This is a genomic window from Brevibacillus gelatini (genome assembly GCF_003710935.1).
In the GTDB taxonomy this organism is placed as follows: Bacteria; Bacillota; Bacilli; order Brevibacillales; family Brevibacillaceae; genus Brevibacillus; species Brevibacillus gelatini.
In genome coordinates this window covers 1-57671 of record NZ_RHHS01000006.1, presented here as the reverse complement: position 1 = coordinate 57671, position 57671 = coordinate 1, and the positions used below count along the sequence as shown (strand labels likewise).

The window sequence follows — 57671 nt, the reverse complement described above, 5'->3', positions numbered from 1 at the left end:
TCGCCGGCTCATGCACCAGGGCGCGCGCAGCGGCAGCACGTTGCTTTTGTCCCCCGGAAATTTGCACCGGATACTTTTGCAAAATTTCGCTGATGCCAAGCGTCTGCGCCACCTTGTTTACTTTGGCGCTGATCTCTTTGGAAGGTACGCCTTGCAGCGACAGCGGCAGTGCAATGTTTTCGTACACTGTCAAATTTTCCAGCAGGTTGAAATCCTGAAAAATAAAGCCGAGCTTTTGCGAACGGAAATCGGCCAGTTGGTTTTGTCTCATTTGGGTAATGTTTGTTCCGGCGATCTGGATGAAGCCCGCCGATGGCCGATCCAGCGTGGAGATGACGTTCAGCAGTGTCGTCTTCCCTGATCCGGACGGGCCCATGATTCCGACGAACTCTCCTTTTTCAATCGTCAGCGATACGCCCTTCAAGGCGTGGGACTGGCTCTCCCCCTTTTTCCCGTATATCTTTTGGACATCCTTGACTTCCAGAACGGCTGTACTCACTCGTTGTTCCTCCATTCGTTTGTTTGTGGCATTGGACTGCCTTCCGTGCTTCTCTTCGCTATTTACTGTAACTCGTCTCCAGATGGGGTGCTATTGATCTACCTTACAGTTTGCTTTCGTTTTTGTAAGGTGTGGTGCTTCGCCAGGCGCTTTGGAACGCAAAAAACCATCCCTCCCCCTTTTTTCATTTGGTAAAAGGTAGATTTGACATCCCCGCACATAACATTTACACTAATTAATGTTTCAAGTGATTAACTATTAATCAGATATATTATTTTACACGTAAAACAGGAGCGATAACATGCCGAGCCAATCCGGTCTTACTGAATTCGAACAACTCTACATCCAGGTGCAGCGAAGTGTCTCCGCCAAATGGCACAAACGGCTGGACCCGCTCGTTTCCGCTTCGCAAGCCATGCTGCTGCGAATGCTGGACAAACACGGGCCGTTAAAGGCTTCGGCACTCGCCGAGCTTTTGCAGATCACGCCCGGAGCGGTGACCAGTCTTTCCGATAAATTGATCGCCTGCGGTTATGCCAGCCGCAGCCGGGTCAGCCACGATCGCCGGGTCGTCTGCCTGGACATTACCGAAAAGGGAAAAGCGATGTTGCAGCAATACAAAGTCGAGTTAAAAAGAACCATCGGGGACTTGTTCGCCGGGCTGTCTGAGGAAGATCTTGCGCACTTGAATCGGATCTACCGACACGTTTTACACAACATCGAACAACAACGAGAGGAGAATGACGCGTGAACGGGTTAACCGAAAAAAAGAAAATCACCATTATGATCGCGATTATCACGGCCATGTTCTTTTCCGCGATCAACCAAACGATCATTGGCGTTGCCATGCCGCGCATTATCGCCAAACTGGGAGGCATGGATTATTACTCCTGGGCCATCACCATTTACTTGCTGACCTCCACCGTCGCTTCCGTCCTGGTCGGAAAGCTGTCGGACATATACGGACGCAAGCCGTTTATTTTGGCGGGGATCGGACTGTTCAGCATCGGGGCTTTGCTATCCGGCTTTTCCGGCACGATTTTTCAGCTGATCGCCTATCGCGCCATTCAAGGGGCTGGTGCCGGTATCATCATGTCTACCGCCTTTACCGCCATGGGCGACCTGTATGAACCCCGCGAGCGCGCCAAATGGACCGGAGTCATGAGCGCCGTATTCGGTGTTTCCAGCGTCGCGGGTCCGCTCTTGGGCGGATATATCGTGGATCACCTGGACTGGCATTGGGTATTCTGGATTTTCCTGCCGATCGGACTGATCGCATTCACCTTGATCTGGCTTCATTTTCCGCAGGTGGAAAAACGTCAGGGCGAATCTGTCGACTACTTCGGCTCCCTGTTTCTGACGACGACCATCGTTCCGATGCTGCTCGCTTTTTCCTGGGCAGGAGAAGGGCAGAACCAATTCGCCTGGGGCTCCTGGCAAATTCTTGGCCTCCTGGCTGTCACCGTCGTGTCCTTGCTCGTGTTGCTCTGGGTGGAAACGCGGGTAAAAACACCTGTACTGCCGCTCAAGCTGTTTAAAAACAGCATTTTCACCGTATCCAATCTGGTCAGCTTTTTCCTGAACGCCGGGATGATGGGAGCGATCATCTACGTTCCGTTTTTCGTCCAGGGTGTAAAAGGAATCTCGCCTACCATCGCCGGCTACGTCGCCATGCCGATGTCGATTGCGATGCTTGTGACGTCTGCGCTCGCCGGACAATGGATGACCAAGACAGGCAAATACAAAAAGATGGCGATCAGCGGATTGCTCGTCATGACAGTCGGCATGGTGCTGATGTACTTCATGGTGCCGACCACGCCGATTTATTTGCTCGTCCTGTACATGATCGTGCTCGGCCTTGGCATGGGCATCGCGATGCCCGTCTTCTCCCTGACCGTGCAAAACGCAGTCGCACCGCAGGAACTGGGGGTCGCCACCGCTACCTCCCAGTTGTTCCGCAACCTGGGCGGTACGATTGGAATTGCCGTCATGGGCAGTGTCATGAGCACCAGCATGTCCACGAAAATGAGCCAGCTCTCGGCTGACATGAGCCAGAGCGCAGCCTCGGTGGCTGCTGATCCGGCGTTGGCTGAAAAGCTGTCGCTGTTCACCAATCCACAAAACTTGCTCGATCAGCCAAAAATCGAAGCAGCGCTGCACAGCTTGCCGCCGGAGTCGCAAACCGTGTTTGCCCACATGCTCGACACGATCCGAGAAGCGATGAGCTACGGCATCACCACCACTTTTTTGACCGGAGCGATTGTGGCTGGCTTTGCAGTTGTACTCGCGCTGTTTTTGAAAGAAATTCCGCTGCGTGGTCAAAATAAGCCGGGGCAAAAGAAATCGTCCCAAAAGCAGACAACAGATGCCACTGAATGGGACGGTGCGCAGGCTGCGGGAAAAGCTTGAGAGTAAGAATATGAAGAAAAAGGGGAGCACATCGACGTGCCCCCTTTTTTTGATGCTCGACATTCTGGTCACTCTGCTCGTTTTACAGCCGCACTCTCCCTGTCCGAATCGCGTGGACATAGTTCCTGCGGCCGGCATCCTCTGCGTGGCAGCAGAACCTTGCCATGCTCGCGGACAAAGGAAGCTAGATTCTCTTGCATGGTAGAACTATTACTTTGAAATAGAACACAAGCCATGTCCCTATTTAATTCCATTTATGATAAATTTATCATGGACTTTGTTGCAAAGAGAATTTTATAAATGGGGTGACGAAGATGAACCTGTTAAAAAACTTTCTGTTATTATTGTTGATCTTAGTGGGAATTGGTGGATGTGCGGGGGCCACTGACCATCGGGAAGAATATAGCAGTGTAGCTGAAAATCCAATTAGCAACCAGGGAAATGTAATGATTGGCGCAGATACTATTAAATTACATGAACTGAGCAGTAATCAACAGCGCAAAGACCATTTCAAATTTGCGTTTGATCCAACTGTTCAGCAAGAGATTGCATATTACAAAATCGGCGAGACAGTTACCATCGATTTTGGTGAAACAGTATATGATAACATCACTATTTTGGACCATCTCCTCAATTCTGAAGGTGAACAGTTATATACGGACAAAGAAATCAAAAATGTTGCCTTTACCAAGATCGACAATACCTATCAATTCAAATTAGAAAAGCACTTTGCTTCTGCTTTAAACTCGAATTATGAACCGTCTCAAACAGTTTATAGAGGCTTTCGAATCAATGCTTACAAAGACGATAAGGAATATCCATTTGGATTTGTGATAAAAACAGATTCTTACTAATGTTTTTGACTCTCCTCTTCGCTATCGATTTGATCTCAATACTAGTGTCCATTCAGCATAGCCGATCCACTCTTACTCTCAAATTGCAGATGCCCCATTTTTTACAACCCCAATGATTAATAGACGGCCAAATACCAGTTTATATCCGAACCGTACAAATAGGCGGTAACAGCCCCCAGCGCAATAAACGGCCCAAACGGAATCATCGACTTGCGCGTCACTCTCTTGCTCACCAGCAGAGCAAGTCCATACAAGGCGCCAAATGCCGAAGAAAGAAACACCGTCAAAATGAGCAACGGCGGCGACAGAAACATCCCGATCACCGCAAACAGCTTGACATCGCCGCCCCCCACCCCGCCACGCGTGATGAGCGCAAGCAGGAAAAACAACAAAAAGCCTGCCGCCATCCCGATCAAATGCGCTGCATAGCTGGCGTCGCCATAGGGCCAAAAAAAGCGCCCGACGAGAAAAAGCAAAAAGAACGGCAGCAGCACTCTATTCGGAATCAGCCGATACGCCAAATCCGCCACCGTAATGATTGCCAGCAAGGAGACAAACAAGACCCCGAACAACGTCTCCCAGGTCAGATCGTACCGCAAATAGACAAGGACAAAACCAAGCCCCGTCAAGCCTTCCATCACGGGATAGAGCGGAGAAATGGCTGTCGCACAGCCCTTGCATCTTCCTTTTGCGAGCAGATAGGAAACAACCGGAATGAGTTCTATGGGCAATAACCGCTGCTTGCAGGTCGGACAATGCAACGGCGGGGGAAGGATAGACTCTTTTTTCGGCACTCGCAGCCCGACTGCGATGTAAAAGGAGCCAAAAAGGAGGCCAAGGAAGAAGAAAACAATAGAGAGTGGCAATTGGAGCATGTCTTCACCTCTGCTGGGAGCATCACTGCGGCTATTTTCCTAATATTAGCAATCTCAACATACCACAACCGCTGTCATATCGTCCATTAAAGAGTATTGGCGAATAACCGAACAGCAGAGCTTATACCCTTTGGCGCCCTTCTCTGTTCACCATGTTCACAAGCTGCGTTTCGTCGCAGACATACCTTTTCTTGCTCCATTGGTTTATAGTTAAAAAGGAAAACATCGTACACCCTCATGGAAAAGGATGCGAACCATGCAAAAAATCATTGTTGTAGGTGCCGGAATTTTAGGTGCTTCGACGGCGTATCAACTTTCAAAAAGAGGCGCAGAAGTCATCATTGTGGATCGAAAACATAAAGGCCAGGCCACCGATGCTGCCGCAGGGATCATTTGCCCGTGGCTGTCGCAAAGGCGCAATAAGGCGTGGTACAAGCTGGCGAAGGAGGGCGCGCGTTTTTACCCCTCGCTGATCGCCGAACTTGAGCAAAGCGGCGAAACAAACACCGGGTACGCCCGTGTCGGCGCACTCAGTATTCACAAAGACAGCGAAAAGCTGCTCGCACTGGAAAAGCGGGCTCTCACGCGCAGGGAAGACGCGCCGGAGCTGGGCGACGTCACCGTGCTTTCTCCTGACGAGACAAACGCGCTTTTTCCTCCGCTCGACGCGGAGTACGCCGCTGTGCATGTAACAGGAGCGGCGCGCGTGGATGGCCGTGCCTTGCGGGATGCTTTGCTCCGAACTGCGCAAAAAAACGGAGCCGTTCTATTATACGAGGAAGCAACCCTGCTGCATAACGGAACACGGATCACCGGCGTACGTGCAGGCGCTGAAACGATCACCGCCGATGCTGTCATCGTCTGTGCCGGAGCGTGGGCGAGCGAAATTCTCCAGCCGCTTGGCGTCCAGTTCAAAGTCACCTTCCAAAAAGGGCAAATCGTCCATCTGGAATATTCAGACTTACACACAGGCAACTGGCCAGTCGTGATCCCCCCCAACGATCAGTATTTGCTCGCCTTCGATGAGCAAAAAATGGTCATCGGAGCCACGCACGAAAACGATGTCGCGGGCTTCGATACACGGGTAACATCAGGCGGCTTGCAAGAAGTGTTCACAAAAGCGCTGGACATTGCCCCCCGCCTTGCCGACAGCACATTCGTGGAAGCGCGAGTAGGCTTTCGCCCGTTCACGCCGGGATTTCTTCCTGTTTTCGGCCCGCTCCCCGGCTGGGAAGGGATTTTCGTTGCCAACGGCCTTGGCGCGTCCGGCCTGACGATGGGGCCTTTTATCGGCGATCAAATGGCCAAGCTTGCCCTTGGCCTGGAGTTGGATATTCAGTTGGAGCACTACGCTGTCTCAGGCGCGATTGCTGCTGAATGAGAATGATTTTGCAGAAGCGAGGTCTTGTCCCTTTGCGGGGCGGGCCTTGTTTTTGTTTTCAGGTTGGTTGTCGGTTACTGTATCGAGCGAAGGAAAGCCGTTGTAGCCTGGCGTAACAAACGGATTTTGTATGGCAGAAAGACAAAGCACGTCTAGGATTGGACTCGGCTTAGGTTTGATCGCATCGGTGCGACCGCTGGTATTCGAACTGGCGCTTGAAATCCAGTGAATGCGCGACATGCGAGAACTGAGACAGGAGCTATCGTGGAAAGGGGAACCGGGGGCAACAGAACTAACGGAATGCGAGAAGAGCCGGGAACCCTTTACCGATGCAGGTTCCCGGCTAGTTTCGCACCCCCGCTGTCTGCTGGTACAGTGGTGGCGATTATCCACATTCTTTTGGCAACGGCAAACAGTAAACAAACTGCTCGCCAATCGGCCCCATTTTTCTTCGCCCGGTATCTTCAAAACCCACTGCCTCATACAGCCGCTGGGCAGGGATATTTTTATGGTTCACAGCCAAAACAATTTCCGTACAGGCAGGAAACTCGTTCCGGATAAACTCCGGCAAGAGAAGCAGTCCTTGCTTCGCATAGCCTTTGCCTTGCTGTGCATGGTTAATGGAAAAGGAAGTGAGCAGCATCGCGTCGGGGTTCGCGGAATACTCCTTTACTCGCTCCGTCGAATGCAGCAAAAAGAAGCCCACGGGTTCCTTTTCGCTTACAATCACAATCGGGTATTGGCCTTCTGTTACCGCCAAAGTATTGACTGGCAATGACGTAAACTGTTCCTGCTCCTTCTGGAGTTCGAACAAACTCAGCCCTGGCAGATGTTCGATAGAATATTGCGTCAATTCAACGTGAACGGGTTTGTTCATTGGAGTGTAGCACCTACTTTTTTCTTTTTACAATAGCACAGGAACGTATGTTTGTCAGCGGGTAAAGCGTGCTTGTAAATGGAGGATAAGTTGGTATGAGGGAATGGTCTTCGAGTCCGTCCGGGATAGTTCCCGGTGCTGCCATCATTGACGCAGTAGCATCGAGGCATTTTTGCCGAATGGTTTTGTGCTCACGATTGTCTCCCTGAAGGTCAGCGCGCGGCTCTTTGTTTTTTCTTCCATAAATCCACAAGGATGATGAAAGCCAGAATCAAAAGGGAGTGCACGAAAGGCTTCAGGACGCTGGGATCGTCGTAAATAAAGCAAGCCACAATAAAGTTCAGGGCAAATGTGATGAAGTATCCGAACATTTGCTCACCTCTTATCAGAATTGGGGTTCGAATTAGGTGGATTTACCAATGTTGGACTGCGCTGTTTATTCATAATTGTAGCCGGAGAAACAAGCTTGTACACCACGACCTGGCGACTTGTTTTAGTTTCTCGTTCCTTTGGGTTATGATAGGTCAGATAGATGATCGGGGCTCCCCCTGCCGTAGTGAGGGGAGCGGTGCGGTCTTTTGGGGGAATGCGAACATATGGTAGAAACGCTCTGCTTTTGCAGGGGGAGCATTATATGCCAAGTCGTAGATGCTTGGCACGGTGATCTACGCCCTCGACAGCACTGCATGGTCGGTTCGCTAATCGCCTTTTTGTGTCGTACAATCCCGCGTTTTCCGCTCCTGACGTTATTTCAATCCGCACATCCGCGTAGGATGCGACCCCAAACAAGGAAAAGCCAAGATCGTACCACTGGTCATTTCAATCCACGCATCCGCGTAGGATGCGACTATTATCGTGGAGTTGTCGCGCCGCAACTGGAGTGACATTTCAATCCACGCATCCGCGTAGGATGCGACCGCCAACTCCTTAGCTGTGCTAGTGTCCTGGATATTTCAATCCACGCATCCGCGTAGGATGCGACAAGTACGCCATACTCTCTTCCGTCCAAGGTGATGTTATTTCAATCCACGCATCCGCGTAGGATGCGACAACAGTTGCCTGCTGACAAGTTCCAAGGCGACTACATTTCAATCCACGCATCCGCGTAGGATGCGACGACGACTTTTTGGATAGTCTTGACCTGACTCATGCTATTTCAATCCACGCATCCGCGTAGGATGCGACGAGCAACCAGCGACAATGCCCGTAGGATAGCCGAAATTTCAATCCACGCATCCGCGTAGGATGCGACATCGAAAAGGCAGCTCACGGTTTCATGGAGCGGCAATTTCAATCCACGCATCCGCGTAGGATGCGACACTCAAGGAGGAGCGCGACAAGCGGATTGCAGCAATTTCAATCCACGCATCCGCGTAGGATGCGACGGGGTCGGACGCGGTACCTGCGATATTATACGTGATTTCAATCCACGCATCCGCGTAGGATGCGACGACGTTCGAGCACAAGGTGCCCGTATCCGCGCTCGCATTTCAATCCACGCATCCGCGTAGGATGCGACCGTGTTCGGTGTCCGCGTGGCTCAGGAAATCCGCAAATTTCAATCCACGCATCCGCGTAGGATGCGACAGGTGCGCTTGGATGTTGTCGTATTCCCAATAAGATTTCAATCCACGCATCCGCGTAGGATGCGACGTGTTCGGTGTCCGCGCGGTCCAGGAGTTCCGCAAATTTCAATCCACGCATCCGCGTAGGATGCGACACGAGGCCCTGTTCGACCTTGACCTTTTCGCCATCGTATTTCAATCCACGCATCCGCGTAGGATGCGACGGGAGCGCCTGCGTTTCACACGGGCGTCGACCTCGTAATTTCAATCCACGCATCCGCGTAGGATGCGACTAAAGGCGGGCGACCGCGTGCTCGTCTCGTCGATATTTCAATCCACGCATCCGCGTAGGATGCGACCACGTGTTCGTCAATATCGACAACAGGCCGATGAAATTTCAATCCACGCATCCGCGTAGGATGCGACAGCGAATTTTCACTTCAAATATACTTTCGTTTTATATTTGTAATAAAAATACGCCTAAATTCATTCATGCGTTAAGATAACTAGAGAAAACAGACAAAAATCTGGCATTTCGGCGCGTTTTTCAGGTGCGAATCTCCTTGGGAATTCGTGTGCGCTACACATTCGCACTAGAAAATCAGTGGTCCCTCTAAGTCAATTGATTCTTTCACCCCCAAATGCTCTACCTTATTTTTATAATGATTGCCTAGTTGATAAATACGGAGGCTATCCTGATCTTGATCGATGATCGAGAGCAATTCTAGCTTCAATGAAGTAAGCTGCGTGGAATCCACAATGCATTCAAACACGGAATGTTGGACACGTTGACCGTAGTTTTGGCATATTTTCGCGACACGGCGAAGTCTTTTTTGCCCTGCACTGCTGGCTGTACTCACATCATACGTAATCAATACCAGCAAACCATTCACCTACTTCCACAAAAAGGGAGGATACTCATCCAAATCATTACGTAAAAAACGGGCTAACAATAAAGCTTGTGCGTGCGGAACCAGGCCCCAGGAAATTTTCTCCCCAAGGTAAGGATGAGTAATTTTCTCCTGTTTTTTATTTTGCCATGCCGTTAGGAACTTCTTTCTCGCTTCATCCCCCATAATTACAGCACCATTCTCTTTTACTAAAAAATCCTCCTTGCTCACAATCTTTTTGTTAATTAACGACAGCACAAACCTATCTGCAAAGACTCCTCGCAGTTCCTCCATCACATCTAGGGCCAGAGAGGCCCTCCCTGGCCGATCTCGATGCAAAAAACCAACATATGCGTCTAATCCAACACCCTCCAGTGCCGCCGCCATATCAATTGCCAATAGAGAATAGGCGAATGACAGCATTGCATTCACGTTATCCAGCGGAGGTCTCCGTGAGCGACCACGAAAGTAAAAACTCTCTTTTTGCTGTAAAATCATGGAGTCAAATATTCTGTTGTAGCAAATAGCCGCCTGACCTTCCAGCCCCCTTAGCCTCTCCAGATTTTCGCATTTCCTCACATCCAAAAGTAAAGAGGATAACTGCTTGGATGCATCCTTAAATCGGTCAACATCGATCCGTAAAGGATAGTCTCTTGTCATTCTTTCAATCATCCATTTATGGTTGTAAATCTTGCCTAATATAAAATTACGAGCAACTCTTGCGGAAAGAACTTCATCCTCTGACACCAAATACTGTTTTTTTCTCAGGACGACATTTCCCTTGCTTTCCCCAATCACTCTGGCAAGAAACCGGCCATTTCTGGTGAAGAATGTCAATGAGATATTCCGCTCAGCGCAATATCCCATCAGAGCTGGGCTGGCACCAGTGTAGCCAAATGAGATGATCGATTCCAAGTTGTGTAACGGCAGCCTTCCCAACTTCTCCTGATCCTTTAGGAGAACGATATTATCGCCATCATTTCAATCCACGCATCCACGTAAGATGCGACCCGTTTGAAATGTTCCCTCTTTTTACACCGATCAACTCCGAGTATGTCTGCGAGTATAGTAATCTTGCATCTCAGTAACAATCCGCTTCACATTCTCTTTCAAACCAGCCGTTAGGGGAAAACCTCGACTCGATGCTTGATTTCATCGTAGTAAATATAGCCGAGGTCTATGTCGCACAACAGCATTTCCTCAAGACAAACTGCTTGGGCAACTAGTTGTACGACATCCTCTTCTCCACTTTTCGGCTTTCCACGTTTATATTCAATCGGGTATACAGCGTATTTGCCTTCAGCCCGATTGATTTCAACGCCGTTATCACTTTTTACAAACTCCACGACATCACAGACACCTGTAATCTTGAGATTTTCCGATTTTACAGGCATTGCCCGAACGATCAGTTTGTCCCTTCTCTTTTCTCTGGCAAACGGTTGATCTGCCTTCCGATGAAGGTGTACGCCCTCGATCGTTCTGGCATTCTCCTCCCACTGCTGTTCGATGTGAATTAATGCCCACTGTCGTTTGCAAAATTGAAAATGCTGAATGCCGGACAAAAGTAAATAATGATCGTCTTCATTAAATTCCATCCAAAATCTCTACTTTCAACCCATCCAATGGTTGTACCGAGAACATGTAGTCTTCAAATTTCTTAGGTTCTTCTACAAGCCTTTCGATCAGTAACGAACGATGCACCTTTGCAGAGGAATATTGGCCCAGCTTGGACTGATGTTCCCACCAATACACCTTGTGAACTTCCATACTTCCTTCGGGGCGAGCCGAAGACGCATCATTTTCAAACAAGGTCACTAGTGCCCGCTTGATTTTCTCGGCGTCTTCGTTTGTGAAGCCCGTTTTTTCGGCGAGCTGGGTATTGATGCTTCCATAAAAAACATAGACACCCGAATCGACCCGATGCTTCATTCCCATCGTATCAGAACCTCTAGATGCTCCAGGCTCTGAATTCACGCTTTTGGTAATTTGGATGCTGGAGATGTCAATAGGATCCAGGCTGGTTGCGGTGTGAATGGAAACTGGTCCCCTTACTCCAACAGATACACCGGCTCCCTTTTCAGCTTTGAATGCAAATACTTGACCAAAGCTTCGCACGTCGATCCATTCCTGGCAAGCAATTCTGGCAAACTCATCACTTGAGACGTTTTTGGTCTTTAATACCTTCTCCAACTCGGGATTGGCATCTGCACGCTCACGGAGGCTTCCATATGAATCCGCCTTGCGATCGTTGGACTGTACAAAAATGGATTCGCCCATATCCTGCAGACGATTTCGAATCTTCCGTTTCAATGCGACATCAGAAATTTCTCCATGACCATCATAGTTTTGACGCGGACGATTGCCATTCAGCGGGTCCCCGTTAGGATTGGCCTTGGTCACTGACAAAACGACTGCAAAATCGATTTTATGATCCAGAGTTGTCATATTGTTCTCTCCTTTTTAATTGTTTGTTTCCATTTCCTCTGTGTCGTTCGTTCCCTTTTTGGTATACAGGTCGTGCCTTTGACTGTAGAATCCAAGCAAAAACTTGCCGGATAATGGTTTGTTATTGAATTGTTCAACAGGAATACGCGACCCAACTTCATCAATAATCCGGTTGTAGTAGAACGCTTGTCTGCCCAGTCTGACCTGATAAGGCTGCAAGCACGCCTGAATCGTCCGCCAGGTTCGCTCTGGGTGCCTTGAAAACTCATTCATGTAGCGAACTGCATTGCTGGCTCGGTCCTCAGCCCCCAACGCTCGTCGTTCCAAAACATCTGCCACGGCCAACAGACGGCCAAATAAATAATCACGGTCATTGATGCTTTCATCCAACGCCACTTTGAAGCCCTCCTGTTCTTCCTGTTTGTTAATCAGCGCACACGCGATGCTCAACGTCTTCTCCCACTCCCATTTTTCCATGGAAACGGGATTGGCTGCGCGCCGGCAGGAACTCGTTATGATATCCAATGGAATTTTTCGGCCATCCAGCACACAAGGCAACATTCGCTCCATGACACCTTTGACCACTTTCTCGCTTGCCCGTGGTCCGTATGCAGCAAATGCAATATCCTTCAAGGCAGGTGCTCCAATAAACTGCACAAAGTCTCCGTTGTCATTTTTGCGGTATTTATGCAACCAGGTGCAAGTCGAATGCCATTTCACCAGCTTGTCCAAATACTGCTCTTTGTCCATATTGCGGTAATACAATACCGCCATGCGCCCCGTCGTTGCCGAATCGAGAACCAAAATATTCACATTTTCTTTTCTGTCGGACAAACCTGACAGTTTGTTGCGATACCCGTCCAGCGCTTTCGCTACCTCTACAGCCAATTCTTTATTGGTATATGCAATTTTGTCTTTGGTAGAGTCCGAAGTAGAATCAATTGCAAACAAATCCTCAGTAACACCGGGAATATCCAGTTCCTGATTGCTCCAGACAAGAAACACTCTCTGATCGATAATTTTCCCTTGGCGATTGATTAGCCACTTCAGTGCATTATGCGCTTTCTGGGATACTTCGTAGCTGATGCTTGCCGCCTCGTGGCTTTGTGCAAACCGCCCTCTGAATGTAAAGCCGCTGTTGTCATTAGCCGAGATCAGCTTGGCTTTGTCTGCTGCATTCCTGATTTTGTTGGCATGCTTGTCTGTTGCAGGCAATTTCCTACCCGTTACGTAGCAGAAATCTTCGCCACCTAGCTTGCTGCTGTAAAATTGAATGAAAGAATCGTATACCTGCTGATCGTTCCACACCTTCGACAGTACCTTCGTCGGAGAGTAGACGTTAAATCTGACAAACGCGCTTGTCTGCTCACCAGCAACGACCGAAAAGATCGGTGGCTTGGCTCCGTAACGAGCTTCGGCATTTTTATCCCATTTGCTCAACAGTCGCTGATTTTCGTCTACATATAAAATCCCATGCGCAACTAAATCCTGAATCAACCGCCCCTTGCGCAGGTAGCGGTAGATGCTTTTCACCTTGTCGACAGCGTATGGAGAATTTGCCCACTCTTCCAATTGCTTGATATAGTGCGGAAAGGGCTCTTCCTTTTTGACTTCTCCACCATAGTCTTTGTAATCTCCCGCTACGTAGCTTAATTTGTCATGCAATGGATAAGGGGCGATCTTTGTACCTGATCGACTGGCGGAATCTTCTGTACATGGGATGACTGTGCTGGCATCGTTTTTCTCAACTACTGTCGCAAAATGAAATTCTCCATCTTCCGTTACATCCACTTCGATATGGGCATTTTGCGTAGTATGCGAAACAGGCAGCAGCATGTACTCCTGGTCGTTGTACTTTCTCTCAATCTTGCCGACAAACTCCAGATTCGCTTCGTATGTTTCGTACAAATTCAATAGCCAGCTCATCGCTTGTCCACCTCTTCCAGTTCGGCAAACAGATCATCCACGGAGAGTAGGTTAGTAGAGTCGAAATGCTTTGGCTTCATACTAGAAATCGGTCGAATTTGCGTGCACTGCTCTGGTCTAGGAAAGCGGATAACCCCGTTCTTCATTACAGGATTCCATAGACGAACTTCCATCTGATTCCGCCCGGTTTCGTCTGGATAATTGATGCCATGCACCATCGTTCCCAGATGAATCTCCTCGTATTTGTCATAAAATCCGTCTCCCTCGCCAAACACGCATGGCTCGACATATGCCTGACATTCCCGCGTGCCAAGGAAGATGTCTCTTCGCCCTCCAGCCCGAAGTGAGCGTTTCAAAATGTTGTGATGCTTATGCTCGTTGCGATCATACTCCAGTTCCGGGCGATTCATATTGAACTCGAAATGGGCTCGCACTTGGTAGCGCACATCTCTCAAATACGTGTAGTTGGCAAGCGTATTCCCTCCGCCGTATTCGATTGGACGAACGCCTTTGGACTCCATGCGGATTGGGTTCATGATCCGCACTTCATCTACGATCATCACCAATGTGGGCTTCCAGTAAATGGACTCCACTACGCCTTTGAGAGCCTGGTATGTAGGAACTTGGTAGGAAAGCTTTTCTCCGCCAATTTTTGTTAATGGGTCGGTGAATAGAGCATAAGACCCAAAAACTTCAAACTCGATTGCGTTTCGCATAGCATTACCTCCTCTCTTGTACTGACTTACTTAATAGTAAACCGTAAAGACAAAACCAGACAGATTTCTTAAGTGTCCTCGGTTTGCAAACTCGTGTACTTCGATACTTTCGATTGCGTTCTTGTTTCGTTAAACCACTTGACGTATTTTCTTAGTTCCACCTTCAACTGTGTCAACGACTAATACTACCGATCTTTACGAACCCTACTCTGATTAACTTATTAGTAAGTAATCAACTAACTGGGAGTGTTTGGCAAATGAAAAATACCTAATTTTACAATTATATTTTTATCAACACACATCGATAAGTAAAATTTATGCAAAGATTTGACATGGGGCCTTTATGGTTATGAGCGGTTGCAATGACCAAAGCACCTATCATCCCCACCTCCCCATGTCAAACCCAACTAATATGCATAAGTAATTGCTAGAACTTTAAGCACTTTACTATGCAATTTACACTTAGAGGATGGTTGACAAAGTGTACTCATTCTCGAATCACTGTTATTGCCGTCTGAAGATCAGCGCTGCTTACTTTAATCTCCATTTTTAGTCGCTGAACCTCCTTGCGCTGCGCAAGGAGTTCATTCTGTTCCTCCGCTCGGTTGTCTTTTTCTTTAAAAGAACCTGTGGTTCTACTCTGTTTGACCCAGCGTTCAAATACAGATGCACTCAGATCGTATTCTTTCAAAATATCTGCACGCGGTTTTCCATTCTCGTAGAGTTGAACCACCTGTTGCTTGAACTCGTCTGTAAATGACCGACGCTTACGTTTCCTCATGAACATCCTCTCCATTTCCTATCGATGTGATTGAAATATACCGATCCATAGCTTAATGGTAATATTTCCCTCGTAATTAGTCAATCTGTGTATCATAAATTATATGAAAGATTATAATTCCATTCCCTTTATGTTATAATTAATTTTGTCGCCAAAGGCGTGGATTGAAATATATATTTTATGATACGAGAACCTATCTCTATATGCAGATAGGTTCTACTCACATTCAAAACATACTCATTTCAACATCCAGACCATAGTCCTCGCTGTACGTCGATTCACTCAACGCCAGTATTTTTCCGTCCATCAAGCTTACGAGCCCATCGTTTTTACTCAGTTGCTCCCGTTCATACGCAAACAGACTGATCGTATACTGCTGTGCCTTTCGCAGTAGCATCGACAGGTTCTTGATCGTTTCATCGCCATTTAGTTGCGCAATAATCTCTTTTCCTGTCTCTCCGTACGGAACAAGAACGGCTGTTGTCTGGTCATCGATCACCTGAAAGTGATCTGCTGCCGTCCTGTAGCTGTTCACGATAAATAGCGGCAGACTCTCCTTTTTTGAATTTTTGTATTCGAGGTTATATGAGCTGTTGTTCCTGTTTGCCATCAGCAACTCTGTCATGTCCTTCTCTAGTCCGCGAATATAATAGTTTAAAAGCGAACGCGAACTGAACTCCGTATAAAATTTTCTAAAATACTGCTCCATCGCCTGAACGGACAATAGATTGCCGCCGTGCTGATTGGGATCCTTTTTGAGGTCAATAAGCATTCGCTGCACTAGTTGTTTGCCTACCTTGATTTCCTGCAAATGCTTCAAATTCTCCTCTGCATGGTCAATGATATATACCTGCTGAATTTCCTTTTTCCCGTGGCGATTGCATCTGCCGGCCGCCTGTGCAATCGAATCCAGTCCGGCCAACGAACGTATCACACAATCAAAGCTGACATCCACGCCTGCTTCTATTAGCTGCGTACTAATGCATACCACTTTTTCTTCACGCTGCAAATGTCCTCGCACTTGCTCAAGGATGCGGTTTCGATGCGCCGCACACATAGACGTACTCAGGTGATAGAGAGGAATATCGAGCGTCTCTATTTGCCGATACAATCTCTTAACAACCGTTTTTGTGTTTAAGACAACCAGAATACTTTGGACCTCTTCCATTTTCTCGGTAATAAAATCAGCCAGCTTGTCCGTGTCAAAGGTTTCCCCCGTTGCTTTATCCACAATTTCCACCCGTTTGAAAGCCTCAATGACTTGATCCACGTTTTGAATCATTTCAGAGTCAGCACTGATTTCCAGACGGCGCTCTACAAAATCAAGAGCCGGCTGGGTAGCCGTGCAAAGAATAAGGCTGGAATGACCATATGATTTCAAAAAGTTTAGTGCATGATTAAACAACGATACACATGAAACCGGAACTTTCTGTACCTCGTCAAAAATAATGACCGACTCGCACAAGTTGTGAAGCCTTCGTATATACCTGCTTCCCCGGGCGTAGAACACATTTAGAAACTGAACCATTGTCGTAAAAATAATCGGTGAATCCCAGTTATCCTTGGCCAGCTTCAGTTTTTGCTGTGCATTCATCATGCCATCCTGTGCCTCATCGTCATCGCGCATATCGTCTATGACGTTGGAATGATGCTCCAGAATATGCGCGTCGTCCATGAGAATTTTACGAACTTCTTCTGCGTTCTGTTCGATAATGGTTGTAAACGGTACTACATATATAATGTGCTTCTTGTTCTCCCGAATGGCATGCTTGAGCGCGTAGCGCAAACTTGCCAAAGTCTTTCCGCCACCAGTCGGGATGGACAACGTATAGATACCGGACGGCTTCTCCGCAAACTTGTCGCACTGATCTGACAATTCCCTTCTCAGCTCGTTGATCCGTGTCTTTGCATCTTCTTTCTCTTGGTAAGAGTGAAGCTTTTGCATAAGTCTCTCATAGTATGTATGAAACAAGGCTTGGCGACATGGAGTGGTTTCCTCTTGTTTGTTTTCCTCAAACAACCTGGTGTTCGTACGATCTGCATCAATTAATGCACTGAACACAAACTTGCTCAGAAACATCAATTTGCTTTCGCTGTTCTCTACAGAAGGTGGGCTGAGATAGGCTTCCAGTTCATCGATTGCTCGTAATACATATTGTTGAAACGCTTGCTCACTGATTACTTCGTCAAAAAATTGCTGCATCGACTTGTCGTATTCCTTCAACGGTTTATCCCGGACTCGCTTCAAGTACGGAGATTCCAAATCCTCATTTAAAAAATCATGGAGGTAGGAGTGGTGAGAAATAATCGCATTTCCGACGACCTCTGCGAGAATCCAGCTTCCCCTGGAGGGGCTACCTGTATGAAATTTCTGATATAATAGCCTGCCACCTGCAGTCGAATGATCGACACTTCCTCTTTTCGGCGCATCTCCCGGGTTTTCCACGGCTTTTATAATGTAGTCTTTGAACTCATCGGTATACTTTCCCATGTCATGGAGCATCCCGGCTAGCCCTGTGATATGCTTGACGCCTATCTTCTCGCCGATCGATTCCGCCAATGCTTTTACTCCCAGCAAATGCTCCGCGACACTTTGAATCTGTTTATCGCTTTCCCGAATATGCGCGATAAAATTCATGATTTACCGCCTCCTTTTTATCATTCAGCGAGTATCCATGCCTGACGCATCCTGTACCTGGTTGTTTGTTTTTTGTAGAACGCTGTCAAAATTAATCATATAACATTTTGGCAAAAAATATATGAATAACTCATAACTTGACATTTTTTGACTTTAAGTTCTAAACCAAAGCTGATGAACAACAGAAGCCAGCGTGTACAAAAGTATTTCCAGTTAATATGCACAACCTGCTCCTGTTGTTCAGACGAGCTTGCGATATTTTCTTTTCGCAAAAAAAATCCCCGCCAAACACACGGCAGAGATTCATTCCATACTATAAACAAAGTCGACCAAACTGTATTGATCTTTTGGAAGCGGGTAATTCTCAAATACATTGCTTAAATTCTTTGTAACCATGTCATAATAAAAAAGTCCATATTGATTATTGGTATCCCTTCCTAAAATAAACAACCCCTCTGCATTAGCCCTCGGGTAAAAAGATTTCACTTCCTTAATGCCCGGAATATCAAAATCTTCGACCTTTTGACTGTCAATATACAACATCTTTAATGTCCTCGGCTTGGGTGAACCCATAAATGGGTCGTATGTCATTAAGATTCTATTTGCATCAAGCTGTCTGGTCAGTCTGATCTCAAATTCGTCCGTGTGGTAGATTGGCTGATAATTTCCAAAATCCGAATCCATCAAATAAAGAGTTTTTGGTCTAATATGTGTAACTTCCGTAACTTTGGGTGTCCTCATTTCGGAATCGGAAGCAGTAAGGCTCAGTAACTTTTTTGTCGCGTAATTATAGGACAATGAGAAACACCAGGTGTCATCGTCGTTTGGATTTAGATAAGTGAATTCTTTCGTTGTCTGGTCAAAAATGGCCGGTTGAGTAACGGTAGCGAATTGCGGTGCAACGTTTGTAATCACCTTGTTATCTATGACAAACAGATCATTAAAAAGAAATTTCCCAAAGGTTAATTGTTTTTTTTCTTTTGTTTTTAGATTATATTCATATAAATTATCAACGTCGTCACCTGAAGCGCTATCACTAAAATACACTTTATCGTTTGGAAGATCGGCAAAAGCCACCGGATATCCAGGATCTACGGGAATCCTCAAGAGTTCCGATATTTTTTTATCTGGAATCGAATAATGGTACAATACTAATGAAATCCCGTCAGCATCGTTTTTTCCATTATTATAAGCGGTAGCTGTTATATGTAAATGTTCTTTCCATTCTCCTTTTGTGCTACTCTCTAGTGTATGTTGATTTATACTTATACTAATGATAGCCAAAATAACAACAGCGATGATGCTGCCAAATGTTATCATTATCTTTTTCATAGTCATACGATACTCCTAAAGCTATAGATTTTGAATAATATCGCTGTTGAAGGTATACGCCGTTTACTTCTAAAAAAATTTTTTAAAAGAACAGCGTATACCAATGATTTACATATGCTTAACGATAAAAAATTTATTTTGTTGGTATGCTCTGATCCGAAAATCTCTTATGGTAATATCTTACATTAGGCGCGGAAGTAGCAGTTGTATTCCCCGCAACTGTTTGCAAATTGCTTTTTCCCCAAATATCGATAATAGCATCAGGCAAAGTTCCTACATCTGCCTGATAAAAAGTAAATGTCTTATTTGTATCTAAATTTCTTAATGTAATATCCTTATCTCCCTTTTTGGAATAATCATATTTCTTCTGAGTTGCGCAATCATAATTTTTCAGTTTATTATCTCTATTGCCGGTTGTACCCGTATAATAAGTCGCTCTGCCTGTCCCTAAAAAACTATCGTCACTAGCCTGATACGTCAACACATTTCGATTATTCGTCCCCCATTTCCACTGGACATCGCCAGTAGCAGCCTGAATTACTTGTCTCGATTGTTCATTAAGTTCCCGTTCTGTAACCGGCTCATTATGAAGGGAATAACCAGAAGGATCGTTTTCATCCACATAATAAATGTTGTTTAATTCGCCTGTAACTTCGTCATAAACTACTTTCATTCCAGGATATATTTTAGGTGGAGGCGCTTGAATATAATTGCCCTCCTTACTCATTTCAAATGCTTTTATTGCCAATTTATTCTCAAGTTCAATCTGCCTAGCTTCCTCTTCTGTAGCATCTTCAGGAACATTCACTATATACGGCCTATCAAGTCTCCTGGAATCTTGGCTAACAGCGAATTTGGCATGCCCACCTTTTTCTATAACCATCTGGAGATTATCATCATATTTCAATACTGTGCCAGGCAACATGTTCAGCGGAATCGTATTGTCCTCACTCGCGGATACTTCAAAGGAATTCAAAAAGAAAGACGCCGACATGCCAGCAACTAAAAATGCATATAACTTTCTTTTCATAACAAACTGATCTCCTTTCTAAAAATCCGCACTCACTGCTGCCTAAGTAGACAAAACGATGAAGTCACATCGTCGATCCAGCAAAAGTTCCACTCCACTCCTTTCCCCCATTTGTGTTGATGCAGTGTATACTCGTACGTCTACCGTACGATTTGAACATTCATACGGTCTTTCGTGTTTGGAAGTCGAAGCACGACAAAAACGAAGCAAAGACTACGGCTTTTGCTTTTCTAACTCTAAACAAAGTATCTCCAAAAGCTGGACGATCTCTGTATTCCTTTCTCATGGTAAGTGTCTACTCTACCAACTGGCGAGCGAAACCGCCCACTACTATCGGAATAGCAGCAATCATGTTGAATAGCTTTAGGTGACTTAGCGGAAATTACTAAAATTTTATATAACTGATTTTAATGTAAAAAAACCGAAAAGTAAACCCAATAATTTACTTTAACCACATATATTTACATCTATGCGCATTTCAATACCTCTCGTGCATCTATGAGCCCTACCATAAAAATCCCTGAATAAATAAAAGCTTTCTTGGCAAGCGGAGAAGATTTTTTCCAAGAGAAGTAAGCAGAAGGTAATCAGGGCAATTCTCATTGCTGAAGTTGGGCATGCAGAAACAACATACGGATTTCTCCTTGGTAAAGGTAAAAAATCGACCAAGCACTAGACATTTTCGAAGAATTTGTATAAGGATTTTTGGATAACAACTCTCACTGTAAAAGGGGCAATCCAGAACATCATTGTATACTGACGTTCTGGATTGCCCCTGAGCACTGATCCATCTTGTTGTTAATCATTTCTCTTCAACAGTGCACAGCACTCCATATGTGTTGTGTATTCAGTGAGAACAACCAAGTGAAGTGCTCTTGTCAATAAAAGTTATTTAACGATCACTGCTGTTCCAGAAAAATCACTTAAAGGAAAGAAGCTAATAGAATTCTCCTCGCAATATTTTCGAACTGCTTCTTTAGCTCCTTTAAATCTCGAGTTGTTGTAATCGTGGATAAAGATATATCCTCCTTTAGCCATACGAGGATAAAAGTAGCTAAGACCGGAATATATAGGATTAAATAAATCAGTATCTATGCTAACAAAAGCATATTGTTCGTCATTAAGATTCTCTGTTGTATCCGGAAAATAACCTTTTTTTATGATGCAATTTTGGGGATATTTCATTTTCGATAAAACAAGCTCGACATTTGTGTTTGAAAAATCACGAATGCTGGAATTGGAATAATTACTAGTGCGTTCAATAAAAAGGTCTTGTTCATTAAAACCTTCAAATGTATCAAAGAGAAATAACTTTCGATCATAAAATACTTCGTTTAAAAGCTTAGCAAAGTCCCCTCTAAACACTCCTAATTCGGCAATGCTTCCCTCTATGTTTGAGTCATAAATCTCCTTAGCTACCAATTCCAAGGAAGACAGCCTCACATAATCTTTGGTTTGATGAACATCAATCAATCTATTTCTTCCTAAATTTCGAATATTGCAAGCAGCATAAGGTTCTACTGGGTGTAAACAAAATTGATTCAATATAATGGTATGACTGTTTAGACTGTTTAGTTCATCAATTAATTCACTAAATCTTTCACTATAATGATGTAGATATGGAACTATCTTATCTTTGTTAACTCCTAAATTAATCAGTTGATTGTAAATGTCATCATAGTAAGTGCTTGTTATAATAATATAATCAAAATCATAATGTATGATGTCAACAGGGGGAATGACTTTGATATTATCGATTAAATTACCTTGGATTTTCTCATTATTATCTACGTAAGCTAATATACTTACTTTTTCGAAATCAACAGTACTTAAAAATTCCTTACAGATACTTCCTGTTCCGAATAATAATAATTTATACATATAAAATCCCCTTATTTTTATGTATTTATACTGTATTATTTAGATATTTTGATGTCAAGCAGGAAACGGAGTGAGTATATTCGTCGCACGGCTATCGCTTGGTTTTGAAATCCGCAAATGAATTTCCCCAACGGCAGCTATTTCAATGTTATTACAGTAGAAATTAAATTCATCCTCAATTTCCCTCTCCCCCATCTACTAGAACTTTACTTACTGAAAAAATATCCGTCTCCAGACAAAAAGCCCAAGCACATAATATCGCTTGAGCTTTGTCAGACCATTTATAAATAAATATAGGTAAATGCAGCTCAATAATGCTACTTCCTCACAAGCAGCGCACAACACTCCACATGCACGGTATGCGGAAACATATCCACCGGCTGCACTTCCTTCACCTCATACCTCTCCGCCAACACCTTCAAATCCCGCGCCAACGTCGACGGATTGCACGACACGTACACCACGCGCTCCGGCTGCATCTCCAAAATCGTCGTCAACAGCGCCTCGTCACAGCCCTTGCGCGGCGGGTCGACCACGATTACATCAGCACGGATGCCCCGCTCCTTCCACGCCGGAATCACAACCTCTGCCGGGCCAGCCTCGAACGTCGCGTTCTCCACGCCGTTCAACTTGGCGTTGCGGTTCGCATCCGCGATTGCTTCCGGAACGATCTCCACGCCGTACACATGCTTCGACTTCTGCGCCAAAAACAGCGAGATGGTGCCGATGCCGCAGTAGGCGTCGATGACCGTTTCCGTGCCTGTTGCCCCGGCGTATTCCAGCGTTTTGTTGTACAGCACTTCCGTCTGTGCAGGGTTGACCTGGTAAAACGACCGCGCCGAGATCGCGAATTTGATCGGGCCGATGTAATCGTAGATGACGTCACTGCCCCAGAGCGTCACGGTCTTTTTGCCGAAAATGACGTTAGTCTTGTCTGGGTTGATGTTTTGCACGATGCTGGTGACGCCCGCCACCTCCGTGCGGATCGCTTCCACGAGCTTGTCCCGCTGCGGAATGGCTTCCTCTGTCGTCACAAGCACGACCATGACTTCCCCCGTCTTAACCCCTACCTTGACGACCACATGGCGCAGCAGACCTGTGCCGCGCACCTCGTCGTACGGCTTGATGCCAAGGGCAGCAGCGGCTCGCTTCACGGTGGCAACTGCCTCGTCGTTCTTTTGGTGCTGGATGAGGCATTCGTTCATGTCGATGATGGAGTGGGATTTTTCCGCGTAAAAGCCGCCGACCAAGGCGCCGTTTTCCTCGCCGATTGGCACCTGTGCCTTGTTGCGGTAGCGCCATGGGTCGGTCATGCCGAGCGTCGGGTGCACCGTGATGGCTCCTTCTCCCTCCACCTGAAAACCGCCGATGCGACGGAGATTGTCGCGGACGATCTGCTGCTTGTGCCGCAGTTGTTCCTCGTAGGCGAGGTGCTGCAGCGAACAGCCGCCGCAACGGTCGTACAGCGGACAGGGTGGCTGTGCGCGGTGGGTGCTTGCTTCCAGCACTTTCGTCAGCTTGGCGAAGCCAAAGTTCTTTTTGACATGGTCGACACGAGCAAGAACTCGCTCGCCTGCGAGTGCGCCGTCTACAAACAGCGTATATCCTTCAACCCGGCCGACTCCAGCGCCCTCGTGGTTCAGTCCGGTTATCTCCACTTCCACGGTTTGGCCGACACGTACCGGGACATCCAGCTCTACCTTGGCGGTCTGCTGCGGTCCGCGCCGCTTTTTTGTTGTTTTTGCCACGATTCTTTTGCTCCTTTTGTCTTGCGCTCTTGCTTCCCGGCTGCTTTTGGCCAAAAGGAAGCAGGCAGGGATGCACAGCGAACGCGGCATCCCTGCGGCTATTGCTATTCATTTTACTATCTTCCTACGGGACGAACAACTCGATATGTCCCGGCAAGGCCTCGACGACACAAGGCAACTGTCCGCCAAGTTCGCCGTCCAGATTGAGCTGGACCACCTCGCCTGTGGGAGAGGTCGCTTTGATATAATCTGCCTGGAAATACAGAATGTTGGGGTCGCGCAGATGCTCGCCGCGAACCGCCTGTGCGGCGAGGCGAATGAATTCGGCGATGTTCGTCTTTTTCACGACGATGACATCCAGCTTGCCGTCTGACAAATCTGCTTCCGGGGCGAGCTTGTCGAAGCCGCCGACGGCATGGCTGTTGGCAATGAGGAAAACCATGATCTCCTCATCCAGCAACACTTCCTTGCGATTTTCCAGGCGGACGCGGATCGGGTGCAGAGAGGGCAGCTTCTCCAGCCCTTTGACGTAGTACGCCATTTGTCCGAGCAGCGTCTTCAGCTTGCTCGGGACTTCGTAGGTCAGGTTGGTGAGGGAGCCGCCTCCCGCAATATTCATAAAATACCGGTTGTTGATCCGGCCCAGGTCGATGCGCTTCTTCTTGCCTTTGGTGATGATCTCTGTAGCGCGTGTGATTGACTTCGGTATGCCTAGCGCCCGGGCAAAATCGTTGCTGGTTCCGCAGGGGATGATTCCAAGGGTGGGGCGTGCTTTTTGCTCCGCCATCCCGTTCACTACTTCGTATATGGTTCCGTCTCCGCCAGCAGCCACGATGACATCGAAGCCGCGGGCCACGGCGCGGGCCGCTTCCTCGGTTGCATCGTCTTCCCCTCTGGTTGCATGGCAGGAGGTCTCGTATCCGGCCGATTCCAGCAAATCGAGAATATCCGGCAATCGCCGCCGTACGATCTCCCGGCCGGAGCTCGGATTGTAGATCAATCTGGCTCGTTTCAAGGCAGATCCCTTCTTCCTTCCCTCGCTCACGGGTATACTTCCTTCCATCATATCCTGTATAGCCATTTTTGGGAATCGCTATGCAGGAGACAGCGTGATAATATAGAAAAAGATGGCAAAATGGAGAGCGAGGGGAAGAATGATGAAAAAAATCATCGTTGGTGTTGATGTAGGTGGAACAGCAATCAAAATGGCGTTGATTACCCCGGATGGCGAGCTGGTGGCCAAAACTCAAGAGCCTACGCCAGTCGCAGATGGGGAGGATGGCGTCCTGCAAAAAATCGCGGAGATGACCCGCGTCCTGCTGCACAAGCACGGCTATGCGCTGGAGCAAGTGAGCGGGATCGGCGTTGGAATCCCCGGACCTATCGATGCAAAAGACGGCATTGTCATGCAAGCGGTCAACCTGCACTGGACCAAGCCTGTCTTTTTGAAGAAAAAATTGGAAGCACTTACAGGGCGGCCTGTCGCTGTCGAGAACGACGCCAATGCGGCGGCACTGGGCGAAATGTGGCAGGGCGCAGGCAAAGGCGCACAAGACCTCGTGCTGGTGACAATCGGAACGGGAGTCGGCGGCGGTGTCATCCTGGACGGAAAGATCGTTCACGGCATGAACGGAGTCGGCGGGGAAATCGGGCACATCACCATAACGCCAGACAGCGGCGCACTCTGTAATTGCGGCAAAAAAGGCTGTCTGGAGACGTACGCCTCCGCCACTGCAATTATCCGTGAAGGGCGACTCGCTGCCGAAAACGGAACAAGCCCATACCTTGCTTCCGTGCTGGCCGAAAATGGCAAGCTTGGGGCAAAGGACGTATTCGAAGCAGCCGTAGCAGGCGACGCCGCTGCTCTTTCTATCGCCGATCAGGTGGCGCTCTACTTGGGACTTGCCCTCTCCCATCTGGCGATTTCGCTGAATCCGGCCAAGTTTGTCATCGGAGGCGGCGTGGCGGCGGCAGGCGATTTCCTCTTTTCCCGCATTCGCGATTCCTTCGCCCGCTTCGTGCCCTTTACGTACGTCGTGGAAGCAACCGGGATTGTCCCTGCCACGCTGGGCAACGACGCCGGCGTATACGGAGCGGGCTGGCTGATCCGCTCGCAGATGGAAGAGTAGCTGCCCTTTACGTGCGTAAACGATTAGTTTGTCCTGAAAATTCCCACTTTTCCCATCCGTAAAAAAAGCGCTTCTGCCAGCAGCATAACTGCCTCGCAGAAGCGCTTTTTCACTTGGATTACCATTCAATCGTCCGCGCAGTCGCTTTCCCTTCCTCCGCCTGCCCAGGCTTCGGCTCCTTCCCCGCGACAATCAGCGCTGCTCCTGCCAGCACCGCACAGCCGCCCAGCAGTTGAAGCAGGCTGAATGCTTCCCCAAACAGCAGCGCCGAACACCCAATCGTCACGACTGGCTCGAACGTGCTGAGCACGGAAGCTTTCGTCGAACCGATCAGTTGCAGACCACGGAAGAAAAAGCTAATCGCCAGTACCGTAGAAAAAACGACGATTCCGCCCAACGCCAACCAGCCTGCCGGAGCAAAGGACAGATCGACGCCGCCTTCTTTTTGCGCGATCAAAAAGGTCGTCGCTGCCGCGAACAGCGAGATATAACCCGACGTTACATACGAGGACAGACCTTTGACAACCCGGTTGCCCACGATGATGTACACCGAGTAGAACAGCGCTGCCGCGAGCGCCAGCACGACTCCGAACGGCTGAATGCCGTCAAACGACAGCCCAAGCACCAGCCCCAATCCCAGCAGTGACAGCAGCATCGCGAAAACGGTCTTTTTCGTCAGCGGCTCTTTCTCCACAAAATAGCTCAGAACCGCCACAAACACGGGAAACGTGTACAAGAGCAGAGCCGCCAGCGAGGTCGAAATGTACTGAACCGCGGAAAAAAAGCTGAGCGATTGCAGCGTGTACAAAACTCCCCCCAGACAAAACAGGGCGAGCACCTGCCGCCGATTGAGCCGCAACGACTCCCTGCGCCAGGCCAGGAGCCCGAAAAACAGCACAGCCGCGAACAAAAAGCGTAAAAACAAGAGCGTCGATACAGAAACACCTGCGCCATAGGCGTACACGGCAAAAATGGACATCACGCCAAAGCCGGCAGCCGAAGCAAGCACGTACAGCACTCCGATGGACAACGGATTCACGATATTCACCAGCCCTTTTCAAATGACAGCGACACAGAGACAAACAGCAGCCTGGATTTACGCTCTCGATCAGTTTTTCAATCCAGCCCCTTCTCTGCGGAACAGTCGCGAGGCGAAAAATATCGTGATCGCCACGTACACCAGCGAAGAACCGATGCCGACCAGCGCATGCACCGGGTCAACCTTGCCGTAGAAGACTTCCTTGCAGAGCGCCACGCCATTGAACACAGGCAGCGCGTAGTAATGCTCCGCGATGTCCACCGGGCTTTGCGGCATCAGCATGTACGACGGCACCATCGCCAGGAAGATGACCCCGCTCATGTACGTCTGCCCTTCTTTGAAAGTCTTCGCGATTGTGCTGAGCATCAGCTCCAGTCCGGCAAAAGTCGCCGCCATGAGCAGGATGACGACAATCAGCACGAGCAAGGTAACAGGCGAGAAAAACGCGAGCGAAAAATGGTCGCCCGCCCCTCCAAACGGCCCCACACTCATCACCAGCGATACCGAGATGAGCGAGGCTCCCGCACTCATGATACTCATGACCATGACCGCCAAAAGCTTCGCCGTGAGAATGTGGTTGGCGGCAATCGGCGCCGTCAGCAGCGACTCCAGCGTCCCCCGCTCTTTTTCCCCTGCGACAAGGTCGTTGGCGGAGGCGATTCCTCCAGAGGCGAGCGACACAACGAGCATGAGCGGAATGAAGCCTGCGAGCATCCCGCCCGACTGTCTTTCCTCCGACGCTACGTTTTGAAAGTCAGGGGTGATCGGCTGAATCGCCTGCTCGGACAGGCCTGCCTGCTTGAGCCGCTTCGCCACGATCTCCTTGCTGTACCTCTCGATAGTCTGCTCGATCAGATCGCGGGCGTAGACCGACTTGGAATTGGTCGAGTCAAATGCGACATGCAGTTTGGCCGTTTTCCCCGCCTGAATCTGCTCGTCAAACGATTCCGGAATCGTAATGATGGCGCGCAGTTGCCCCGCTTGCAGCGCTTGCTCCGGGTCGGCCGGCTGGAGCAGCTTGACCCCCGGATTTTCTTGCAGAAGCGCAATCAGCCTGGAGGAGCCATGCACAGCCAGCGGCACGTATTCCCGCGCTTCCTTTTCCACGTTGCTGTAAGAGTTTCCCAACAGGAAAAACACAAAAGGAATAATGACCAAAGGCACCAGAAACGTCCCCAGCCACGCCTTCCGGTCGCGAAACAGGTCGAGCAGCTCCTTTTTCAAAACGATCCAGATGACTTGCCAGCCCATCAGAGCTTGCCTCCTTCCACGACTGCCATGAAGATGTCGTCCAGATCGTCTGTCCCGAACTGCTTGCGCAAGGCGTCCAATCCTCCTGAAAAGCGCAGCTTGCCTTTGTGGATCAGCGCAACCCGCTTGCACAGCTTGTTGATCTCGCCCATGTTGTGGCTGGAAAACAGGATCGTCTTTCCTTCCTCCTGCAGTCTTGCCACCATCCGGCGAAAAATGGTCGCAGCCGTTACATCCAGCCCCGTCGTCGGCTCATCCAGCAAAATGACGTCAGGATCATGGACGAGCGTGCGGGCAATCGCCACTTTTTGCTTCATTCCCCGGGAAAAAGCGCCGACGCGCCTGTCGATAAACGATTCCATCTCCAGAATGCGGCTCAGGCTGTCGATTCTCTGCTGCACCCGCGACGACGTCAAGCCGTAGAGACTGCCGAAGTAGGCGATATTTTCCCTGGCTGTCAGCCGACTGTACAATCCGACTTCCCCGCCAAACAGGATGCCGATCCTGCGTCGCACCTCCAGCGGCTCGTGCCGTACCGAAAAACCGCTGATCTCGATGTCTCCCGAAGTCGGAGTGAGAATCGTCGCCATCATGCGCATCGTCGTCGTCTTCCCTGCGCCGTTTTCGCCCAAAAGGCCGTACACCTCGCCCTCTTCCACGCGAAACGTCAAATCGCGAACCGCTGTGATCGTCCCGAACTGCTTGCTGACTTCTTTTACCTCAATCAACAGCAGCCCTCCTCTCCTAATCCTTCCCAACCGGACGGCCACCTTTTTTCCATAGCCATCCAGACAACAGATGGCGTCCTGCCGTCAAAATTGCACCTTGAGCAAATAGGAAGCTCTTTTCTCTCCGGAAAACGTCACCTGTACGACTCCTGTGCGGCCTTGCAGCACGCGCGGGATCGCCGCCGCCACGCGGAACTGCCTGTGCCTGTCATCGACTCGCGCGACATGCACCGTCCCTGGCGGAGAGTAGATCCTCTCTCCGTCCAGCGAGTAAAACACGAGCGAGATTTCCCCTGCGGCACCGTGCGCCTCCCCGGAAAAAACGATCGTATTCACAGCTCCGGCAACACCGCCCGATACCCGCGTGAGGTCAAACAGCGGATGGCGAAGCGAGGCAAGCGCAAGCCCGCCTCTCCAATCCTGCAAAAAGGCGTCGAACTCCTGAACCGCTGCTGGCGCAAACATCGCGGTGGCATCCGGACATGCTGCGCCAGGCGGGCTTGCCGGACTGGCAGAAGTCATCAGCAAAAGCATCATCCAAACAGAAAGCATGCTAATCATCTCCAGGTAATGGTTGTTCTTAGCATGCCCTTTTGCAACGTTTGCGCGATGTTCCGGCGGCGGATCAGAATCTTTCGACTTTTACACACAGGCGCTGTCGCGGCGCTCTTTTCATGCCAAGGTCAGGGCACTCGCGTAGCGTTCCTTCCATGTGGACAGGGAAAAGCCGTCAAACAGCGCCACAAATTTTTCGGTGTCATTAATGTAGTGACGCGTTTCTTTTTGTCCAGGGTACTTTTCTTCAAACAGCGGAGCGACCAGATGCGTGACCGGAATCCCTTCCGCCTCCTGGTCGTAAATGCCCCGCTCAGCCAGCACCTTGCCGAAGTAGCGGCAGTAGGTCACCGTCACCGTTTTTTGCTGCCCGTTGTCTTCCCACGTCGCAATCGAACGGTCAAATGTATCGGATGGCGAGCCGCCCTTGCCCGGCGCTACACTCTCTCCTTTGACAGAAATCAGCTTCATGTACTTTCCTTCCCCCTTTTTGTTCGTGTAAGTTCATTATAGGGGAGAGCGGAATTACTTACAAATCCGGCCAACCCGCGGCAAGTTCGGCAGACGTTTTTTTAAAAAAGTTTTTGCGCATCTGTCAGAAAATCCTGCGTCCGGTAGTCTATGCAGTAAGTCAACGAACAACGAGGAGTTTTGGTAATCAAGCCAGTCAGTCAAAGAGAAGAGGAGCAGGACGAGGCGTTTGGCAGGCTGGTCGACAGCCGCCGAGAGCAACGGCACCCCCGAGGAAGTCTTGATGCGCCGCGAGCTGTTTACGACGATCAAAAGCTTTTGTACTGCCTCAGCCCGCATGAACGGCTCATCGTCGAAGTGCACGGTGCAGCGAAGCGCTATCCAGCCCGTCCGTGTAAAAAAACAAGCAGCACTCTCCCCAAGCGGAAAGTGCTGCTTCTTTTGATGCCTTACAGGCTGTTCAATACTTCCTGGATCAGCTTGTTGACCATTGGCGGGTTTGCCTTGCCTTTGGTTTGCTTCATGACCTGACCGACGAAGAAAGCGGCTGCTTTTTCGTTTCCGGCCTTGTAGTCGGCTACTGCCTGCGGGTTGGAGTTGATGGCGTCGACGACGATTTGACGCAGGGCGCCCTCGTCGCTGATTTGCACCAGCCCTTTTTCCTCGACGATCTTCTTCGGATCTTTTCCGGTCTCCACCATCTCCTTGAAGACGGTTTTGGCGATTTTCGAGGAGATCGTGCCGTCTGCGATCAGCTTAATCATGTCGCCCAAGCCCTGCGGCGTCATTTTCACATCGGCAAACGTCAGGTTGTTGGCATTCAGGTGAGCCAGCAAGTCCACCATCAGCCAGTTGGCAACTGCTTTCGGGTCTGCGCCTGTCTTGACGGTTTCGTCGAAGAAATCGGCTGTTTCCTTGGAAATGGTGATGACCTCGGCATCTGCTTGCGACAGGCCGAACTCGTTTACGTAGCGAGCCTTGCGGGCATCCGGCAGCTCCGGAATCGTCGCGCGGACAGCCTCAATCCATTCCTCGGAAATTTGCATGCGCACAAGGTCAGGGTCCGGGAAGTAACGATAGTCGTGCGCCTCTTCTTTGGAACGCATGCTGACCGTCTTTCTGTTCGCCTCATCCCAGCGGCGGGTTTCCTGCACGATGGTACCGCCGGAGTTCAGCACCTCTGTCTGGCGCTGCACTTCGTATTCCAGCCCCATTTGCACGTTGCGGAAGGAGTTCATGTTTTTCAACTCGGTCTTGGTGCCGAACTCTTTTTGCCCATACGGACGGATGGAGACGTTGGCATCGCAGCGCAGCGACCCTTGCTCCATGCGCACGTCGGACACCTCTGTGTACTGGATGATCGCTTTCAGCTTTTCCAAATAGGCGCGCGCTTCTTCGGGTGAGCGAATGTCCGGCTCGGAAACGATCTCGATGAGCGGTACGCCTACGCGGTTGAAGTCTACCAGCGATTCGCCGCCGAAGTCGCTGTGCGTCAGCTTGCCCGCGTCTTCCTCCAGATGGAGGCGGGTGATGCCGATGCGCTTCGTCTCTCCGTTGACTTCAATGTCGATCCAGCCGTTGTAGCCGATTGGCTGGTCGTACTGGGAGATTTGGTACGCTTTCGGGGAATCCGGGTAAAAGTAGTTTTTGCGGTCGAACTTGGTCTCGCGGGAAATTTCGCAGTTGAGCGCGAGCGCCGCTTTCATCGCAAACTCTACCGCTTGCTTGTTCGTTACGGGAAGCACGCCCGGATGTCCCAGACAAATCGGGCATGTATGTGTATTCGGCGGCGCGCCGAACTCAGTCGGGCAGCCGCAGAAAATTTTGCTCTTGGTCGAAAGTTCGGCGTGGACCTCCAGGCCGATGACGGTTTCGTACTTGCTCATGCCTCTTACCCCCTCACCCATTCCGGCTTGCGCTCGCTGTAGCCTGCTGCCTGCTCGTACGCATGTGCTACGCGCAATACGGTGGATTCGTCAAACGCGCGACCGACGATCTGCATACCGATTGGCAGACCGTTTTGGGCGAATCCGCACGGTACGCTGATCGCTGGCAGTCCTGCCAGGTTGACAGGAACGGTGCAAATATCTTCCAGATACATTTTGACCGGATCGTTGACGTTTTCGCCGATTTTGAAAGCGGTCGATGGCGTCGTCGGGTGCAAAATCACATCGAAGTCGGCGAAAATGTTGTTGAAGTCCTGGATAATCAGCGTGCGCACCTGCTGCGCCTTTTTGTAGTAGGCGTCGTAGTAGCCGGACGAAAGCGCATAGGTTCCGAGCATGATCCGGCGTTTTACTTCCGGTCCGAAGCCTTGGCTGCGCGATTCCTTGTACAGCTCAATCAGGTTGGACGAATTGTCTGCGCGCACGCCGTAGCGCACGCCGTCAAAGCGTGCCAGGTTGGACGACGCTTCCGAGGAAGACAGCAGGTAGTAGGCTGGTACCGCGTATTCGGTATGCGGCATGGAGACTTCGCTCCAGGTTGCGCCCATGCTCTCCAGCTGCTTCAAGGCGGCGAGTACAGCCTCGCGCACCTCGGCATCAATGCCCTCGCCGATCAGCTCTTGTGGCACGCCGATGCGCAGACCTTTGACATCGCCAGTGAGCGCGGAGAGATAGTCCGGCACTTCCACATTGGCAGAGGTGGAGTCGTACTCGTCATGTCCGGCAATCGCTTGCAGCACGTATGCCGCGTCTTCTACGTTCTTGGTCAGAGGTCCGATCTGGTCGAGAGAAGAAGCGAAAGCCACCAGACCGAAGCGGGACACGCGGCCGTAAGTCGGCTTCAGGCCAACGACACCGCAAAAAGCGGCTGGCTGGCGAATGGAGCCGCCTGTATCGGAGCCGAGTGTGAAATAGAAGTGGCGGGCAGCCATCGCCGCGGCAGAACCGCCAGAAGAGCCGCCTGGCACGTAATCGGTGTTCCACGGGTTTTTCGCCGGGAAGAAACCGGAGTTTTCATTGGAGCCGCCCATGGCGAACTCGTCCATGTTCAGCTTCGCCACGATTACGGCATCTGCTTCCTTCACCTTTTTGGAAACGGTTCCGTCATGGACAGGATCGTAGTTCGCCAAAAATTTGCTGGCGCAGGTTGTCCGTACATCTTTTGTAATCAGGTTGTCCTTGAGTCCCGCCGGCAAGCCGAACAGGAGCCCAAGCTCCCCGTTTTCCTTGACCAAACGCTCGTCCAACTGACGAGCATGGGCGAGTGCGCCCTCCTCATCCACGTGCAGGACGGACTTGATTTTTACATCATGCTCCTTGATGCTTGCGATGGAAGCCTGCACCAGGTCTGTGACTGAAAGCTCTTTTGCGCGCAAGGCGCTATGTATTTCCGACAATCGCTTGTCAAACAGCGACACAGTGGGTTCCTCCCTTCTCGTTCTCCTGACAGATTATTCGAATACAGCCGGTACTTTGAATTGCCCGTCCTCGTGATCGGGTGCGTTTTTCAGCACGTCCTCGCGCGGCAGCGACGGTCTGTTCACGTCCTCGCGCATCACGTTTTTCACATCCGTAGCGTGGCTGGTCGGCTCAATGTTGGACGTGTCAAGCTCGTTCAGCTTCGCGGCAAACTCCAGGATGGCGTTCAAGTCCTTTGTGTATTGCAAAGCCTCGTCTTCCGTCAACTGCAAGCGGGCCAGATTGGCTACATGCTCTACTTCTTTGCGAGTGATGGCACTCATCTCTTCCACCTCCGAATCGTCTCACATAACTTTGATCTTACTTGAAAACAGCAGGTTCAGTCAATTTTCGCGCGGATTCGGCCGTGTAGAAACAAAAATTTTTCGAGTGAAAATGCTTTACAGGCGAGGCAATAGGCGGGACGCGGTCCCAGTGTTAATCGCAGCTTTTTATTAGAAAACATCCAAATATTCCATAGAAAAAAGGAATCCCTGTTTCCAGCGGGACTCCTTTTTCATTCGGCTTTTATTTTTCTGGCAACGAGCCGCTATGCTTGTTCCTTTTCTACCTTCGCCAGCACCTGCCCCATGAGCAGTGACTTGCCTTTTTCCACACCCTCTGCCCATTTTATCTGCGACGATTCCAGCAGCAAAATGACGGTAGATCCAAACTCAAACCAGCCCAGTTCGTCGCCTTTTTCGTAGTGTGGAGTGCCTTCGATTGGCTCGGTGGTTTGCCGGCCGTGTTTGATATTGGTCGTGGCCGTATTGTACACGACCTTGACGCTGCCGACGAACAGTGCGCCAACCTTGACCAATGCCATGTCTCCCAGGCCTTTCGTCTTGATGTAGGTGACTAGCCGTTCGTTGCGGGCAAACAGTCGGTCCACATTTTCAATCCCGAGCCGGTTCACCGGATAGAGACGCCCCGGCAAATAGCTGTAGCGGACCAAATTTCCCGCCACTGGCATGTGGATGCGGTGATAGTCGCGCGGGCTCAAATAGATCGTGATGAACTTTCCGCCGTAGTAGCGCTTCGCTTCTTCCTCCGAGCCGCCCAATAGCTCTGTCACGCTGAACTCTTTGCCTTTTGCCTGAATCAGCGTGCCCTCACAGATGTCGCCAAGCTGGGAGACGGTCCCGTCCACCGGGCTTACGATCACATCGTGTCCGGGAGCGATTGGCCTTGCTCCTGCCTTCAGACGGCGGGTAAAAAATTCCTTGAGCGTCCGGTATTCCGTTACCGGCTTTTCTATGATGGAGGCATCAATTTTATAGTGACGAATGTATCGTTGGATCGCTAATCGACTGAATCGAGAAGCGGTGATTTTCCCCATGGTCCGCGACATTGCATTTTGCGGAAGTCGATGAATCAGACCTGGCAATAGCTTTTTACGCATAAGTGGAACTCCTTAATCGTTTTCGATTAGACAGCAAGTAGCGAATACCCTTACTTTACCACTTCCACTTACAACCAGTAAACCCTGCACTATTACCAACGCCTCATCATTTCCTTGACTGGGCTTGCTATACTATAATAATGGGACAAGCCTACAATCAGGAGACTACACATATGGCTAAGCTTGATATTACAACAATCATCAGTCAGCACAGCAACATTTTGACCAGCTTATTTCATCACATGTCGGACATGTTTTTCCTCATGGCGGTAGAAAAAAACGCCAATGGGGATTATCAGTTCCGGTATGTCTTAATGAATCCAGCCGCTATGAAGGGAGCAAATCTGGGTGAGGACACCTACGGAAAATTGATAGAAGAAGTATATCCTCCGGACAAAGCGGACCTGCTCAACAGCATGTACAGACAGACAGTGGAAGACGCAAGCCCCACCCACTTCACAACAAAAGGCGACATGATCGGAGAGTCGATTCTCTCTCCCGTCTTCAACTCCGATGGGGTATGCACTCACGTTTTTTCCGTGACCAGGGATATTACCGAGCGCAAAAAACTGGAATGGCAATTGGAATACATGGCCTACCACGATGTGCTTACCGGCTTGCCAAACAGACGTCTGCTGTACGAAAATCTCCAGCAATCTTTGGAAAAGGCCAAGGAATCTGGCGAAATGGTCGCCGCCCTCTATCTCGATTGTGACCATTTCAAGCAAATTAACGATACGTTGGGGCATGATGCCGGGGATACTTTTCTGCAAATGCTCGCCCAGCGCCTTCAGGCTTGTGTCCGCGAACAGGATATGGTCGCTCGCTTGGGGGGAGACGAATTCGTCGTCATTCTGACAGGCATCCAGAACGAGCGTCAGGCGGAAAAAGTCGCAACCCGGATTTTGCATTCGCTGCAACAGCCGTGGAGCTTTCGGGGCCAGACTTTCTCCGTTACGTCCAGCATCGGTATCGCGCTTTACCCTGTTTCCGCAAGCGAAGCGGACCAGTTGCTGAGCAATGCGGACAAGGCTTTGTACAAAGCGAAAGAGACGGGACGCAACCAGTTCTTTTTCTTCGATCCCGCACAAAACTGAGCCGTTCGCCGTTTTATGAATCGTTTTCGGCTGCGCCAATTCATTGGCGGCCGCTCTTTTGCCAAAGGCTTCATCACGTTAAGGCAATAGCAATCTACCCGTATAAAAACAGAAATACGGACAGAATGGAAAATAGCAAGCTCACCAGGTACAGGACGACGACCGTCTGTTTGGCCGACAGGCCAAACGACATCAGCCGATGGTGAACGTGCCTGCGATCTGCCTGGTACATCGGTGAACCGGCCAGCAGCCGGCTAATTATCACCTGAAGCGTGTCCACGACGGGCAAGCCAAGCGCCAGCACCGTCACGACCAGCGAGATGAGCGTCGCACCTTTCATTGTGCCCTCCAACGAGATTACCCCCAGCGCAAACCCCAGAAACATAGCCCCTGCATCCCCCATGAAAATTTTCGCGGGATAAAAATTAAACCGTAAAAAAGCAAGTGCAGCTCCCGCCAGCGCAACCGCAAGCAGAGCAGTCACTTCCTGCCCCTTTGCCATGGACAGGAAAAACAAGGTGATTGCGGAAAAGGATGTCGCCCCGGCCGCAAGCCCGTCCACCCCATCCAAAAAGTTCACCATGTTGATAAGTCCCACAATCCACAACACCGTCGCCAGCAAGGAAACCAGTACCGGAAACGAAACGTATGTCCCTTCCTCCGCTCCGAGCCAGGTCAAGCTGATACCGCGAAACCGGATATCGAAGAGAAAAGCCAGAACGGCAACCGCCAACTGAACCAGCAGCTTCGGCAAGGCAGGAAAATCTTTTTGCCGGGCTTTGAAGGCGTCGTCCACCCAGCCGATCGCCACCAGCAGCAGACCGCCAACTGCCAAAACTGCCACCGTTTTTTGCGCCCCTGCAAAAAAAGTTGTCACCAACAGCAGCCCGACAAACATCGCCAGCCCGCCGGACAAGGGCATAGGCCTTTTGTGTCCTTTCCTTCCTCTGGGAATATCCAGCAGCTTCGTTTTCCACGCCAAACGGTATGCTAACGGCATCAGCAAGTAGACGAGAAAAAATGTCGAGAGCCCTGATGCAATGTAAGTAAACAGCTGCGCTCACCTGCCCGAACATCATTTTCTACCCTTTAGTGTGGACAAAATGAGCGCAAAAAAGCCGCCCCCGTTTGGAGGCAGCTTTGCGGTGTGTTTTTTACAGTTTTTCCGAAACCAGTTTTGCCTGGGTGAACAGCAGCAGGTAGTCTGGGCCGCCCGCTTTGGAGTCGGTACCGGACATGTTGAAGCCGCCGAACGGATGCACGCCAACCAGTGCGCCTGTGCACTTGCGGTTGAAGTACAGGTTGCCCACGTGGAACTCTTCACGAGCGCGCTCCAGGTTTGCACGGTTGCGGCTGATAACTGCGCCAGTCAAGCCGTACTCGGTGTTGTTTGCGATTTCCAGTGCATGGTCAAAATCGTTGGCTTTGCAGAATGCTACTACCGGGCCAAAAATTTCTTCCTGCATGATGCGCGCTTGCGGATCTACGTCAGCAAATACGGTTGGCATGATGAAGTAGCCTGTTTCTGGACCTTTTTCGCCACCTGCAACCAGTTTGCCTTCTGTTTTTCCGATCTCGATGTATTCGAGAATTTTGTTGTACGCTTTTTCATCCACAACTGGACCTGTGTAGAAGTCGTTTGTTCTCACGTCGCCTACAGTCAGTTGCTTGGTCAGCTCTACTACGCGGTTCAGCACTTGATCGTACACGTCCTGGTGAACGATTGCGCGAGAGCAAGCGGAACATTTTTGACCGGAGAAGCCGAATGCGGAAGTGACGATGGATTGGGCAGCCAACTCGATGTCGCAGTCGTTGTCAACGATGATGGAGTCTTTACCGCCCATTTCCGCTACCAGACGCTTCATCCATTTTTGGCCTGGGCGATGTTTCGCAGCCAGCTCGTTGATGCGCAGACCTACGTCACGGGAGCCTGTGAAGCTGATGAAGCGAGTCAGCGTGTGCTCTACGAGGAAGTCGCCGATTTCGCTGCCGGAGCCTGGAACGAAGTTCACAACACCGGCTGGTACGCCAGCATCTTCGAGAATTTCCATGAATTTCGCTGCAATAACCGGTGTAGTGGAAGCAGGCTTCAGCACGACGGTATTACCCGCTACGAGCGCTGCTGTTGTCATACCGACCATGATCGCCAGAGGGAAGTTCCATGGCGGGATGACTACGCCTACGCCGAGTGGAACGTAGTACAGCTCGTTGTCCTCATCCGGAATGCGTGTCAGTTCATGGCGTTGGGACAGTTTATCCATTTGACGGCCGTAGTATTCCATGAAGTCGATAGCTTCTGCTGTGTCCGCGTCAGCTTCTGCCCAGCTTTTTCCGGCTTCTTTTACCAGCCAGGCAGAGAATTCATGCTTGCGGCGGCGCAAGATGGCTGCTGCTTTATAGAGATAGCGGGAACGCGCTTGCGCAGGAACCTTTTTCCAGGTTTCGAAAGTGCTGGCTGCGGTTTGGATCGCTTTTTCAGCCAACGCCTGGTCTGCCTGGGAAACAACGCCCACTACTTGTTCTTTGTTGGAAGGGTTGATGGATTTGGATTTTTTCTCGGTTGTGATGCGCTCTCCACCAATGATGAGAGGGTACTCGCGGCCAAGCTCGCTTTCTACTTTGGCGAGTGCTTCTTCAAATGCCTTTTTATTTTCCGGCAGGCTAAAATTGGTAAACGCCTCGTTTTTGAATTCAACTTGCATTTGGTGACGCCTCCTTATCAATTTCTTCCTGAGATCACTCATAAAACATATGCAAGGATCATACCAACCTCAAACTGAATAGCTCGACTTCGATAGTGTTTGCTTTTTTCGCGAAAAACAACAGCCAAGTTCAGAAAGCGATAATCGACACTTTTGTTTACAATCTGCTCAAATCATATACACTTTTGTTCACATCTTGCACAAAAAGCCCGATTCGCACTTGGTTGGTGCAAATCGGGCTTCTCTCCCTCTATTGGCGATAAAGATGCATATACGGATCGCCGGATGTCGGGCGAATATAGATCGCCAGCGGTTTGTTCATCGACTGGACGTACAGGTTGACGTGAACACTTTTGTCGAACAGTTGGTTGATACTTCCGGCGGCATACTGCGTAAACTGGAGAACCTCCGTCCGCGAGTCGTACTCCGCCGTGGCCGTAATCGTCAGCTCGGTCAGTCTGCCGTCCATAAAGCGTCCAACGCCTGTCATGCCGACGTACTCCCCGAAATAAGCCTGCGCTTGCCGCATCAGCTTGTCGTACTGCAACGATTGCTGAGCGTATTTTTTTTCGACATCCGCGCTCGGAAACAGGAAAAATTCCTCGTTGATCGGCTGCCACTTCGATACAGCCGACTCGTTGGCCGCCACCGTTCCCGACATGATGAAATGGCCCGGCACGAGCGATGAATTGGCCTCTGGCACCTGATACAGCAAAATCAGCATCGGCACATTCGGCGCGCTCACCCGCAATGCCGAAACGATGGTGGAAGCAAGCTGCTGGCCTTTTGCTTGCAGTTCCTGCTGGGTGTACACCATTTCTTTGCCCGTCGCGTCCTGATAGTTCGGCGAGACAGACAAGCCCAGCACCATCCCGGCCAACTGTTTGTCTTTTTTGTTCAGGTAGTCATGCTCCAGTACGTGTACGAGGATACCGTTTTTCTGCTGCCCGTTTGTGCCGCTCGCTTTTTCCTGGGCAATCCATTGTGTCACCTGTTCTTTTTTCACCACTTGACCTTCCTGGAAATAATACTCGGAGGTCGGGAACGTATCGCGGGCAAACTCCATCAAGCCCAGTTCCAGGTGGCTGAAATCAATCCGGTATCTCGTACTGTTGAGCATGCCGCGCGTCAAATTCGGTTTGTACGGCGTGATGCTGCCGTAGTAATCCTCGGATACTTCCACTACTTCAGACAAGGATGGCGCGGTAGGCTCGGGCGATTGAACCTTGCCCCCTGGCAACAACGAACAGCCAGCGGTCGCAATCGCGAGCACAATCGCAGCTATGTACCTGCATCCTGTCGAAAACTTCGCTTTCATACGCTACTCCTTTTGTCTTGAAAAAATGGGACTAGTTCCATTTGGTCCAGCGATTGTCGCTGAGCTTGTAGATCAGCGCCGATTCGCCGATTCCCACCCATTTTGTATCGCCGCCGCCTGAGGCGATGACGATCAGCTTTTCCGGTGAGCGCGCATCAAGCAAACGCCACTCTCCGTCGATTTTTTCATAGACGCCTTTTTCCGTTGCGACAGCGAGAACGCCAGTGCGCCTGTTCACAGAGAGCGAATAGATTTGCTCTGCTTCCGGAATCTCCTCTGTCTTCCACTGCCCCTCTTCATTATAGAGCAAGCTGAATTGTGCGGCTACATAGAGACGATTCTCCTTCGGGTCAAAATCCATGGCATATACTTCCTGGTCCATCGGCTGCCAAAGGCTCCACGTCTCTCCCTTGTCCGTCGACTGGTAGATGCCTTCACCCGATACAAAAGCGAACAGGCGAACTTTTTCCCCCTGACGCGTTCCGGCAAAGCTGCGAATCTGGGCAGGTTCAGGCAAGCCGTTGCTCGCCGGGGTCCAGTTTTTGCCGCCGTCAGTTGAGCGTCGTACTCCTTCGTTTCCGCCGACATAAATGTGCTCGGAATCTTCCGGGTCCACAAACCAGCCGACGATGTCAAACTGCTCCAATTGCGGAGAAAGCAGGCCCCACAGGCCTCCTCCAGTGGAACTGTACAGTCCCGCATGCGTGCCCACCCATACATATGCAGCATCGGGGGTCATCGCCAGCGTGTGAATCGTCTCTCCCTTTTCCAAAACGTCCTGATAGGTCAAGTCACCTTGCAGAGCAGCCGCCATAACCGAAGAGGGAGCCGACTTTTCCTGCACGTTTCCGCTGTCGCTGCAACCGCCCAACAGCAGCACTGCCACTGCTCCTATTCCCCATCGCTTAAAGCTATTCATGCTCCTCACGTCCCTTCCCTGGCTCATCCGTCTGTCGCCACTGTTTTCTTTACAGGCGCTTGTTATTTGAGAATCTCCAAAAATCCGGCTTCGTCCATGACAGGAACGCCCAGTTTTTCAGCCTTCTCCAGCTTCGAGCCGGCTTTTTCTCCCGCAATGACCAAATCGGTCTTTTTGCTGACGCTGCTCGTCACCTTGCCGCCCAGTCGGACAATCGCTTCCTCTGCCTCCTGACGAGACATTTGCGAAAGCGTTCCTGTGAGGACGATTGTCTTTCCGGAAAACGGCAAATCTGCGCCAGCTTCAACGCGCACGCCTTTGTACTCCATGTTCACGCCGGCTGCCTTCAGCCGCTCGATAACCGCCTGTGCCTGCGGCTGGGCGAAGTAGTTGATGAGGCTTGCCGCCATTTTCGGCCCGATTTCGTTAATTTGCGTCAGCTCTTCCTCGGAAGCTTGCATGATCGCGTCGATATGGCCAAAATGCTCGGCCAGCACGCGCGCTGCCTTGGCTCCGACCAGGCGAATGCCAAGTCCGAACAGTACGCGTTCCAGCGAGTTTTGCTTGCTCGCTTCAATGGCTGCCAGCAGGTTGTCTACCGACTTCTCGCCCATGCGCTCCATGGAAAGCAGGACATCGCGCTTTTCATGCAGGTAGTACAGGTCTGCCACGCTGTGAATGATGCCGTCGCGATACAGCTGCGCCACCACTTTTTCACCGAGTCCGTCGATGTTCATCGCCGCGCGGGACACAAAGTGGATCATGCCTTCGCGGATCAGCGCCGGACACATCGGATTGATGCAGCGCAAGGCGACCTCTTCCTCCAGCCGCACCAGTTCGCTGCCGCACTCCGGACAATGCGTCGGCATGGCAAACGGCGTCTCGTTTCCGGTTCGGCGCTCCGGCAGCACTGCTATGATTTCAGGGATGATGTCGCCCGCTTTTTTCACGACGACGTGGTCGCCAATCAGCAAGCCCTTTTCCCGGATGATGTCCTCGTTGTGCAAAGAAGCGCGCTTGACCGTCGTGCCCGCCAGGCTGACCGGCTTCAAAAGGGCTGTCGGTGTCACGCTCCCGGTTCGTCCTACCGACACTTCAATGCCTTCGAGAATCGTGATCGCTTCCTCCGCAGGAAACTTGTAGGCAATCGCCCAGCGCGGACTTTTGGCTGTGTAGCCCAGTTCCTCCTGCTGCGCGTAGCTGTCTACCTTGATGACCATGCCGTCGATTTCGTAAGGCAGGCTCGGGCGTTTTTGCGTCCAGCTGTCGATAAAAGCGAGCAGCTCCTCGATGTCGTCGAAAACGCGGCGCTCCTTGTTCACCTTGAATCCAAGCGATTCGAGCAGTTCAAGCCCCTCGCTGTGGGACTCGACAGTCTCGCCTTGCAGCTCGCCGATGCTGTAAATGAAAGTGTCGAGCTGACGGGAGGCGGCAATTTTCGGGTCGAGCTGGCGCAGTGAGCCTGCCGCCGAGTTGCGCGGATTGGCAAACAGCGGCTCCCCGCGCTCTTCCCGCTCCCGGTTCAGCTTTTCAAAAGCAGCCTTGGGCATGTACGCCTCGCCGCGCACTTCCAATGTCAGCGGCCTGGTCAGTTTGAGCGGAATCGAGCGGATCGTTTTCAGGTTTTGCGTAATGTCCTCGCCTGTCGTCCCGTCTCCGCGAGTCGCTCCGCGGACAAACATCCCGTTTTCGTAGTGAAGGGAAACAGCCAGCCCATCGATTTTCAGCTCCGCCACGTAGCGCACAGGCTGGTTGCCTACTGCCTGGCGGACGCGGCGGTCGAAATCTCTAATATCCGCTTCGCCAAAGGCGTTGCCAAGACTGAGCATCGGCGTCTTGTGCACGACCTTTTCAAAGAATGGCAAAGGCTCCCCTCCCACGCGCTGGGTAGGAGAATCCGGGGAAGCCAGCTCCGGGAACCGGGTTTCCAGCTCGATCAGCTCCCGCATCAATTGATCGTATTCCTGGTCGGTAATCTCAGGCCGATCTTCTTCATAGTAAAGACGATTATGCCGTTCAATTCGTTTCGCCAATTCCTTGATTTTTGTTTCCGCCGTCAATCGATCCATCTTGTTCATCCTTTACTTTAGCGATAGTTCTCCCTTATGCCCGCTGTATCGGTGCGAATTTTGCAAGCAGCTTCTTGATGCCAGTCGGGCTTGGAAACGCGATGTCAAGCTCCATGTCGTCGCCTGTCCCTTTGACCTTGACGACAGTGCCTGTGCCCCATTTGCCGTGCTGCACCCTGTCTCCGACCTTCCAATCCACTCCGGCACCCTGGCCGTGGCCAGGCAGCTTGTCGCCAGCCTGCATGCCCGGACGGGAAAACGTTGCCTGTGAGCCTCCGGCAAAGCGCTGCGCCATGCCCGGCTTTGTCATGCCGAAGCTGCCGCCGCCCCCTCGCGAAGTCGCAGAGCCAAATGCTCTCGCCCCTGAATCGCGTTGCCCGAAAGCCCCGCCGCGACTGCCGGCAAAGCTCTGATCGGCGCTTGCAGGATTTCCTTCCAAAAGTTCCGCTGGGATTTCCTGTAAAAAACGCGACGGCACGCTCACATTCGTCCGGCCGAACAGCGTCCGCATCCGTGCACACGTCAAGTACAACCGCTCCTCTGCCCGGGTAATGCCCACATACGCGAGGCGGCGCTCTTCCTCCATCTCGACGTCGTCAAACAACGCACGGCTGTGCGGGAATACGCCTTCCTCCATACCGACGAGGAACACGACAGGAAACTCCAAACCTTTGGCGCTATGCAGCGTCATCAGGACAACCTGCCCGTTTTCCGCTGCTTCTTCTTTTTCCCCGTCTTCCCCGAGCGAGTCGATGTCCGCGACCAGTGCCAGATCGGTCAAAAACGCAAGCAAGCTCTTGTCTTCGTTTTTGCGCTCAAACTCCTGCGTCACCGAAAGAAACTCATCGATGTTCTCCAGTCTCGCCTGCGCTTCGAGCGTTTTATCCTCTTTGAGCGAATCGCGGTACCCGGAGCGCGTCAGCACTTCCTCTACCAGCTCGGTCACGCTCAGGTAGTCGGTCATCTGCATCAGGTTGGTAATCAGGTCGTTAAACGACAAAATGGCATTTGTCGTGCGCGCCGGCAGCCCCATGTAGGCGACCTCCTGAATCGCCTGATACAGCGATTGGCCGTTTGCATTGGCGTAGGCTTGCAGCTTCTCGACCGTCGTGTCCCCGATATTGCGCTTGGGCACGTTGATGATCCGCTGCAGGCTGATGTCGTCGTCCGGGTTTGAGATGAGGCGCAGGTATGCCAGGATGTCCTTGATCTCCTTGCGGTCGTAGAACTTCGTCCCGCCGACGATGGTGTACGGAATGTTCGACTTGATGAACACATCCTCCACCACGCGGGACTGGGCGTTCGTCCGGTACAGGACGGCAAACTTGTCGTAGCGCTTGTACGTCGGCAACTGCTTGCGGATCGTATCGACGATGAAATACGCCTCGTCGTGCTCGGATTCGCCCTGGAAGCACGTGATTTTGTCTCCGCCCGGATTTTCCGTCCACAGCTTCTTTTCCTTGCGCAGCTTGTTGTTGGCGATCACCTGGTTGGCTGCCTGCAAAATCGTTTTCGTCGAGCGGTAGTTTTGCTCCAGCTTGATGAGCTTCGCTTCCGGATAGTCTTTTTCAAAGTTGAGGATGATGGAAATATCCGCTCCCCGCCATTTGTAGATACTCTGGTCGGCGTCCCCCACGCAGCATACGTTGCGGTATTTGTCCGCGAGCATGGAGATCAGCATGTACTGGGCGCGGTTCGTATCCTGGTACTCGTCGACGTGAATGTAGCGGAATTTTTTCTGGTAAAATTCCAGCACTTCCGGCACTTCCTTGAACAGGCGAACGGTCGTCATAATCAAGTCGTCGAAGTCCAGCGACTGGTTGCTTTTCAGCTTTTTCTGGTACGCCTCGTACACCTTCGCCACGACCTGCGCAAACGGATCGCCTGCGAGTCTGGCATAAGTGGCCGGGTCTGTCAGCTCGTTTTTCGCTCCGCTGATGGCCGCCAAAATCGAGCGAGGCTCATACTGCTTCGGATCGATGTTCAGCTCCTTCAGGCACTGCTTGACGACAGACAGCTGATCGCCCGCGTCAAGAATGGTAAAGTTGCGGCTGATGCCCATTCGGTCAATGTCCCTGCGCAAAATTCGCACACATAGGGAGTGAAACGTCGACAGCCACGTATCCTGCGCTGCCACGCCGCCAATAATTGCCGCCACGCGGTTTTGCATCTCCCGCGCCGCCTTGTTCGTGAAGGTAATGGCAAGAATGCTCCATGGCGCCACCTGCTTTACGCTGATGAGATACGCGATGCGCTGCGTCAGCACCTTGGTCTTGCCGCTGCCCGCTCCGGCCAGAATCAGGACAGGGCCTTCTGTCGTCAGTACGGCTTCCCGCTGCTGCGGGTTCAAGCCTGCTGTAATTCGCTCTGCTAAAGACATATGTATAAGTCCACCTTTCCACGTTCCCTAGACGAGTGCATATGTTCCTATTTTCGCACAGAATGGAGTCGAGTGCCAGTTGGGATCGTGAACAGGAAACATCATCCTCCCGACTTTTGTCCGTCCGCAGCAGATGGGCCTTCCTGCAGCAGAGGCTCATACATCATCATCGCGCGATTATCCGCTACCCATTCCTCGCCGATCCACTCCCCTTCCAGCGTGTATACGTGGCGGTACAGCCGATTGGAGCGCTCGTATCCTCCCCAGATGGCAGGCTGGATGGCGTGATCTTTTTCCACGATCTCATACTTTCGTGTCGGCGGCATGTCGGATCGCCACTCTCCGACCAGATGCGTGTCCGTCACTCGCACATGAAGAGAAAACGTTTGCTTGGTCTCGTTTGCGATCTGCAGGTCGAGGTAATTGTAAAAGCAGGTCGCTCCGCTCCCGAACGGCTGTGTGCGCCCGGCGTCGGGAAAGACGTCGTAGCTGTGGCGGTGCCGCTCGATCACTGTAAGCGGGGTGTGCAGTGTCATCCAGTAGAGCAGATTGGACAACTGGCAAAGCCCGCCGCCGACGCCAGCCGTCACCCGGCCGTGCGACAGCACCATTCCGTCCACGTATCCTTTGCGCCGGGTCGGCTTGCCAATCGTCCGCCAATAGGAAAAAGTCTCGCCTGGCAGAATCTTCAGGCCGTCCAGACGGCGGACCGCCAGCCGCAGATTGGTCACTTTGTTGTGCTGCATCCACATCTCCACATCTTTCAACTCACGCAGCAGGATCGTCTGGTGGCGCATGTGGACATACGGCAGCGGCTCACTGCACCTCTTCTTCGCATAGCGCCTGCCCCCAAACCACCACTCGCACCACCGCTTCAGCCGGTAATAGCTGATGCCTGCCGCGAGCCTCCATTTGCCTCGTGTTTTCGGTCTCATTGGGTTCCTTCCTTGCTTTCCGAGAGATTTGTTTGCTCCATTGTAACCGGAGTTGCGACACTTTTCCATCCACTGGAAAACAGCGTATCCAGACGTCGCGGCACATGTCATGCCCGCCCGATAAAAGGCTGGTGCCCCGCCACGCAAAACGCCCCCGACTCCGCCATAGCGCGGACGGATCGGGGGCTTTGAACGTTATTTTTTCGCCAAATATTTGCGGATGTCAAAAGCGACGGCTGCCACGATAATCAACCCTTTGATAATCAGCTGCCAGTACGGATTGACGCCGATGAACGTCAGGCCGTAGTTGATGACCCCAAAGATGAGGACACCTGCCAGGACGCCGGGAACGGTACCGATCCCGCCCGAGGTGGACACGCCGCCCACCACGCACGCCGCGATGGCGTCAAGCTCGTACATGTTGCCGTAGTTGTTGGTCGCGCCACCTGTGCGCGCCGCCTCCAGCACGCCGCCCAGACCGTAGAGGCCCCCGGCGATAGCGTAGATGATTATCAGATTCAACCCTACGTTGATTCCTGACACCGTCGCCGCCTGAATGTTTCCGCCGATGGCGTACATGTTTTTGCCGAGCCGCGTCTTGTTGAAGACGACCCAGACGAGTATGGAGACGACGATCGCGATGATGACGATGTACGGGATCGAATACGGGCCGCTCGGTCCAATAAAGCCGGTGCCCAGTTGCCCGAAGTCCTGGCGCAGCCCGCCTATCGGCTGGGACTGGTTCGGCTCCATGTCAAAGTAGATGGAGTTGACCCCGTAGACGATGACCATCATACCCAGCGTGGCGATGAACGGAGGGACGCTGAAACGAGAGACGATGATTCCGTTGATGAGCCCGACAAGCAGGCCAGCCGCGATGGCGATCAGGATCGGCACCAGCAGCGGCAGGTCCGGCAAATCCGGGAAGAAGCGACGCGGGTAATTGGGGTCCTGCAGCAGGGAGGCTGAGATAACGGCGGTCAACCCGACGACGCGCCCTGCAGACAGGTCTGTTCCTCCTGTAATCAAAACAAATGCCGCTCCCAAAGCGATGATTGCCCGCGTCGACGACTGCAGCAAAATATCCCGCAGCGTCGTGATCGAAAGAAAATTGGTGTCGTAGATGGCAATCCCCGCGATGAGTACGACCAGAACGATATAGATGGCATTCTGTGTCACGAAGCTCTGTATTTTCTTTTGTGTAATAGCGTTCATATGAGTCCTCCCTCTCTGGTCAGCCCAAATGCATGGTAGCCAGTCTCATGATTTCTTCTTCGGTCGCTTCCGCTCCATCAATGACCCCGGAGAGCTGTCCGTTGCTCATGACCATGATGCGATCAGACATTCCGAGCAACTCCGGCATCTCGGAAGAAATCATGATAATGCTTTTGCCTTGCTTGGCGAGGTCTGCAATGATGGTGTAAATCTCGTACTTGGCCCCGACGTCTACGCCGCGGGTCGGCTCGTCCAGCAGCAAAATATCCGGCTCCGTCAAAAGCCACCTGGCAAGCAACACCTTTTGCTGGTTGCCGCCGGACAGGTTTTTGATGAGCGCCTTCATCGACGGCGTCTTTACCCGGAGCTTCTCGATGCTCTGGCTGACGTCCTCCCGCCGTTTGCGTTCGTCAAGCAGAAAAAAGCGATTCTCGTACTTGGCCAGATTGGCAATGACGGTGTTTTCCAAAACGGGCAGCACGGGGATGATACCCGTCACCCGCCGCTCCTCTGTCAGCAAGGCCATTTTGTGATTTTTGGCCTCCCTGGGCGAACGGATTCGCACTTCCTTGCCGTGCAAATACACCTTCCCCGCACTGATTGAGCGCAGTCCGAACAACGCCTCGATCAGCTCTGTCCGTTGCGCCCCGACCAACCCGCCGACGCCGAGAATTTCCCCCTTGCGCAGCTCGAAGGAGACGTTGCGGAACGAATTAGCGAATGCCGACGTCAGACCCTCGACCTTCAGCAATACATCCCCTGGTGTATTGCTCCGCTGCGGGTACCGCTGCGTCAGATCGCGCCCGACCATTTTTGAGATAATCAGATCGGTCGTCAGCTCGGCTGCTCGCCAGGTGCCGATCAGCTTGCCGTCGCGCATGATGGTCACGTCATCGGAAATTCGCAATATTTCTTCCATTTTGTGCGAAATGTAGATGATCGCGACGCCCCTGCTCTTCAGTTCGTGGATGATGGTGAACAGCTGCTCCACTTCGTTTCCGGTCAGCGAGGAAGTAGGTTCGTCCATCACAATGACCTTGGATTGATACGAGACAGCCTTGGCGATCTCAATCGACTGCACTTTGGATACCGAGAGATTGCGCACGATTTCATACGGATCCAGATCCATCCCCAGATCGGCAAACAGCTTTTTCGTATCGCTTGCCATTTTCTTTTCATCCACAAACGGAAAAGGACCAATCTTTTTGACGGGAAATCGGCCAAGCCAGATGTTTTCCATCACATTGCGAAAAGGAACGGGGTGCAGTTCCTGGTGGATCATGGAGATGCCGTGCAGCAGCGCTTCCTTGGAGCTGTTCAGCGTCACGCGCTTTCCGTTGAGCTTGATTTCGCCGCCGTCCGGCTTGTAGATGCCAAACAGGCATTTCATCAAGGTAGACTTGCCTGCCCCGTTTTCTCCCATCAAGGCGTGCACCGTTCCTGGCCGCACTTTCAACGTGACGTTGTCGAGTGCCTTCACACCGGGAAATTCTTTGGATATGTTGTTCATCTCTAGCAAATAAGCGCTTTGAACCATGCCGATGCCTCCTCGCTTACGGAAAGTCGAACCCTCAAAGCCTCCTCACTCCGGCAGGATGCGGGTGCGGCCCTGTAAGCAGGAAAAAGCAAGAGAGACAGATCGATTTCGTTCATCAACCGACTCTCTCGCTTTTTCTCGTCCCCTGCTGCCAGCTGAAAGCTCTATTTCGCGTCGTTTATGTTTTCTTTGGTGATTTTTTTGTACGGCACCCAAACGTACTTGCCGTCCGTAATGTCGAAGCCGATCATTTCCTTGCTCGGCGTTTCGCCCTTCGCCAAGGCTGTCGCGATGTTCAGTGTCGCCCGGCCCTGGCTGTTCGCATCGTTGAGCACCGTTCCGAGCAGCGTGCCTGCTTCCAGCTCCTTGAGCGCCGGAGCCGTAGCATCTACGCCGACGACCGGTATGTACTTGCCGTTCGTGAAGTATCCGGCTGCCTTCAGTGCTTCGATCGCGCCCAGCGCCATGTCGTCATTGTTGGCCAGCACAGCTTCGATCTTGTCACCCGCTGCCGCGAGGAACGCCGCCATTTTTTCCTGCCCTTTCACGCGATCCCACATCGCGGTATCTTCTGCCACTTTCTCCACCTTGATGCCTGCGTCCTCGATCGCCTTGACGGAGAATTTCGTCCGCAGTTCCGCATCCTGGTGTCCGGGCTCGCCTTTCAGCATGACGTACTGCATCACGCCGTCCTTGTTTTTGTCCGCTTCCGGATGAGAATTCCAGAAGTCGACCAATAGCTGGCCAGAGATCGTACCGGACTCTTCTGCCTTCGCTCCCACGTAGTACACTTTGTCCCATTTTTGCATATCCTCTGGCATCGGCTCGCGGTTGAAGAAGACGATCGGAATGTTCGCCTGCTTCGCCTTGTCGATGATAACCCCTGCCGCCGTCCGGTCTACCGGGTTGATGGCGAGAGCGCTTACTTTTTTGTTGATGAACAGATCGACCTTGTCGTTTTGCGTAGGCTGGGCATTCTGGCTGTCGACGATGTCCACCTCGGCCTTGCCCTCCGCCGCTTTGGAAATGGCATTGCGCACACCTGTCATAAAGGTGTCGTCAAACTTGTAGATGGCAACACCGATTTTCGGATTGCCCTCCGAAGCTGCGGGCGCCTGGGCAGCTGGTGCAGTTGAACTGCCGTCTCCCCCGGAGGCAGGCTGCGAACCTGTCGATTGGGAACAGCCGACTACCGAGAGAGTCATCGCGGCGACCAGCGTACTAGCAACTAGCTTTCTCATGAAAACTTCCCCCTTTATTCCCTATGTGTACATCTTATATATACAGAATGTAAACGTTTTCCATTTCGGATTCCATCGAAAATCCTGCGCATTTTTATGAAAATTCTCATCATTTTTACTTCGTTATTTGACGAAAGGAAACAGGAGCTTCTGGTTTTCGGACCAGAACATGTTTTCCCGGTCGATGACTTTCGTACCCGTATCCACCCGGCTCGGCACCGGGCGTCCTTCGCTTGCGTCCAGCGCGTATTTGACCCCAAGGTAGCCCATGGAAAACGGCTTCTGGATGATCGTCGCGGAAATGACCCCTTCCTGCAAATATTCCAGCACCTCTGACGGGTTGTCGATCGCCACGATCTTGATCTTTTCCTGCAAGCCCATTTTCTCGATCTCTTCCGCCACGTCGACTGCCGTGCTCGCATCCAGCGCAATGATGCCCTGGATCTCGGGATAGTGCTGGAACAAGTCGCGGGTCAGCTCGCCAACCAGCTTTTTGTCCAGCTTGCCGTATTCGGCGGACACCAGCTCCACGTGCTTTTCGCCTGCGATCACATCGCGCACGCCCCTTTCCCGGCTCACGGCATTCGCCGTGCTCCTGCCTGTGCCCATCAAGGCGATCTGACCGCTTTTTCCGATCAACTGAATCATCTTTTCGCACGCCTTTTTGCCCATATCGTAGTTGTCGGTGCCGATGTAGCTCTTCACGGCTGTCTGCTGCCCCTCCGTGTCGAGCGTGATGATCGGGACGCGCGGATTGGTCAGCGCGATCGCCTCCTGCAGCACCCTGTCTCCGCTCGGCGCCACCACCAGGGCGTCGTAACCGTCGAGCGCCGCCTGCCTGAGCAGCTCCATCTGGGTCTGCGTGTCTTCCTCGTAGTCCGGCGCGTAAAAGTTGAGGTTGAGATCGTACTCCTTGGCCGCCGTCTCCGCCCCCAGCTTCACGGTCCGCCAGTAGTCGCCATGCTTCATGCGCACGATCAGCGCCACGGTCTTTTTCCGGCCCGGATGCGCCTCGTCCAGCCGGGAATCGCAGAAGGTAAAGGCCGCGACTGCGACGGCCAGCAACAGCGTGTATATGACATAACGTTTGATTGTCTCCATATGGTCAGCCCTCTTGTTCGTCATCGCGCAGGTACGGCAGCCATACCTTGACTGTCGTCCCGACTTCCAGCTCGCTCTCGATCTCAAGTCCGTACTCTTCGCCGAAGGTCAGTCGGATGCGCTCGTTAACGTTTTGAATGCCTACTCCTGATCCGCCCTCGCTTTTATACCCTCCCGCCAGAACCTGTTCGCGCACATGCGGCGGCATCCCAAGGCCGTTGTCCTGGACCACAAAGAGCAGCTTGCCTTCGCACAGGGAAGCGGATATTCGGATATGCCCCGGATCAGCCATCGGCTCGATTCCGTGGTAGATCGCGTTCTCCACGATTGGCTGCAGAAGCAGCTTCAACGTTTTACAGGCGAGCACTTCCTCCCGGGCTTCGATCTCGTACTCGAACTTTTGCTTGTAGCGCATTTTTTGAATGATGAGATAATTTCTGACGTGTTCGATCTCCTCCTGTACCGTGATGATGCTCTTGCCTCGGCTCAGGCTGATGCGGAACAGCTTGGACAAGGACGTAATCGTCGTGATGACGTCTTCATTTTTCCCGATGCCGACCATGCGCACGACGGAGTTCAGCGTATTGTACAAAAAATGCGGATGGATCTGCGCCTGCAGCACTTCCAGCTCGCTCTTGCGCTTGGCTTCCTGCTCGCGGATGATCTGGTTCATCAGCTCCCGAACCTTGGCCATCATCAGGTGAAAGCGCGCAGACAGCTGCTCGACCTCATGGCACCCGCGGATCGGCTCGTTGACGGTGAAGTCGCCTTGCTCCACCCGTTCCATCGACCGCTCCAGCATCATGATCGGCCGCGAGATTTTCGCAGAAATGTAGGAGAGCAAAAGCAGCACGATGACGAACACAAAGCACAGCAGCCAGATCAAAAAGCGGCTGATCTCGCTTTTCATCGTCGCAATCTCGTCCATGTACGAGACGCCGATAATTTTCCAGCCCAGCTGATCGACGGTCTTGATCGTAATCAGGCGCTGCTCTCCCCCGGAATCATCCACGTAGCTGCCGTAGGAATAGCGAAGCGGCAGCGAGCGATTTTCGTTCTTCAACCCTACGTAAACAAGCTGCTGCTGCGGATGGTACACGATGTTGCCGACCAGGTCGATGATGTAGACGTACCCCTTTTTGCCCAGTCCGACCCGCTGGCACAGGTCGTCGATCTCCTTGAAGTTCACGTCGACCAGCAACACGGCGGGGATGTCTCCTCTGTCCCCCTTGATCGTGATGCCCCTGCTCATGGAGACGACCCAGGTGTACTCGCCCTTGAACAGGTTTTGAATGTGCGGCAAGGAAAAGGACAGGTTGTTCGGATCAGCGACAGCCGACTGAAACCAGCTCTGCTCCGCAAGCTCGCTGTTTTTGCGCATCGGCTTGGCGGGCGTCCCGATCAACAGCTCGCCCGTGCGGCTGAACACGGCAATCGAGACGATGTCCTTGCGTGTCTCAACGATAGCTTCCAACTGCTCGGTCAGCTTCTCCAAGGCTACGCCCTGGCTGCGCCTGATCTTGTCGTCGACCAGTTCGAAAATTTGCGTCGTTCCGTTCAAATAGCTGTCCAGATTGTATTTGACCTGCTCAAGAATCTGCTGCGTATTCAGGTAGGCATTTTGCTCCGCCGTCTCTGTAAATTTGCTGTACAGCATCACGCCGACAAACAGCACCACAAGTACCGTAACGAGAGTGAAGGACGTCGTGATGATAAACTGGATGCTCTTGGCCTTGATCGCGTCTACCACGCCCGACAGGAGCCTTTTCATCGCATTTCCTCTTTTCCGCTATTTCCTCTGCTGTTGCGGTATTCTTTGGCCGACAACCCGACGTGCTTGCGGAAGCAGAAGCTGAAGTAGTTGGCATCCGAATAGCCGACCCGCTCGGCGATCTCGAAGGTCTTCAGATCGGTCGTGAGAAGCAGCTCCTTTGCCTTTTCCATGCGCAGTTGCAGAAGATAGGACACGAAGGTCATCTTGGTTTCCCGTTTGAAAATGCTGCTGAAATAGCCGGGGCTGATGTGCAGCTCGGCGCACACCTTGTGGATGGAAATGTCCGGTGACTGGTAATGCTGGTGCGTGTAGGCGATCGCCTGGTCGACGAGCCGCTTGTACGTATTGTTGCGCCCGCTGGCGATGCTGTTCATGATTTTCCGGCATATGTCGATGATCCAGCTTTTCGCCTCCTGCACGCTCGTAAATGTCGTGATCTCTGCAAGCAGGTGCGTCTGTCCGCCAAGCAACCGATCCATATCCAGTTCGGCGCGCTGGGCGGTTTTCAAAATCGTCGTCATGATCTCCAGCAAATAAATGCGATAATCGTGAATCGAAACATTCCCTTCGATGACGTCGGCGAACAGTTCGTCGACCACCGTGTGCAGTTCTGTCTCCGTCCCCATCTTGATGCAGCGGACCAGATCGTGCTCCTTGCGTTCATCGAAGCGCACGCTGGCTCGCGGCTGCGATTCGACGTCATCGATAAAAATGAGCCGGTTGTTGCCGAGAATTCCGCGATAATCGAGCGCAAGGCCGGCGTCCTCGTAAGAATAGGATAGCTGTGTCACATCAGGGACGACCGTTCCGACCCCGACCGTCACAGTAACGCCCAAATATTTTTCCACCAGACGCCGGATTTCCTCAGCCAGCCCTTGCATCAGGTGCTCCAGCCGCTCTTGTTCGCCCGTTTCCTTTTGCAGAAGCAGCACGACCAGATCGTTGTGCAAAAAGACGAGCCCCGCATACGATCCGAGCTGAAGCTGCTCCTGGGCGATGTTTTTCACGGCGAACTGGAGAATCTCTGCTTCCTCTTTTTTCTTCAGGTCCAGCGAGATGACCGCCACGAGAAATTCACTGCCTTGCAGGGCCACACCGTATTCTGCCGCCTTTGTCCAAATGGCCTCGCGCGTCAGCCGGCGAGTCAGCAGCGAGGACAAAAAAACTTCCCGCAATACCGGCAAGCTTTTTCGGTAGCGCTCTCGCAGCAGCTGATTGTTCTCCCGTTGAGCTGCTTCCTCGTCCATCCGGTTCTTCACCTTGACCAGCGCGTCGATCAACTCGACGGCGGAAAACGGCTTGAGCACGTATTCATCAATGTAGAGCTTGACGGCCTTCTGGGCGTATTCAAACTCGTCAAAGCCCGTGAGAATGATAATGCGGGTCGCGGGAAACTGTCTGCGCACGGCTTCCGCCAGCTGCAAGCCGTCCATAAACGGCATCCGGATATCGGTCACGACCACATCCGGCCTAAGTCGCTCCACGAGGTCGAGCGCTTCTTTGCCGTTCTCGGCCTTTGCCAGCACTTCAAATCCGTATGCGTGCCAGTCAATCTCCTGACTGACCCCTTCTCTTACATCTTCTTCGTCATCTACCAAAATCAATTTGTACATAAGCACCCCCCGCTGATTTACATGTACAACGAGGGCCGAGGGAACTCCTGCCGATTAGGGCTTGTCGAAGCTGGTTGCGTAGGTAAAATTTCCCTTATCGTCCACCTTCAATCTCGATACGTGGAGGGAAAGATCCACCCGGGATTGCCCAAATTGAGGACGAGGGGGAGCAAATACGAATAAAAGCCCGGCATCACGGCATCGAGCGAGGAAATCTCCAGGACGGTCGGGACTGCATAGCAGCGAATGTGGGGCATCAGCTCCAGCGCATTGTCAAATGTGACACCGTAAGTGCTTCTGACGATTGTCTGTGCCCGATTTGGCAAATTACTTTCAACTCCTCGTCGTCAACGATTTTGTCCGGGGCCAGTTTAAACGCGAAAAATAGGGGCTTGTCTTGTGCCTATCTCTTGCGTGGCATTCAGGTCTGAGAGCCTCTTCCATCGTCTGAAATAGATACGCTCTATTCAATAAACTTGTCTTAATACGACAGAGGTTAAAAATGCCAACAACTATAAATTCTTTTTTTATATTAACTATTATTTGACATATATCCAGATTTCATTTATTTTGATTATATGGAATTAAAATATAAAAATACAAATAGGAGGGATTTTGGTATGTTTGGATTAAGAAAAAATTTCATGAAGATTGCTTCAACGGCTGTTATTACCACTTTTACTTTTACTGCCATGCTCGCTCCGATAACCGCAGCTAAGCAAGCAAACCTAGAATATGTGAAGACACTGAACGAAGAACTCCAAAAGCTGGATGGGTTTGCTGATGAGAATGTTCAAATCGAGTATATTACAGAAGATGAGCGTGTCAGGGAGACGAAAGTTACAACAGATAATGAAGTGGTAATCACCCGACTACACAAAGATACCAATGTATTAGAAATCGAAACAAATGGCGATATTACAAGCATCGATATAGACGATTACGCCGAAAAGAAAAGGTCTGTAAAAGCATTGGCTATTTCCCCAGATGTCGAAAACAGTGTAGCATCTTACGAGGGAAGCTATGAAATTTACTACGATTATTATAAAAATCAAGATTTTTGGGCTCTCCAATGGGAGGGTGAAACTATGACAACATTTGAAAATAACAGTAATGATGATGATTTGGGGGATTTTGCTGAAGCTATCGACAATCTAAGAAATCTTGAAGAAAATTTAGCAACTGCAATTGCTTGGGGTGTTCCTGGCGTTGGGTTTTCTGCCGTAATCGCAGCGATATGTGTAAATCCCCCTCTAGCACTTACCGTTGGTATTATGGCAGGTATTGCTGCTGCCTTCGCTTTGACAAGTGTATGCTTAAATATCATGAATGACATGATTCCTCATGAGAAAAAAGCCGCTCGAGCATTTAATAGTATTGACCCTTCCGAACCTTCAAAGTGAATTTTAAAAAAAACGAGCAATCCATACTTTTGATGGATTGCTCGTTTCACATATATCAGATATCCTAAATAAACGAGGTGAAGATAATGACAATTTTGGAAGTCTTCTACATGCCTGTAATAGTGGCTCTTCTGCTAGCTGTTGCGTTTAATTTAAGGAGCATAGTCAAACAAAACGACAAAATCATTAAGTTGCTAGAGGATTTAAAAAAATAAGAATAAGCAGCCTAAACCGCCAGAATATATACAAATTCGGCGGTTTCTTTTCGACCATCATCCCTTCATTGTCGCCGTCGCCGGTTCGCACACGAAGCTGCGGTCCAACCCAGTTTTCCAAACCGTGTCCCCACAAAAAAGAGAGAGCCTCCCCTCATTGGTGGCTCTCGTCTTCTGTCTGCTATTGTTAACCCTTCACGGCAGCCACCGTCGCCAAAGCTGCTTGCAAATCATCATAAATCACGTTCCCCACAACGACCGTGTCGGCAATCGCCGCCATTTCCGCCGCTTGCTGCGGAGTGCGAATGCCGCCCCCGTAAAAGACATGGGCTTCGTCCGCTCCAGCCTTGCACGCCTTGACGATCGCAGGATCGCCGTACGTGCCGCTGTACTCCAAATAAACGACAGGCAGACGGCAGATTTTGGTCGCGACTTGCGCGTATGCTTTCGCTTCTGCGGCGTCCGCAATCGGCCGCGCGTGCGTCAGCTTGGCCGCACCTGCTGCGGGATTGGCGATGAGATAACCTTCCGTAATAATCTCGTCCCAGTGAATATAGGCGCCATATGTTTTCAGTCCGGTGACATGCGGCGTAAACATCCAGTCGGGATCACCCGCATTCAGCACGAGCGGAATCAGATAGGCATCAAAACCGGGGACGACTGCGTCGAGCGAAGAAATCTCCAGCACAGCCGGAACGGCGTAGCGGCGGATGCGGGACATCAGGTCGAGCGTGTTGTCGAATGTCACGCCGTACGTACCGCCGACAATAATCGCGTCTGTACCGGACTCGCAAACAAGCTCCAGCGCCTCGTCGTCAATGGTTTTGTCCGGGTCCAGCTTAAACGTATGGCGCCAACTGCGATAGTCAATCAACGTTGCCTGCCTCCTAGCTATTTTCCAATGCGCTCCAGCGCCATCTGATAACCGTCGTTGCCGTAGTTCAGGCAGCGCTTGACGCGGGAGATGGTGGCTGTGCTGGCCCCTGTCTCCGCCTCGATCTGGTTGTAAGTAAAGCCCTTGCGGAGCATGCGCGCTACCTCCAGCCGCTGCGCCAGCGACTGCATTTCGTTTACCGTGCACAAATCGTCAAAAAATTGATAGCATTCTTCAATGGTTTCCAGAGACAGAATCGCTTCAAAAAGCTGTTCAATCCCTTTCCCCTTCAGTTTTTCCAGTTGCATGTTCGTCACCCCGATTATGATCTCCGCCTTTTGGACGGTTTCTCGCTGTACAATTTTCAAGCACTAAAGCTTTCTCATTAATCTTAGAAGAAACCGCCTTCATCCGCAAGACCCAATCCCTACTGGTGTGAGTCAAGCCATAGT

General features: G+C 51.2%; 45 protein-coding genes, 3 pseudogenes and 1 CRISPR repeat array (1 of these 49 running past the window's edge). Of the genes and pseudogenes, 7 read left to right on the top strand and 41 right to left on the bottom strand.

The window, feature by feature from the left end; genetic code table 11:
- On the bottom strand, positions 1–499 hold the 5' portion of the coding sequence (locus EDM57_RS01380) for an ABC transporter ATP-binding protein (RefSeq protein ID WP_122902989.1). It extends 266 nt beyond the left edge of the window; only the first 499 of its 765 coding nucleotides appear in the window; its start codon is at positions 497–499; its stop codon lies beyond the left edge, outside the window.
- Positions 500–800: 301 nt separating this feature from the next.
- Here EDM57_RS01380 and EDM57_RS01375 point away from each other — a divergent pair, with 301 nt between their 5' ends.
- The 3 genes from EDM57_RS01375 to EDM57_RS01365 all read left to right on the top strand — a co-directional run bounded on the left by EDM57_RS01375 (position 801) and on the right by EDM57_RS01365 (position 3762).
- Positions 801–1250 (top strand): MarR family winged helix-turn-helix transcriptional regulator, encoded by a 450-nt coding sequence (locus tag EDM57_RS01375; protein ID WP_122902988.1) that lies wholly within the window; start codon positions 801–803, stop codon positions 1248–1250.
- Positions 1247–2908 (top strand): MDR family MFS transporter, encoded by a 1662-nt coding sequence (locus tag EDM57_RS01370; protein ID WP_122902987.1) that lies wholly within the window; start codon positions 1247–1249, stop codon positions 2906–2908. Before EDM57_RS01375 ends, EDM57_RS01370 begins: the two co-directional genes overlap by 4 nt.
- Positions 2909–3222: 314 nt before the next feature.
- On the top strand, positions 3223–3762 hold the full coding sequence (locus EDM57_RS01365) for a hypothetical protein (protein WP_246005706.1): 540 nt from the start codon (positions 3223–3225) through the stop codon (positions 3760–3762).
- A 116-nt stretch (positions 3763–3878) separates the two neighbouring features.
- Here EDM57_RS01365 and EDM57_RS01360 read toward each other — a convergent pair whose 3' ends face one another.
- A complete protein-coding gene (locus EDM57_RS01360) occupies positions 3879–4637 on the bottom strand; it encodes a prepilin peptidase (RefSeq protein ID WP_122902986.1) in 759 nt (252 codons plus the stop codon).
- A 256-nt stretch (positions 4638–4893) separates the two neighbouring features.
- Between EDM57_RS01360 and EDM57_RS01355 the strand changes: the two genes are divergently transcribed.
- A complete protein-coding gene (locus EDM57_RS01355; protein ID WP_122902985.1) occupies positions 4894–6018 on the top strand; it encodes an NAD(P)/FAD-dependent oxidoreductase in 1125 nt (374 codons plus the stop codon).
- A 385-nt stretch (positions 6019–6403) separates the two neighbouring features.
- Here the strand turns inward: EDM57_RS01355 and EDM57_RS01350 are convergent, their stop codons facing one another.
- The 14 genes and pseudogenes from EDM57_RS01350 to EDM57_RS01285 all read right to left on the bottom strand — a co-directional run bounded on the left by EDM57_RS01350 (position 6404) and on the right by EDM57_RS01285 (position 24862).
- Positions 6404–6895, bottom strand: coding sequence for a GNAT family N-acetyltransferase (locus tag EDM57_RS01350; RefSeq protein WP_122902984.1), 492 nt, complete (start codon positions 6893–6895; stop codon positions 6404–6406).
- Between the two features lie 748 nt (positions 6896–7643).
- Positions 7644–8886: direct repeats of the CRISPR family, unit length 32 nt; unit sequence ATTTCAATCCACGCATCCGCGTAGGATGCGAC.
- Positions 8887–9053: 167 nt separating this feature from the next.
- A complete protein-coding gene (cas2, locus tag EDM57_RS01345) occupies positions 9054–9344 on the bottom strand; it encodes a CRISPR-associated endonuclease Cas2 (protein WP_122903020.1) in 291 nt (96 codons plus the stop codon).
- 9 nt (positions 9345–9353) lie between these two features.
- Positions 9354–10328, bottom strand: a pseudogene (gene cas1c / locus EDM57_RS01340) (type I-C CRISPR-associated endonuclease Cas1c); the annotation flags it as partial.
- 72 nt (positions 10329–10400) lie between these two features.
- Positions 10401–10945: pseudogene (gene cas4 / locus EDM57_RS01335) on the bottom strand (CRISPR-associated protein Cas4); the annotation flags it as partial.
- A complete protein-coding gene (cas7c, locus tag EDM57_RS01330) occupies positions 10935–11795 on the bottom strand; it encodes a type I-C CRISPR-associated protein Cas7/Csd2 (RefSeq protein ID WP_122902983.1) in 861 nt (286 codons plus the stop codon). The gene cas7c and the pseudogene cas4, both read right to left, overlap by 11 nt.
- A 15-nt stretch (positions 11796–11810) precedes the next feature.
- Positions 11811–13721, bottom strand: a complete 1911-nt coding sequence (gene cas8c, locus EDM57_RS01325) for a type I-C CRISPR-associated protein Cas8c/Csd1 (protein ID WP_122902982.1) — start codon at positions 13719–13721, stop codon at positions 11811–11813.
- Positions 13718–14437, bottom strand: a complete 720-nt coding sequence (cas5c, locus tag EDM57_RS01320) for a type I-C CRISPR-associated protein Cas5c (protein WP_122902981.1) — start codon at positions 14435–14437, stop codon at positions 13718–13720. Before cas5c ends, cas8c begins: the two co-directional genes overlap by 4 nt.
- A 496-nt stretch (positions 14438–14933) precedes the next feature.
- Positions 14934–15218 (bottom strand): annotated as a pseudogene (locus EDM57_RS01315) (transposase); the annotation flags it as partial.
- A 226-nt stretch (positions 15219–15444) separates the two neighbouring features.
- Complete coding sequence (gene cas3 / locus EDM57_RS01310; RefSeq protein WP_122902979.1) at positions 15445–17856, bottom strand: CRISPR-associated helicase Cas3'; 2412 nt, start codon at positions 17854–17856, stop codon at positions 15445–15447.
- Positions 17857–18159: 303 nt separating this feature from the next.
- The gene (locus EDM57_RS01305) at positions 18160–19194 is read right to left on the bottom strand and encodes a hypothetical protein (RefSeq protein WP_246005705.1); all 1035 of its coding nucleotides are present in this window, start codon (positions 19192–19194) and stop codon (positions 18160–18162) included.
- Positions 19195–19321: 127 nt separating this feature from the next.
- Complete coding sequence (locus EDM57_RS01300) at positions 19322–20218, bottom strand: hypothetical protein (RefSeq protein WP_122902978.1); 897 nt, start codon at positions 20216–20218, stop codon at positions 19322–19324.
- An 888-nt stretch (positions 20219–21106) separates the two neighbouring features.
- Complete coding sequence (locus EDM57_RS01295) at positions 21107–22099, bottom strand: TylF/MycF/NovP-related O-methyltransferase (protein WP_122902977.1); 993 nt, start codon at positions 22097–22099, stop codon at positions 21107–21109.
- Between the two features lie 317 nt (positions 22100–22416).
- Positions 22417–23847, bottom strand: coding sequence for a 23S rRNA (uracil(1939)-C(5))-methyltransferase RlmD (rlmD, locus tag EDM57_RS01290; protein ID WP_122903017.1), 1431 nt, complete (start codon positions 23845–23847; stop codon positions 22417–22419).
- 124 nt (positions 23848–23971) lie between these two features.
- A complete protein-coding gene (locus EDM57_RS01285; RefSeq protein ID WP_122903018.1) occupies positions 23972–24862 on the bottom strand; it encodes a diacylglycerol kinase in 891 nt (296 codons plus the stop codon).
- Positions 24863–25004: 142 nt separating this feature from the next.
- Between EDM57_RS01285 and EDM57_RS01280 the strand changes: the two genes are divergently transcribed.
- The gene (locus EDM57_RS01280) at positions 25005–25976 is read left to right on the top strand and encodes an ROK family glucokinase (protein ID WP_122902976.1); all 972 of its coding nucleotides are present in this window, start codon (positions 25005–25007) and stop codon (positions 25974–25976) included.
- A gap of 118 nt (positions 25977–26094) precedes the next feature.
- Here EDM57_RS01280 and EDM57_RS01275 read toward each other — a convergent pair whose 3' ends face one another.
- The 9 genes from EDM57_RS01275 to asd all read right to left on the bottom strand — a co-directional run bounded on the left by EDM57_RS01275 (position 26095) and on the right by asd (position 34826).
- Positions 26095–27015 (bottom strand): DMT family transporter, encoded by a 921-nt coding sequence (locus EDM57_RS01275; protein WP_122902975.1) that lies wholly within the window; start codon positions 27013–27015, stop codon positions 26095–26097.
- A gap of 69 nt (positions 27016–27084) precedes the next feature.
- Positions 27085–28266 carry an ABC transporter permease gene (locus tag EDM57_RS01270; protein ID WP_122902974.1) on the bottom strand — a complete coding sequence of 394 codons (1182 nt, stop codon included), beginning with the start codon at positions 28264–28266 and terminating at the stop codon, positions 27085–27087.
- Positions 28266–28994 (bottom strand): ABC transporter ATP-binding protein, encoded by a 729-nt coding sequence (locus EDM57_RS01265; RefSeq protein ID WP_122902973.1) that lies wholly within the window; start codon positions 28992–28994, stop codon positions 28266–28268. The genes EDM57_RS01270 and EDM57_RS01265 overlap by 1 nt, the downstream gene beginning before the upstream one ends.
- 84 nt (positions 28995–29078) lie before the next feature.
- Positions 29079–29546, bottom strand: a complete 468-nt coding sequence (locus tag EDM57_RS01260; RefSeq protein WP_122902972.1) for a hypothetical protein — start codon at positions 29544–29546, stop codon at positions 29079–29081.
- A 120-nt stretch (positions 29547–29666) separates the two neighbouring features.
- Entirely contained in the window at positions 29667–30020 is a 354-nt protein-coding gene (locus tag EDM57_RS01255) for a hypothetical protein (RefSeq protein WP_122902971.1), read from the bottom strand.
- Positions 30021–30469: 449 nt separating this feature from the next.
- Entirely contained in the window at positions 30470–31906 is a 1437-nt protein-coding gene (gatB, locus tag EDM57_RS01250) for an Asp-tRNA(Asn)/Glu-tRNA(Gln) amidotransferase subunit GatB (RefSeq protein WP_122902970.1), read from the bottom strand.
- 5 nt (positions 31907–31911) lie between these two features.
- Complete coding sequence (gene gatA, locus EDM57_RS01245) at positions 31912–33384, bottom strand: Asp-tRNA(Asn)/Glu-tRNA(Gln) amidotransferase subunit GatA (protein WP_122902969.1); 1473 nt, start codon at positions 33382–33384, stop codon at positions 31912–31914.
- A gap of 33 nt (positions 33385–33417) precedes the next feature.
- Positions 33418–33708 carry an Asp-tRNA(Asn)/Glu-tRNA(Gln) amidotransferase subunit GatC gene (gatC, locus tag EDM57_RS01240; protein ID WP_122902968.1) on the bottom strand — a complete coding sequence of 97 codons (291 nt, stop codon included), beginning with the start codon at positions 33706–33708 and terminating at the stop codon, positions 33418–33420.
- A 266-nt stretch (positions 33709–33974) separates the two neighbouring features.
- Positions 33975–34826: an archaetidylserine decarboxylase gene (gene asd / locus EDM57_RS01235; protein WP_122902967.1), complete on the bottom strand. Its 852-nt coding sequence runs from the start codon at positions 34824–34826 to the stop codon at positions 33975–33977.
- Positions 34827–34999: 173 nt separating this feature from the next.
- Between asd and EDM57_RS01230 the strand changes: the two genes are divergently transcribed.
- Positions 35000–35923, top strand: a complete 924-nt coding sequence (locus EDM57_RS01230) for a sensor domain-containing diguanylate cyclase (RefSeq protein ID WP_122902966.1) — start codon at positions 35000–35002, stop codon at positions 35921–35923.
- A gap of 94 nt (positions 35924–36017) precedes the next feature.
- Here the strand turns inward: EDM57_RS01230 and EDM57_RS01225 are convergent, their stop codons facing one another.
- From EDM57_RS01225 to EDM57_RS01160, 14 genes are all read right to left on the bottom strand, one after another.
- A complete protein-coding gene (locus EDM57_RS01225; protein WP_246005704.1) occupies positions 36018–36845 on the bottom strand; it encodes an MraY family glycosyltransferase in 828 nt (275 codons plus the stop codon).
- A gap of 232 nt (positions 36846–37077) precedes the next feature.
- Positions 37078–38625: an L-glutamate gamma-semialdehyde dehydrogenase gene (gene pruA / locus EDM57_RS01220; protein ID WP_122902965.1), complete on the bottom strand. Its 1548-nt coding sequence runs from the start codon at positions 38623–38625 to the stop codon at positions 37078–37080.
- A 250-nt stretch (positions 38626–38875) separates the two neighbouring features.
- Positions 38876–39943 (bottom strand): CamS family sex pheromone protein, encoded by a 1068-nt coding sequence (locus EDM57_RS01215; protein ID WP_122902964.1) that lies wholly within the window; start codon positions 39941–39943, stop codon positions 38876–38878.
- Between the two features lie 31 nt (positions 39944–39974).
- Positions 39975–40862: a WD40/YVTN/BNR-like repeat-containing protein gene (locus EDM57_RS01210; protein WP_122902963.1), complete on the bottom strand. Its 888-nt coding sequence runs from the start codon at positions 40860–40862 to the stop codon at positions 39975–39977.
- A gap of 62 nt (positions 40863–40924) precedes the next feature.
- Positions 40925–42931: an NAD-dependent DNA ligase LigA gene (ligA, locus tag EDM57_RS01205; RefSeq protein ID WP_122902962.1), complete on the bottom strand. Its 2007-nt coding sequence runs from the start codon at positions 42929–42931 to the stop codon at positions 40925–40927.
- A 34-nt stretch (positions 42932–42965) separates the two neighbouring features.
- Positions 42966–45311, bottom strand: coding sequence for a DNA helicase PcrA (gene pcrA, locus EDM57_RS01200; protein ID WP_122902961.1), 2346 nt, complete (start codon positions 45309–45311; stop codon positions 42966–42968).
- A 101-nt stretch (positions 45312–45412) separates the two neighbouring features.
- Positions 45413–46246 (bottom strand): VanW family protein, encoded by an 834-nt coding sequence (locus tag EDM57_RS01195; protein ID WP_122902960.1) that lies wholly within the window; start codon positions 46244–46246, stop codon positions 45413–45415.
- A 195-nt stretch (positions 46247–46441) separates the two neighbouring features.
- On the bottom strand, positions 46442–47461 hold the full coding sequence (gene mglC / locus EDM57_RS01190) for a galactose/methyl galactoside ABC transporter permease MglC (RefSeq protein ID WP_122902959.1): 1020 nt from the start codon (positions 47459–47461) through the stop codon (positions 46442–46444).
- A 19-nt stretch (positions 47462–47480) separates the two neighbouring features.
- Positions 47481–48998, bottom strand: a complete 1518-nt coding sequence (locus EDM57_RS01185; RefSeq protein ID WP_122902958.1) for a sugar ABC transporter ATP-binding protein — start codon at positions 48996–48998, stop codon at positions 47481–47483.
- A gap of 164 nt (positions 48999–49162) precedes the next feature.
- A complete protein-coding gene (locus EDM57_RS01180; RefSeq protein WP_122902957.1) occupies positions 49163–50239 on the bottom strand; it encodes a galactose ABC transporter substrate-binding protein in 1077 nt (358 codons plus the stop codon).
- A 123-nt stretch (positions 50240–50362) separates the two neighbouring features.
- Positions 50363–51340, bottom strand: coding sequence for a substrate-binding domain-containing protein (locus tag EDM57_RS01175; RefSeq protein ID WP_122902956.1), 978 nt, complete (start codon positions 51338–51340; stop codon positions 50363–50365).
- 4 nt (positions 51341–51344) lie between these two features.
- On the bottom strand, positions 51345–53111 hold the full coding sequence (locus EDM57_RS01170) for a sensor histidine kinase (RefSeq protein WP_122902955.1): 1767 nt from the start codon (positions 53109–53111) through the stop codon (positions 51345–51347).
- Positions 53108–54727, bottom strand: coding sequence for a response regulator transcription factor (locus EDM57_RS01165; RefSeq protein WP_122902954.1), 1620 nt, complete (start codon positions 54725–54727; stop codon positions 53108–53110). Before EDM57_RS01165 ends, EDM57_RS01170 begins: the two co-directional genes overlap by 4 nt.
- Before the next feature lie 107 nt (positions 54728–54834).
- Positions 54835–55053, bottom strand: a complete 219-nt coding sequence (locus tag EDM57_RS01160; protein ID WP_246005703.1) for a geranylgeranylglyceryl/heptaprenylglyceryl phosphate synthase — start codon at positions 55051–55053, stop codon at positions 54835–54837.
- 294 nt (positions 55054–55347) lie between these two features.
- Between EDM57_RS01160 and EDM57_RS01155 the strand changes: the two genes are divergently transcribed.
- Positions 55348–56130 (top strand): geobacillin-26 family protein, encoded by a 783-nt coding sequence (locus EDM57_RS01155; protein ID WP_122902953.1) that lies wholly within the window; start codon positions 55348–55350, stop codon positions 56128–56130.
- 402 nt (positions 56131–56532) lie between these two features.
- Here the strand turns inward: EDM57_RS01155 and pcrB are convergent, their stop codons facing one another.
- Positions 56533–57219 (bottom strand): heptaprenylglyceryl phosphate synthase, encoded by a 687-nt coding sequence (gene pcrB / locus EDM57_RS01150; RefSeq protein WP_122902952.1) that lies wholly within the window; start codon positions 57217–57219, stop codon positions 56533–56535.
- Between the two features lie 17 nt (positions 57220–57236).
- Complete coding sequence (locus EDM57_RS01145) at positions 57237–57527, bottom strand: YerC/YecD family TrpR-related protein (protein WP_122903015.1); 291 nt, start codon at positions 57525–57527, stop codon at positions 57237–57239.
- Positions 57528–57671: the final 144 nt, after the last annotated feature.

What these genes read in the sequence shown, in the direction of transcription:
- EDM57_RS01230 (WP_122902966.1), top strand. Translation starts at nt 35,000, where the DNA reads ATGGCTAAGCTTGATATTACAACAATCATCAGTCAGCACAGCAACATT.
- gatC (WP_122902968.1), bottom strand. Translation starts at nt 33,708, where the DNA reads ATGAGTGCCATCACTCGCAAAGAAGTAGAGCATGTAGCCAATCTGGCC.
- EDM57_RS01355 (WP_122902985.1), top strand. Translation starts at nt 4,894, where the DNA reads ATGCAAAAAATCATTGTTGTAGGTGCCGGAATTTTAGGTGCTTCGACG.
- pcrA (WP_122902961.1), bottom strand. Translation starts at nt 45,311, where the DNA reads ATGTCTTTAGCAGAGCGAATTACAGCAGGCTTGAACCCGCAGCAGCGG.
- EDM57_RS01195 (WP_122902960.1), bottom strand. Translation starts at nt 46,246, where the DNA reads ATGAGACCGAAAACACGAGGCAAATGGAGGCTCGCGGCAGGCATCAGC.
- cas5c (WP_122902981.1), bottom strand. Translation starts at nt 14,437, where the DNA reads ATGCGAAACGCAATCGAGTTTGAAGTTTTTGGGTCTTATGCTCTATTC.
- cas8c (WP_122902982.1), bottom strand. Translation starts at nt 13,721, where the DNA reads ATGAGCTGGCTATTGAATTTGTACGAAACATACGAAGCGAATCTGGAG.
- EDM57_RS01350 (WP_122902984.1), bottom strand. Translation starts at nt 6,895, where the DNA reads ATGAACAAACCCGTTCACGTTGAATTGACGCAATATTCTATCGAACAT.
- EDM57_RS01170 (WP_122902955.1), bottom strand. Translation starts at nt 53,111, where the DNA reads ATGAAAAGGCTCCTGTCGGGCGTGGTAGACGCGATCAAGGCCAAGAGC.
- EDM57_RS01260 (WP_122902972.1), bottom strand. Translation starts at nt 29,546, where the DNA reads ATGCTTTCTGTTTGGATGATGCTTTTGCTGATGACTTCTGCCAGTCCG.
- EDM57_RS01155 (WP_122902953.1), top strand. Translation starts at nt 55,348, where the DNA reads ATGTTTGGATTAAGAAAAAATTTCATGAAGATTGCTTCAACGGCTGTT.
- EDM57_RS01225 (WP_246005704.1), bottom strand. Translation starts at nt 36,845, where the DNA reads ATGCCCTTGTCCGGCGGGCTGGCGATGTTTGTCGGGCTGCTGTTGGTG.
- EDM57_RS01165 (WP_122902954.1), bottom strand. Translation starts at nt 54,727, where the DNA reads ATGTACAAATTGATTTTGGTAGATGACGAAGAAGATGTAAGAGAAGGG.
- EDM57_RS01270 (WP_122902974.1), bottom strand. Translation starts at nt 28,266, where the DNA reads ATGGGCTGGCAAGTCATCTGGATCGTTTTGAAAAAGGAGCTGCTCGAC.
- EDM57_RS01145 (WP_122903015.1), bottom strand. Translation starts at nt 57,527, where the DNA reads ATGCAACTGGAAAAACTGAAGGGGAAAGGGATTGAACAGCTTTTTGAA.
- EDM57_RS01360 (WP_122902986.1), bottom strand. Translation starts at nt 4,637, where the DNA reads ATGCTCCAATTGCCACTCTCTATTGTTTTCTTCTTCCTTGGCCTCCTT.
- EDM57_RS01255 (WP_122902971.1), bottom strand. Translation starts at nt 30,020, where the DNA reads ATGAAGCTGATTTCTGTCAAAGGAGAGAGTGTAGCGCCGGGCAAGGGC.
- cas7c (WP_122902983.1), bottom strand. Translation starts at nt 11,795, where the DNA reads ATGACAACTCTGGATCATAAAATCGATTTTGCAGTCGTTTTGTCAGTG.
- mglC (WP_122902959.1), bottom strand. Translation starts at nt 47,461, where the DNA reads ATGAACGCTATTACACAAAAGAAAATACAGAGCTTCGTGACACAGAAT.
- EDM57_RS01295 (WP_122902977.1), bottom strand. Translation starts at nt 22,099, where the DNA reads ATGTATAAATTATTATTATTCGGAACAGGAAGTATCTGTAAGGAATTT.
- cas3 (WP_122902979.1), bottom strand. Translation starts at nt 17,856, where the DNA reads ATGAATTTTATCGCGCATATTCGGGAAAGCGATAAACAGATTCAAAGT.
- EDM57_RS01210 (WP_122902963.1), bottom strand. Translation starts at nt 40,862, where the DNA reads ATGAATAGCTTTAAGCGATGGGGAATAGGAGCAGTGGCAGTGCTGCTG.
- EDM57_RS01185 (WP_122902958.1), bottom strand. Translation starts at nt 48,998, where the DNA reads ATGGTTCAAAGCGCTTATTTGCTAGAGATGAACAACATATCCAAAGAA.
- EDM57_RS01180 (WP_122902957.1), bottom strand. Translation starts at nt 50,239, where the DNA reads ATGAGAAAGCTAGTTGCTAGTACGCTGGTCGCCGCGATGACTCTCTCG.
- EDM57_RS01175 (WP_122902956.1), bottom strand. Translation starts at nt 51,340, where the DNA reads ATGGAGACAATCAAACGTTATGTCATATACACGCTGTTGCTGGCCGTC.
- ligA (WP_122902962.1), bottom strand. Translation starts at nt 42,931, where the DNA reads ATGGATCGATTGACGGCGGAAACAAAAATCAAGGAATTGGCGAAACGA.
- pruA (WP_122902965.1), bottom strand. Translation starts at nt 38,625, where the DNA reads ATGCAAGTTGAATTCAAAAACGAGGCGTTTACCAATTTTAGCCTGCCG.
- gatB (WP_122902970.1), bottom strand. Translation starts at nt 31,906, where the DNA reads ATGAGCAAGTACGAAACCGTCATCGGCCTGGAGGTCCACGCCGAACTT.
- EDM57_RS01300 (WP_122902978.1), bottom strand. Translation starts at nt 20,218, where the DNA reads ATGAAAAGAAAGTTATATGCATTTTTAGTTGCTGGCATGTCGGCGTCT.
- EDM57_RS01215 (WP_122902964.1), bottom strand. Translation starts at nt 39,943, where the DNA reads ATGAAAGCGAAGTTTTCGACAGGATGCAGGTACATAGCTGCGATTGTG.
- asd (WP_122902967.1), bottom strand. Translation starts at nt 34,826, where the DNA reads ATGCGTAAAAAGCTATTGCCAGGTCTGATTCATCGACTTCCGCAAAAT.
- EDM57_RS01375 (WP_122902988.1), top strand. Translation starts at nt 801, where the DNA reads ATGCCGAGCCAATCCGGTCTTACTGAATTCGAACAACTCTACATCCAG.
- EDM57_RS01280 (WP_122902976.1), top strand. Translation starts at nt 25,005, where the DNA reads ATGAAAAAAATCATCGTTGGTGTTGATGTAGGTGGAACAGCAATCAAA.
- EDM57_RS01305 (WP_246005705.1), bottom strand. Translation starts at nt 19,194, where the DNA reads ATGACTATGAAAAAGATAATGATAACATTTGGCAGCATCATCGCTGTT.
- EDM57_RS01365 (WP_246005706.1), top strand. Translation starts at nt 3,223, where the DNA reads ATGAACCTGTTAAAAAACTTTCTGTTATTATTGTTGATCTTAGTGGGA.